This window comes from Vibrio sp. J2-3(2022) (assembly GCF_021725735.1).
Classification (GTDB): domain Bacteria; phylum Pseudomonadota; class Gammaproteobacteria; order Enterobacterales; family Vibrionaceae; genus Vibrio; species Vibrio diabolicus.
The window spans coordinates 1,211,102-1,268,772 of sequence record NZ_JAKKCK010000001.1 but is presented as its reverse complement, the minus strand read 5'-3'; the positions used below and the strand labels follow the sequence as shown (position 1 = coordinate 1,268,772).

The window sequence follows — 57,671 nt, the reverse complement described above, 5'->3', positions numbered from 1 at the left end:
AGAAAAGGGCTTATCCATCATTGATGCTGCCAAAGAAGCTGCTCGAATTCGTTTCCGTGCAGTACAGATGACCGCATTCGCCTTCATCTGGGGGGTATTCCCGTTGGTGATTGCATCGGGTGCTGGTGCGGCATCTCGTCACTCACTGGGCTTTGCGGTATTCGGCGGCATGATTCTTTCTACGTTTGTAGGCACGTTGCTGACGCCAGTGTTTTTCGTGATGATGCAATCTCTGCGCGAGAAGTTTAAGCGAAAGAAACCCACTGAACTTGAGGTGAGCGAGCAATAACGCTGATTTCAACCGACTGACTCCACAACACCCCCACGCTGTGTGCGATTGGCCAATGCCTTTCATTGATATACAACCACCGTCGCAGCGTGGGTTCCCCAAACAATAATAGGTTTTAGCATGAAAAATCTTTCAAAAATCGTCGTAGCGAGCTCTCTACTGACGTGTGCTGCTGCGCAAGCGGGTGGGTTATACCTTTACGAAACAACAGCATCGGATATTGGTTTGGCATCCGCTGGTATGGCGGCTCGTGCGCAAGATGCCTCAGTAATGGCTGCAAACCCGGCTGGTCTGGCGAATGTTTCTGGTAAATCTTTCTCTGGTAACCTGATTGGCCTTTACGGTGACGCGCAACTAGACACGATGACTGGCGATGCTGGCAACGTGATTGGTTTTGTTCCTATGGCGTCGGCATTTTACAGCCAACAAGTGAACGACAAATGGACGCTGGGTATTGGTTTATATGGCAACTACGGTCTTGGCCTCGAGTACGAAGGTCTTTTGGATAATCATTTAGATATTCCTACAGCAACGACGCAAGCCTTGACCATTCAACCTTCCGCTTCTTACCGCATCAATGATCACTGGTCTGTGGGTGCGGCGCTTGGTATTCAGTACGGTATGTATGAAGTAGAAGGGACGTTGGCTAGCTCTGGCGTGCATAAAAAATACTTAGACGAAGACCAAAATACTCAGGTTAATGGCCGAGTAGGTGTGCTTTATGAGGCAACACCAGGCACGCGTCTTGGTCTGTCTTACTCTTCTGAAACCGAATTTGAATTCGACAACAGCAACTCCATTGCTCCACAACAACTTATCTTCAGTGCTTACCACGAATTGAATGATGACCTAGCGGTGATGTGGAACGTGAACTGGCAAGACTGGAGCGAATACACAACCACGCTGAACGTAGAGACACAAGACACTTACCAAATCGCATTGGGTACTCAGTACAAACTGAATGAAAAAATGATGTGGAATGCAGGTTTTGCATTCGATACCAGCATGTATGAGAGCCAATCAAACGGTGATATTACCGTTCCTACTGGCAAGGCGTACCGCATTGGTACAGGCATTGATTACACATTGGATTCAGAAAACTCAATTGGTTTCGCGTTTGAAGCGATCTTGATGGAATCGTCAGAAACGCCAAGCTCACAAGCTGGCTTTGATGAGCCTGCTCTGTACTTCATGAGCATGAGCTACAACTGGAAAAACTAATCATTCCTAATCGCTAAAACGCCTTCCTTACAGGCCATTCTACCCTAACTACCTGCACTGGATGCTGTCACGCTATCTAAGGTAGTTAGGGCGCTTCTGTCACACCCAGTGAGTGATGATTTAAAAAGTATCTGCGCGGCTAAGTGCGGGTATTCAACATCTCAAAGGACTAAAAATGAAAAATAAACTAGCGTTAGTGTGTACGACTTTGTTGGTCAGTACGCTGGCTCATGGTGCCGAGCACCGAGTAAAAGACAATAAAAACAAGTTGGCGGATGACCCAACAAAAGTCATTACGAAATTTGGCGCGTCGTACGCAAACAACTACGATTTTGATGATCAAAACATCTCATTCTCGGGCTCACTTGCGCTTGACCAAGCGCGCAAAATCAACCTGCGTATCAATGATGATGCGAGCGAGTGGCGTATTGGTGGCTCGTGGTTGTTTCCGGTCGGTATCGTGAACTTCAACTTCGGTAAAAATGAATACGTAAACGGCGCGGATCAAACCAACTACAGCGTTGGTACCTTTATGCCGCTAAGTTATTTCGGGATTGAGCCAGCAGGCTTCCAAATTTTCCCAATGGCAGGCTATACGTACAACACTGGTGATGTTCCTGTTTGTGACGGTGCAGCAGGCAGCAACTGTAGCGAGCCTAACTTTACGGGCACTCCAAGTGCAGAGAATGGCTTCAATATGATGAGCTCTTCAGGCAGCAGCGGTTACGTTGGTGCATTTGCGCTGAAATCGTTTACCAAAGAGCTGACGTTAATCAGCTTCGCAGCAGGCACTTACGGCTCAGAAAACAGTGAAGGAGAGAACTACAAAGGCTTCTTTGGTGGTATCGGCCTTGGTTATCTCGTGAATAAACGTCACTCGTTTAACGTAATGACGTTTGTCATGGACAACAACACCTATTTAGATGAGGCAGATAGGCGCGTCGCATTATCTTACCAATATCAATTTGAGTAAATTGAAAACGCAGCAACGATGGCTGCGTTTTTACTTTGATGGAATAAATTAGTGAATCGCGTTCTTTTCTTCGATCTTTTTCTGATATTGGTGTTTTAATATATACATGCGCTTAACATCGCTATAGGCTCCGTTAATAAAGTATTCTTCTACTAAATGGCCTTCTTCAATAAAACCACATTTCTTATATAAATGAATAGCGACTTCATTATCCACTGCGACCAATAAGTATATTTTACGTAGATTAAGAATCGAGAAGGAGTAATCCAATGCACGATTAATCATCTCTGTCGCATAACCTCGTCCTTGATGTTCTGGGGCGATGATTATCTGAAACTCAGCGCTTCGGTGAATGTAGTTGATCTCAATAAGTTCGACCAATCCAATCACTATGCCGTCTTCATCTTCAACCACAAAGCGTCTTTCTGCGTCATCATGTATATGTTTTCGGTACAGTTCTTCGAGCTCATCATAAGACTCATAAGGCTCTTCGAACCAGTAGGCCATGATATTTCGGTTGTTATTTAGTTCGTGAATAAAGCGCAAATCAGAGCGTTCTAGTGCACGCATTTTTAGGCCTTTCTTCATCATTTATCTCCAATGAGGCGGAGTAAACCTCCGCAATTGATGCTAGAAAATCTTAACGTATTTAATAAGAATAGCGCATCTGTTTTTGGGAAATATTGTGTTTTTTTCAATATGGAAACTTAAAGTTCACGCCAAATAAAAATTAATCTTTACGATAAAAAATTCGATTAGGTGGTTTGCCTAATATCATATTAAATACCGCGCAACGACTTAGTGTCTTAATCTAAATAAACAAGGTATTCAATATGTTTTCAATCGGTGACGTAGTAGTAGCGACTAAAGGTATCGATCTTGGCGAAATGGTTGTTACAGGTTTAAGCAGTGGCGGTTTTTACACACACGTAAAAGCAGGCGAGAAAACGCTAACTTACCCAGCTAAAGATCTTAAGAAAGCATAATTAAATTTGCTCACTCTTATTTCTAAACTGGCTTAAAGTTCGTGTTACTTATTTTAGGCGGGTTAGAATTTATAAAAGGTAGCGCAACAAGTCGCTACCTTTTTTATCACTCTCTTTTCTAGTTTTCTTCTGTTTTATGAACCTCAACACGGTTTCTACCGGTTTCTTTGGCTTTGTAAAGGGCTAAGTCGGCGCGTTTTACGAGTGGTTCAAACGAGTCATCCAAGCTACAGACTTGAGTTACACCAATACTAGCGGTAAAGCTCATATCACGACCTGAGTGTTGAATCGTCGTAGTTTCTAGCGCATTACGAATCGTTTCTAATGTGTTTAGGGCTTCTTGCGATGAGCGGCTTCTTAGTACGATGGCAAACTCTTCACCGCCAACTCTGGCAAGTAAGTCACAGTCAAGTAGATGACTTTGAATGGTGTTGACTGCATGGATCAGCGATTTATCGCCAGCATCATGACCAAACCGATCATTAAGGCTTTTAAAGTTGTCTAAATCTAGAATAGCAACATGGAAGTCAATGCCTTGGGTGCGGTATTCATTCAGGCGGCTTTCGATTTGTCGCATGAATTCTCTGCGGTTTGGAATGCCAGTCAGATCATCCGTTGTGGCGAGATGCTCCATTTTCATAATTTGTATATGAAGGGCAATATTTAAAGCAATCCAGTTAGCAATGCACTGAAGCTGTGCCGCTTGTTCATTTGTATAAGTGTGCGTTTGGTGATGTGCAACATTGAGCGTTCCCAAACAGACTTTACCGTGCATTAAAGGCGCATCCATACACGTTCCCATGCCATTGGATGCCAGCATCACACAATCGACCTCATCAGATTGAGTGACATCGTCACAGATCATCAGTTGTTGTTTTTTGAACACTCGGCCAACAAAAGCTCGGTGAATAGGTACCAAGAATTCAGCCGGAATCGCTTTATTACCAGAGAAAGAGTAGACCTTTAGATGATCATCATTTTCATAAAGCGTGATACTCGCGCGGTCGGAATTGAATATACGATTTATCCATTCTGCGACCGTATCAAGCACCTGCTGCAATGTTTCCGATTGAGCTAAAAAGTGAACAAACCCTATCGGCATACAGATCGGACTTTCCATGTTCTGCATCGATAAGTCATCAGGGTTAAAAGTTCTTTCAAGTCTCAATAGACATCTCCTTGCGATGTTGCAAATACCAACAATAAGTTACACGAAGCTATTTTCAAGAAAAATGCGTTTCTACGTAAGATTATGGTTTATTTATCGCCATCTATGTGTGTTCAATTGCTTAATGTGGGCGTTAACTCACGCCTAAATGAATAAATGTTATACCTATTTATAAGTAAGTCATTACTCAATAAGGGGTGTTTTTGAGGTAGAACCAAAGAATAGGAAAGCCCTTCAGGGAAGAGAAGGGCAAAGAGGGTGAACTTAGGAAAGTAAATATGTACGCAGTGAATTAATTATCTTTGTATTTCTGTAAAATCAACTGACTGATTTGCGCGATGAGCTGGTCTCTGGCTTGCAGTGATAGCTCGGTTTCTGTGACATAGATACTAATGTAAACAGGACGATGGTTTTCCTTCCATATGATTGCGTTAATACCGCGCGAACCGTGACCACCCGCACCAGAGCGGTCGGCGATAGACCAACCTGTTGGTAATACTGAACGCATTAACGAGTCTGAAACCTTGTTGTCCTGCATCCAGATTTTTAATTGCACGCGAGACTCGTAAGACAACGTTTCTCCTTCAATCAAGGTTCGCAGAGTGTTTACCATGGCGTTAGGTGTGGTTGTGTCGCGGTTGTCTCCCGGTGTCGCTTCGTTTAAACGTGGTTCTAATCTATCTAGGCGCGTCGCTTTATCACCAATAGTTCGCAGAAACATTGTCACGGCCTTAGGACCGCCGATTTCATTCAATACTAAGTTGGCAGCAGTATTATCACTCATCAACATCGCGGCTTCACAAGCGTGTTCTACGCGTGTGTTTTGGCCTGCGAGTTTGTCCATCACTGGAGACCACACAACGATGCTGCGCTCATCGACTTTCGCGGTCGCATTTTTACTTAGCTTACCGCTGTCCATATCACTTAGCATTGTGGCGCAAGCCAAGGTTTTGAATGTGCTCATGAGTGGGAAGCGTTCATCGCCACGGTAATCCCAGCGCTCATCGGTTTGCGTATCCCAAACCGAGACTCCAATTCTGCTTGAGGTTTGTTGTTCGATGAGAGAAATGTCTTCATTCAGTTGGGAAGAGTAACTTAGGGTTGAGCAAACCATTAGCCCAGCCAACAAAAATAACTTTTTCATGCGTCGTGTTCTTCATTTTGGTTTTGGTTCGCACTGTGGCGATGTTACGCAAACTATAACGAGCGAATACTCTAACCACTGTTAAATCCATGTCGATTTTTTGTAGGATTCTGCGCAATACCTCCAAGTTTGTTATTGACCTTAGGCATATTGTGGGTTTACTCAACTTTACGAATATTGACGTTGCATTACGCTAGAAAAACTAAACTAGAGTTGTCGTCAATTTGAGAGTGATGTTCATGAAAACTGTACGAAATTTTGTATGGATGATAATTGCCGCCGTGTCTGTGTTGTGGTGGATGAGTGAACCGCAACTGCTTTCCTCGACCCAATTCTTCCAATGGCGCTCCGCGCTTATTCAATATTCTGGTGTTTTGTCGTTAGCTTTGATGTCTATTGCGATGGTGCTGGCGCTGCGCTTACCTGTGATAGAGCAATGGGTTCATGGCATGGACAAGGCATATCGAGTACACAAGTGGTTAGGTATAGCAGGCGTCAGTTTGGGTGTGATCCATTGGCTTATGTATAAAGTGCCGAAGTGGCTCGTTGCTGCTGGTTGGTTGGAAAAACCAGTAAAACACACTGGAGCAGGGCCATCAGGCAATAACTTCGTTGGTTTTGAGTTATGGGTTAAAGAACTGCGTGATATAGGCTTGGATTTAGGTGAGTGGGGCTTTTATTTGCTATTGGTATTGCTGGCAGTGTCACTCTGGACTGTTGTTAAATACAAACCGTTTAAGTTATCCCATCGTTTAATGGCTGTGGTGTATTTGATGGTTGCTGTTCACTCCGTTTTGCTGATCAAGCACGCGTACTGGGGCGATCCCATTCATTTTATCGCTTTTGGTTTTGCATTGATGGGCTCTGCGGCTGCCGTTTATAGCTTGTTTGGCTTTGTCGGACGAGCGAATCGCTATCCCGCCAAAGTGGTGTCGACTCGCTACTTCCCTCAAGCGCGCGTGATGGAGCTGGTTTTGGCGCCAAGCAATAACGGTCAAGGAAAACCTTGGCAAGGACACAAAGCCGGGCAGTTTGCTTATGTTCGTTTTGGTAATGAAGATCCGCATCCGTTTACGATTGTTTCAGGTGAGCACGATCCAGAGATTCGCTTTTTGATCAAAGAGCTAGGCGATTTCACGACCAATTTGTACCAGCGCGTGAAAGCGAGCGATGAGGTTGTTGTTGAAGGACCGTATGGGCGTTTAGAGTTTGATGTCAACAAGCCGCAAGTTTGGGTTGCTGGTGGTGTCGGGATAGCGTCGTTCTTTGCTATCTTATCTTCATTGAAAGCGTTAAAAAGACATCCGCCAGTGCATTTGTTTTATTGTACACGTGGCTTAGATAGTCATTTAGTGGATGAACTATGGAATGCTGCGCGTCAGGCACAAGTGAAACTGAACGTGATAGATACTGCGATTTCACCTCGACTTAATGTTGAACAAATTGCGAAGGAATGCGGCGATTTATCGCGTTATGAGTTTTATTTCTGTGGACCGGAGGTATTCTCTCGAACCCTGAAAAAAGAGTTAGAGGCATATCGTTTTGATACAGAACATCACTATCATGAAGAGCTGTTTGTGATGCGATAATCTAGCATTTGGGGCGAAATAAAAAGGAGCTGATATTAGCTCCTTTTGTATTTACATTTAACGTCTATGAACCGTGTTAATACGTTAATCCGGTCTCACTACAGTTCCACTTTTTTGACCATGCCGGCTTCTGCATGTCCGGGGATATTACACGCGAACTCTACATTTTTATCGCCATGGAAGTGCCACAAGAGTTGTTTCGCTTTGCCTGGTTCAACAGTGACAGCATTGCCGGAGTCATGCATGTGATCGCCAGACATGGTTTTCATCATTTCACGATGTTTAAGCTGTTCTTCTGCTGAGCCAATGGTAAATTCGTGATTGATTTTGCCTGTATTCATTACCACAAATTGAACCACATCATCCGGTTCTATTGTCACATCTTTTTTGAATGTAATTTTCATATCATCCGTTAAGAGTACATGAACGACTTTGTCTGGTTTTGCGCCATTTGCAGGCATACCAACCGCTGACATGCCCGGCATGCCGCTCATACCAGAATGATCCATTTTTCCATGATCCATCGGCATTTTATCCATGTTCATGGAACCGTGATCCATTTGACCATGCTCCATATTTTCGTGGTTCATGTTTGAGTTATCCATTTGAGCAAATACGCCACTCGATACCATGGTTAGAGCAAGAGTGATAAGAGTCTTTTTCATGTTTATTTCCTTTACTATCAATGAGCTATCGCGCCATTATTCTTCTGAATAATGGCGCTCGTTGTTATTTATCTTGGTGTTGAGTTGATTTCACTTCACGCTGTTTCCACAGCTTGAAGATGGCAGGTAACACAAGCAGCGTTAACAGCAGGGCAGAGGCCATGCCACCAATCATCGGTGCAGCGATGCGTTGCATCACTTCAGAGCCTGTCCCCTCGCCGTACATGATTGGAATAAGACCAATGATTACCGTTAATACGGTCATCATGACAGGCCGCACACGCAAGCCAGCGCCTTCGCGAATTGCGTCTGTAAGATCCCGTGCTTGAAGCGGTCGTTGTTTCTCTTCTGCATCCAGTTTTCGGTGGTGCCACGCTTGGTTGAGATACACCAGCATGATGACGCCTATCTCCACCGCAACGCCGGCGAGGGCGATAAACCCAACCCCCACGGCAATAGAGAAGTTGTAGTTCAGATAATGCATCAGCCATAAGCCACCAACCATTGCTAAAGGCAGCGTCAGCATGATGATCAGCACCTCACCTACACGGCGAAAGCTGAAGTAAAGTAGCATCATGATGATCGCAATAGTGATTGGTACTACGACACTTAAGCGGTCTTTGGCGCGTTCCATGTATTCGTACTGACCTGACCAAGCCAGCGAATAACCCGCAGGTAATTGAAGTTGATCTGCTACTACTTGTTGTGCTTCCACGACGTATGAGCCTAGGTCACGACCTTCGATATCCACGAAAACCCAACCGTTTGGACGCGCGTTTTCGGTTTTGATCATCGGTGGACCATCTTCATAACGAATATCTGCCACGTCTGCGAGTGCGATGCGTGCGCCGTTGGGGGTTACCAGTGGTAGGTTTTGCAGTTTAACAACCGAGTCACGGTAGTCTTGCGGGTAGCGAACGTTAATCGGGTAGCGTTCCAAGCCTTCAATGGTTTCTCCAACATTCATACCCCCAACAGCGGTTGAGATGACTTGCTGAACGTCTTTGATGCTTAAGCCATATCTCGCAGCAGCGCGGCGTTTAATGTCGATTGTTACGTAACGGCCACCGGCTACACGCTCGGCATATACAGATGAGGTGCCGTGAACGCTATTAAGAATAGGTTCCAGCTGAGCACCAATTTTTTCGATCTCTTTCAGGTCTGGGCCTGCAATCTTGATCCCAATTGGCGTTTTAATACCGGTCGCTAGCATGTCGATACGCGTTTTGATTGGCATTACCCAAGCGTTGGTGAGTCCCGGAAACTGAATCAGTTCATCGAACTCTTTGCGTAACGACTCTGTCGTCACGCCTTCACGCCATTGATCGTGAGGTTTTAGCTGAATAACTGTTTCAATCATGGTAAGTGGTGCAGGATCGGTGGCCGTTTCCGCACGGCCAATCTTGCCCCAAACCGTTTTGACTTCCGGTACGGTTTTGATCAGCTTGTTGGTTTGCTGAACTAGTTCACGTGCTTTACCAATCGAGATTCCCGGATACGTAGTCGGCATGTACATCAAGTCGCCTTCATCCAATGGTGGGATGAACTCGCTACCCAGTTGACTGGTTGGATAGTAAGCTGACGCCATTAGACCTAAAGCGATAACGATCATACTCTTAGGATACTTGAGGCTGGTATTCAGCAACGGGCGATACAGCGCAATTAAGCCTCTATTTACTGGATTCTTATGCTCTGGTAATACGTTGCCACGGATGAAATAACCCATGAGCACAGGTACGAGGGTAATTGCCAAACCTGCCGCTGCGGCCATTGCATAAGTTTTAGTAAAGGCGAGAGGGGAGAACATCTTGCCCTCTTGACCTTCCAGTGCAAATACTGGCACAAAGCTTAACGTGATGATAAGCAGTGAGAAGAACAGGGGCGCGCCCACTTCTTCAGCGGCTTTGCCAATCACTTGCCAGCGGTTCTTATCCGTGAGAGGCGTTCGTTCAATATGCTTGTGGACGTTTTCTATCATTACGATGGCACCATCCACCATTGCACCGATGGCGATGGCAATCCCCCCGAGCGACATGATGTTGGCGTTAATGCCTTGAGAATGCATGACGATAAACGCGGATAAAATACCGACGGGCAAGCTCAGCGCGATAACCAAAGACGAACGGATGTGAAATAGGAAGAGGGCACAAACAATCGCCACGACGATGAATTCTTCCGCCAATTTCTTCCACAAGTTTTCTACGGCAGCGTTAATCAGCGTGGAGCGATCGTAAGTAGGCACGATTTCTACACCATCCGGTAAGCTGCGCTGTAAATCTTCCAGTTTGTCTTTAACTTTGCTGATGACTTCACTCGCGTTTTCGCCGAATCGCATGACAATAACGCCACCAACCGCTTCACCTTCGCCGTTAAGCTCAGAGATGCCGCGACGCATTTGCGGACCTAAGTTGATGTCAGCAATGTCGCCCAATAAGAGCGGTGTACCTTTCTCTGTCACTTTGAGCGGGAGTGATTCAATATCCTCAATACTCGTTAGGTAACCTGTAGTGCGAACCATGTGTTCCGCTTCTGCTACTTCAACAACAGAGGCGCCCGTTTCCTGATTGCCGTTTTGGATCGCCATGTTCACTTGTTGCAGTGTCAGGTTGTAAGCACGTAGCTTAGCTGGGTCAATCTGAACTTGATATTGCTTCACCATACCGCCAACGGTTGCGACTTCAGAGACGCCATCGACGGTTTGCAGCTCATATTTCAAGAACCAGTCTTGCATACTGCGTAGATCAGCAAGATCATGGTTGCCAGTTTTATCTTGCAGTACATAGCTGTAGACCCAGCCCACACCCGTTGCATCTGGTCCTAATGTCGGTTTTGCACTTGGTGGTAATTTAGGTGCTACTTGGCTTAGGTACTCTAAAACGCGCGAGCGTGCCCAGTACATGTCGGTATCATCGTTAAAAATGATATAAACATATGAGTCACCAAAGAATGAATAACCACGAACGGTTTCCGCTCCTGGTACGGCGAGCATGGCGGTGGTTAGCGGGTAAGTAACTTGATCTTCAACTACTTGAGGTGCTTGGCCTGGGTAGCTTGTTTTGATGATCACCTGAACATCAGAAAGATCCGGAATGGCGTCTACAGGTGTATTCTTTACACTGTAAAGTCCGGTTAAAACAAGCGCTAAGGTTGCGATCAAAACCATGAAACGGTTTTTGATCGACCAACGGATTATTGCTCCAATCATAGTTAGCCCTCAACCGCTTCAAGTTGCTTCAAGACGTAGTCAGCTCCTTGTTTTTCAACTAAAAACCGTACTTTCTGACCTTCTTTGAATCCGGATAGATCCACTTCATCACCCACAGAGAAGTTCATCTCTCCTGCCTCCCAGTTCCATTCTGCAACTGGGAGGTGGTTGAGAGTTATCATCCCAAAATCCGCCATCAACATGCTGATATCTCCGGTAATCCATACGTCAGTCACGACAACGCTGTCATCGGCTTTGTAGTCAACGACTTCATATTGACCGGACTCTGTTTTCTGAATTTCAAACTCGATAGCTTGGCCTTTTTGCAGAGTGCCCACATCAACGTCATCTGCGAGGGTAAAGTTCATGACCATACCCGGCCAATTCCACTCTGCTACGGGCTGATGATTAATGGTCAACATACGGTGATCTTTCATCACATCGGTAATTTCACCCTTAGCCCAAACTGTTTCTACTTTGGCTTCAGTAGGTGATGAAATACGGGATAGATCAGCCGTTTGGCTCGATTCCGAATCCAACATAAAGTGCGCAGAGGTTACGATGCGATCATCTTGAGACAGACCTTGCAGCACCTCGATTTTATCGTCGGCTTCACGCCCAACTTTGATGCGCGTTGAGCGGTATTTACCATCGCCTTCAGACAACACGACTCGGGTCATACCGCCGGATCGAATAACGGAAGACTTAGGAATCGTCATAACCGCGTTATCAGTGACTGGTTGAAGGGCAATGTTGGCAAACATATTAGGTTTAAGATCGCCATTCGGGTTAGGGAACTTGAGGCGTACACGCAAGGTACGAGTTTTAGGATCCAGAATAGGGTATACGTAGTCGACAACCCCTTTCCATTCATTGCCTGGAATAGCATCAAGCGTCATAGTGGCGCTACTTCCTGCTTTCATCCAGTGAGCTTGGCGCTCAAATACTTCGGCATCCACCCATACATTTTCAAGTGGGCCCGCGCTGATCACCGCTTGAGCAGGGGATAGGTAACCACCTTCACGAACGTTCAAACTCGCGATGACGCCATCTTCCGGAGCTTTAATTTCAATAGTTTGCGATGCTTTCCCGCGTTGAGTGATGGCTCTGATTTGAGAACGATCAACACCCAGTGTCACTAAACGTTCTGTCGCGCCTTTCACCAGGCCATTACGCTCAGTTCGGTAGGCGTTCAGTAGCTCTTCTTGTGCTTTGACTAGCTCAGGCGAATACAGCGTGAACAGCACATCGCCTTTGTTGACCTTTTCACCCACGGCATTGATGTAAAGCTTTTCAACCCAGCCAGCCACGCGAACGTTGGTTTGCCACAAATGACTTTCGTCAAACGCGATATAGCCGACAGTTTCAATCCGAGGTGAAAGTTGCTCTAAAGAGACTTGAGCAGTTTTTACACCTAAGTTGTTTTCAACTGATGGGTCAATTTTTACCGTGCCGGGTTTGTCTTGTTCACCCGCGAGATCTTCAGCGTACACTGGGATCAAGTCCATGCCCATTGGCGACTTACCCGGTTTGTCGCGCTTATAATTTGGATCCATCGGCGCAACCCAATAGAGTGGCTCGTTTGGGCTGCTCGCAGCGCTACCGCCTGTGCCGCTCATGTCGTGGTTTGCACCAGATAGGTACTGATTAACGCCAAACCCTAGTGCCCCGCCAACAAGCAGAGCGATGGTTGCTATCTTTATTGAATTTGAACTCATTCCTAATTCCTTATTTTCCCCATGAGGCATGACAGTGATGTTGATTGGTTATTGGTGTGCATTCGCCATCGTCCCCAAACTTGGGTTCTCTCATTTTTTTGTTTTAGTTCGCGCTTGCTTCAGTCGTGATGTTGGGTGCGGATACTTGATATTCGAAACCACCCAATAAAGCCGCTAAGTTGCTGTTTACGATGTTTAAATCGGTAATAAGACGTTGCTGTTCGAGCTTTAGCGCCAGCTCGTCTGTGCTTGCCATGATCACGTCGTTAAACTGTGCGGTGTTGTTTTGATAACCCCTTTCTACCGCGTGAATACGAGCTTGAACTTGGGGAAGTAAGGTGGATTGATAACGCTCTAAACGCTGACTCAAGTTGGCGCGATCAACCAGCAATGTGTTGACCTTCGCGTTCATCTGAGTCAGTAACGTATCTTTTTGTGAGCGAGCAGCACCCACTTGATACTGAGCGGCGGCTAAGTTGCGGTCTTGGCGATTGCCAGTGAACAGGGGAATGTCCATTGTTAGATACGCGCTCACCAAATCCGATGCAGGTTCGCCTTTCATATTGTTGGCTTGACGATAGGCGTACATCACTTCCACACCGAATTGAGGCGTGTAAGCTTGCTCTGCAATGTCCACTTGAGTTTCATTGGCAGAAATACTTACGTCTGCCATTTTCACCATCGGGTGCTCACTCAACTGTTGGTAGTGCTTGGTCGTTTCGTTATTTGCAGACAACTTTTGGTTTAATGACGCCCAAGTCAGTGTGTTGCTGGCTTGAAGTGTTGAGCGTCCGTTTTGGGTATAGGTATTGAGCCAGTCCGAGCCCAACCATTCTGAGAGTTGCGAGACCAAACGGCGCTGCATTTGTGCGTTGGCTTGCAGCTTTTCATCCAACTTACTCACTTGAAGCTGTGCATTCAGTAAATCTTGCGCTTCGCTTTTGCCGATTGAGTAATTGGTTTGAATGAAGTTTTCCATTTCCGTCATGAGCCGACGGTTTTCTAGCAAAATTTGCTCTGCTTTCTGCTGATAGCCCAGCTCCAACCAAAGCTGAGTCATGCTGTTTGCCACTTCAAGCTCCCGTGCGTGAACTTGCAACGACAAACCATCGGCTTGTTGATTGGCTTTCTTTTGTTGAAGATTGAGCGTCGAGCCACGTTCGAACTGTTGCATCAAACCGACGGAGATATTGGTCATCGGATCCTCGTCAAATTTGAAGCTATCGACAGGCAAACCACCAAAACCGACTTTCAATTTCGGGTCCATCAAGGTTGCGCTGGCTACGCCTGTTTCACGCATTGCTTCCGATTGAGCATAGAACTGCTTACGGTTTCCATCGTTACTCAACGCAACGCTAATGAGGTTTGCTAGCTCATTGGTTGACTGAGCTTGGATTGATTGAGCTTGCGCTTCTTGTTGTGCTTTCGTATTGGCTGGCGATTGTGCCACCACATTGAAAGCAGGTAGGGCAACCAGAGCCAGTGAGCATACTGGTGCCACTAAGCGATTTGGGTTGAATTCCATAATTTACATCCAAATTGATACCAAGCTCTTTTGCGTTTCGGGATCGATTGAACCGAGCGGGAGAGCGTTGGTATTTGCCAAACGGATGACGCACTTTTTTATCGCTAAATAGCAGGTAACAAATGGAGCTACGAGCGAATAGCTGAGGTGAGCACGCTATCAGTTGGGCGCAAAGAAACTGCCTGCAAAGCGATGCAGGGTCGAATGCTTTGTATGGATTAAACTATCGGAGGCCGATACAAATCATGGGTGACTTGTACCACTGGTGCGGTAATTTCTGAGGCAATGGATGTGCGACAAGCCAATGGGGAGAGCTGGCTGTCAGTGACTGGTAATGGGACAAAAACGAATGAGCAAGATGCTGTACAGCAATTGTGGATCATACCGGAGCCATCAACACAGCTCATGGTCATCTCTGCAGAGTTGGAGCTCAACGATGAGGCCATCTCCATGCTCATACTCGGGGAGCCGCAGTGATCGTTCTCGCTTGCCATTTCCGTCATGTGAGCAGACATCATGGCATCACTCGACATCATTTTTAGGCTCATTAAAGGCGCACTATTTACCACGCTAGATACCAGCAGTATCAGCGTTGTACATAACGTTAGCCAAATTGTATGCAATGATTTCAGACGCATACGGTTTCCAGTCAAAATGAGCTTATATATCGAGTAACCCCTAAATAATAAAGGTTACCCTAGGGGTAAAGTCAAGGATTATACCGACCCCACTTCGAGATAATGAGTTCTACATCTTAAAGTCAATTGGACATATTAATCGCTAAGAAATATCTCGCTAGTGAGTTTTTTGTCACACGAACTTTCCATGGTAGGGTTTATCCTTATAGAATGTAAGGTTTAGTGTGCCTGCTTCGGGGGTTGTATGATAGAAATTGTCATCGATGGAAAATATAGAATTGTAGAAGAGGGGCTAACCCTTCTGGAAGCAGCCAAAGTGTGCGGGGTCGAAATCCCTTCACTGTGCGGAATGAACAAAAGTAACGAGAAAATTCCGTGTGATTTGTGTGTGGTCGAAGTGGAAAGTGGCGGAACTAAGCGCGCCTGTGATCTCAAAGTGTACCGCGGTCTCAATGTCGTCACACAATCAGAACAACTTAGTGAGCACCGCAGAAAAGCGCTCAACCGAATCATGACGGACCACTACGCAGACTGTGAAGCTCCATGCAAAACGGCGTGTCCTGCTGGGGTAGACATCCAATCTTATCTCTACCATATCTCGCAAAACGATCATCAAAAAGCGATTGAAGTTATTAAACGCACACTACCAATGCCGTTATCGATTGGGCGTGTGTGTCCGGCATTCTGCGAAAGTGAGTGTCGCCGTTCTTTGGTGGATGAGCCGATTGCCATTCGCCAACTCAAACGCCATGCCGCAGACGCAGATTTAGCGGCGCATGAAGCGTATGTCCCAGAGAAAAAACCAGCGAAGCATCGCAAGATCGCCGTTGTTGGTAGTGGCCCCGGTGGCTTAACGGCAGGTTATTACTTGTCGAATGAAGGTTATGACGTCACCGTATTTGAGTCCATGCCAAAAGCAGGCGGTTGGCTACGCTATGGCATTCCTGAATATCGCCTACCTAAAGACATTCTAGACAAAGAAATCGAACTGATGTGCCGCAACGGCATGCAAGTTGAAACCAACAAAAAGCTTGGTGTTGATTTCACGCTGTCTCAATTGAGTGAAGACTACGATGCCGTCTGTTTGGCTGTGGGGGCGTCTCAAGCGGTAGAAATGAATTATCCTGGTAGCGACTTGGACGGCTGTTATCTCGGTGTTGATTACCTGAAAGATTACGTTACAGAACAAAACTACGCGACGGGCAGAAAAGTTGCCGTGATTGGTGGTGGTAACACTGCGATCGACTGCGCGCGTACGGCGCGTCGTGCGGGTGCCGATACCACTTTGATCTATCGTCGAACTCGTGACGAAATGCCAGCCGAAGACTACGAAATCGTCGAAGCTGAACATGAGGGCGTAAAGTTCCATTTCTTAACGAATCCGGCGGAAAACATCGCGGATGAAAACGGCCGCGTGAAGGCAATTCGATTAGAACGAATGGCGTTAGGTGAGCCAGATGCGTCTGGTCGTCGTAGTCCGAAACCAACGGGTGAGTTCTTTACTGAAGCATTTGATACCGTGATTGCAGCGGTATCGCAAAAGCCGGATCTCAGCTTCTTAGAAAACGATGAGCTCTCCATTCCTCTAACGCGTTGGAACACATCTGAATCCGATGCTCAAACCATGCACACGGGTACGGGCAATATCTTCAGTATCGGTGATTTTCGTCGTGGTCCTGCAACAGCGGTTGAAGCGGTGGGCGATGGGCGAGTTGCGGCAAAAGCGATTGATCTGTTCCTCGATGGCGATATGGCGGACATGCCGAAACCAGCGTTCAACTCTCGTAAAGAGAAAAAACTGGCGCAGGTTGACCCACTTCATTTCGAAAATATCCAAAAAGTTGCTCGTTCAATCATGCCGGAATTGACGCCAGCACAGCGTGAGCAGAGTTTTGCTGAAGTGGAACTGGGCTTTGATAACGAAGAGGCCATGAAAGAAGCGGCGCGCTGCTTAGAGTGTGGTTGCCAAGCGAATACCGACTGTGCCTTGCGAGATTACTCAACGGAATATCATGCCGAGCAACATTTCGATGTTTCCGTGGACGTTTCCTCTGCTAACGTGATTGGTCATCAAGATTGGCTCGATTTACGTGCGAAAGATCTTCGTCACAAATACGAAGTAGACCGCAGTTCTGAGTTCATTGAATTTGATGCTAACCGCTGCATCAGTTGTGGTCAGTGTATTCAAGCATGCCGTGAGCAAGCGGTACATGGTGTGTTGAGTTTTGTGTCGGATAAAAATGGCCGACCAGCTTTACGACCAGATGATCGTCCACGATTCCGCTCCGATGAAAAAGGCGCAAGTTGCAGCGGTTTGACGCTCATGGGCGATTCAAAATGCGTGCAATGTGGGGCGTGTGTTCAGGCATGTCCAACGGGCGCGATGGTGGACAGCCGTGACCGCTCTCAAGGCAGAACCGAACAGCTAAAAGCCGTCGATACCATTTGTACCTATTGTGGTGTGGGTTGTAAGTTGACCATGTTTGTCGATGAGCAACAAAACAAAATCCGCTATGTAAAAGGGGCGGATTCGCCGGTTAACCAAGGTATGCTGTGCGTGAAAGGCCGTTTTGGTTTTGATTTCATTAGCAGCGAAGAGCGTTTAACGACACCACTGATTCGTAAAGATGGTTGGTTGCAGCCAGCAAGTTGGGACGAAGCGATTCAGCTAGTGGCTTCGAAGCTTTCGACCATCAAGCAAGATTTTGGTAGCAACGCACTGGCCGGATTCTCTTCAGCGAAAACCACTAACGAAGATAACTACGCGTTTCAAAAATTCATCCGTCGTGAACTTGGTACGAACAACGTTGATCACTGCGCACGTTTGTGTCACGCATCAAGTGTGACAGGGCTTGAAGCATCGTTGGGGAGTGGTGCGATGACCAACGACATTCCAAGCATTAAGCATTCCGATGTGATCTTTATTATCGGTTCTGACACCACATCTGCGCACCCGATCATCGCTTCGCACATCAAACAGGCGATTCGTCATCACGGGGCGCGCTTGATTGTGGCAGACCCGAAACGAGTGGACATGGCCGAACATGCAGAGTTGTACTTAGCGCATCGACCAGGTACGGATGTTATGTTGCTCAACGGCGTGATGCAGCAAATCATCAAAAATGGTTGGTACGATCAAGAATACATCGAAGAGCGCGTCGAGGGCTTTGATACCTTGCTTCAAGAGGTGATGTCGCCAGCGTACAACCTCGACAAAGTTGAGTTAGTTACGGGCGTAAAAGCGGACGATATTTTCGCGATGGCGCGAATGATCGGTACGGCAAAACGCACGGCGGTGTATTACTCAATGGGTATTACCCAGCATACGACAGGGCACGACAACGTTCGTTCGATTGCAAACCTGCAATTGTTGTGTGGCAACATAGGTATTGAGGGTGGTGGTATTAACCCACTGCGCGGTCAATCAAACGTACAAGGTGCGTGTGATATGGGCGCTTTGCCGAACTGTTATCCGGGATATCAAAAAGTGTATAACCCGATTGTTCGTCAGAAATTCGCGATTGAGTGGGATGCGCCGAACTTACCTTCTGAGCAAGGGCTTACCCTAACGGAAATCATCGATGCGGCGTGCAAACGAGAAGTTCGCGGGATGTATATCATGGGCGAAAACCCAGTACTGAGCGATCCAAACCAAGCACACGTGATTGAAGGGTTGGAAACACTCGACTTCTTGGTCGTGCAAGACATCTTCCTCACCGAGACGGCGCAGTACGCAGATGTGGTATTGCCTTCTTGTTCATTTGCGGAAAAATCCGGTCACTTCACCAATACTGAGCGACGCGTGCAGCGCGTCAATGCGGCAGTGAAAGCGCCGGGTGAGGCGAAAGAAGATTGGTGGATCATTCAAGCGATCGCAAACGCGATGGGCAGCGATTGGCATTACCAGTGCGTTTCTGAAATCACTAGCGAGATCGCGCGTGTAACGCCGCAATATGCAGGGTTGCGTTGGGACGCGATCACGCCGAACGGTGTTCAATGGCCAAGTAACAAGAACAATCCAAACGGTACTCGTATTATGCACCAAACCCAATTTACCCGAGGGAAAGGGCAAATGGTGGGCGTGCCGTTCCGTTATGCAGCCGAGTTGCCTGATGAAGAGTATCCTTTGGTGCTTACAACAGGGCGTGTGCTAGAACAGTTCCACACCGGTACGATGACGCGCAAAACGAAAGGGTTGGATAACCTTGCTGGGCCAAGAGCGATGATCAGTGTTGAAGATGCCGAAGCAATTGGTATCCATAATGGTCAGCGCCTAAAAGTGTCGACTCGTCGTGGCAGCATCGAAATTGATGCGTTTGTGACCAAGCGAATGCAAAAAGGCGTCGTGTTTATCCCGTTTCATTTCGTTGAATCGCCGGTCAACCGCTTGACGACTACGGCAACGGACCCGCATGCGAAAATTCCTGAATTCAAAGTCGCAGCGGTGAAGATTGAAATCAGTGAAACGGCCGGTCAACCAGAGCCTGTCGAGGAAGCGGTGCACCACGTCTAACATCAACGCTTCACGCACTGGCGAGTTGAGAAATTGCATTTAAGCTTATGATATGTAATAGCGAAACGAGCTGTGCGTGTGCCGAGCGTTTTTAAGTGGATCATATTGCTTCTACCCGCTCTTATTTGGCTGGCGGTCAGGCAAATTGAACATATTTGGTGGGCGGAGAATCTTACCTCGATTCCCGCCCTCATTGTGTTCACTTACGTTGCTTTAGCCTCGGCGTTTTTCATCACTCGTCGATGGTTGCAAAGTGCATTTTCTGCCTTTGTCGCTATTTTGTTTGTCTCGTTACTTGTTCCGTCGCAGCGCAGCCATGTGGCATCTTGCTCACAGTCGTTGAGCGTCATTCAATTCAATCTTTTTTACGAAAACTCGGACATCAATCAGTTCATCAACTATCTGTTGAGGCATCCTGCTGATTTGGTGGTGATGCAAGAGCTGACGCCGCGTGTTGGCAGCCTTTTGCACATGTTGGATGATGTCTATCCGCATTATTATGGTGGCCAACGTGACGTGGGGTATCCATCAAATTTGATGATTCTTAGTCGACACCCCATCACGGAAGTTTCGGTTTATCGTGCGCCAAATGGACAAGAAGTCATCAGAGCGGCTTGGTTGCCTAAAGGTCAAGCACCGATCACTTTGTTTGCAGCTCATCCTCCGTCACCAAGAACCAGCGAGCTTTGGCATCAAAGAAATGCGCTGGTGCGAACCATAGAAACGCTGACCGCGCTTTATCCTGAGCCAGAGGTGTTGGTTGTGGGGGATTTCAATCTTTCCTCGGTTAGCCCTCGTTTTTCTACGCTGTTCCCGAGTTTTCAAACCGCGCCAGTGACGAGCTGGCCAACCAACATCAAAGGCATAAACGTGCCAGAGCCGATGATGATAGGTATTGATCATTTGTGGCTAAAATCTGATCAAGGACAGCGAATCATTTGCTCTCGACAATCCTCTGCTTTACCACAAGGCTCAGATCACCGTATGGTGACAACCCAGATCGGTGTGCATATTCCATAGTTAAAGCCCTTAGAATTTGTTGTGTTGCATAAGTTAAACCTGTGCTGAGCTTGTCATAGAATTGACTGTCTCTGACTGTTCTCTGTTATTTGAGCAAGTTCCATGACCTAAACTTTGCTCGCTTCCTATACTGAACTAACGAAGCAGGATTTTTATAACAACAAGAGGCAGCTTGCATGACAAGAACAACCTCATTTGCACTCGTTTTATTACTGATGTGCGCATACTTTGGTTACAACCGTTATTACGTGTATCCGCAGCAGTTGGAAACACAGGCCAAATCCATGTTGATACAAATGGCAAATCGCGAAGAGTGGATGGATGTGTTTGAGATGATGAATCGCGTAGAGGCGCACAAAGGGCATTTAGAGCTCGTGGCCGATGTTACGTCTTCTGATGGCAAGCGTGCTTACAGTGAAGGCTTTATTACCTATACCGATCGTGAAGGTGTCGTCTGTAAACAGGTGGTGTTTAACTTTAAAATCAACTCTTTGAAAAACTACAGTATTTCAGACTTACGAGACTGCTCGTACGGCGAATATTATTAAGGTGAGTTGCTTAGTTAAGCCCGGTAAAACTAAATTTGAATATCCAAACAAAAATAGCCTCATTGTCGAGGCTATTTTTGTTTCTGCGGAAGAGAAAAAATTGGCAAGTTTAATCGAGCGATTTCTTAAACCTTAGTGACGCGACGACCAATCCAAATATGGTAAACCCAAGCAACCAAAGGGTATCTCGCCATAAGTCCATCAGATCTGCGCCTCGCAACACTATGCCTCGAATCATGCGCATAAAGTGAGTGGCGGGCAGGGCTTCTGAAATCCACTGTGCTGCGACAGGCATGCCCTCGTAAGGGAACATAAACCCAGATAGCAGAATCGAAGGCAGAAGAATGAACACCGTCATTTGCATCGCTTGAAGCTGTGTTGTGGCGATGGTGGATATGACCAATCCTAAGGTTAAGCTGGCGGCGATAAACAACAAGGTTCCAAACAGAATTTGGCTGATGGCACCGTTAATTGGTACGCCGAAAATCCAATGTCCCAACCCTAGAATGATGAAAACCTGAATTAAGCCGACAAAGATATACGGCACGATTTTCGCCACCATTAGCTCTATCGAGTGGATGGGCGTGGTTATCAATAGCTCCAAATTTCCCCGTTCACGTTCTCGCACAATCGCGGCACTTGTGAACAAAATCATCGTCATGGTGAGAATCACACCGAGTAAGCCGGGTACGATGTTGACCGCAGAACGCCGACTTGGGTTGTAGTAGAGTGCGACTTCGAATGTTTTGCTGGGCGCTGGGCGAATCTCGAAATCAAAATCGGTCAATGGCATGGTTTGCAACGACAATATTGCCGAGCTGATCATGGTATCTGACCCATCCACAATCCATTGCCCAAGCTCTCGACCTTGCATCATGCGTTGTGTGAGATCGCTTGGCAAAATCAGCACGGCGCGCACAATACCATCTTGAATCGCTTGTTCAGCCTCTTGCGCGGTGGCATAGGTTTCTTTGATATCCACCACTTGGGTGACTTTGACGGACTGGGTAATGATCCGCCCGGCGGTACTGCCACTTTGGTCAACAACACCTACCGGAATGTTGCGAATGTCCGTATTGATTGCGAAGCCGAACAGCAAAAGCTGGATAAGCGGGATCATCACCACCATGCCAAACGTGATTCGGTCACGGGAAAGTTGGCGAATCTCTTTGATCATGACGGCTTTCATGCGAGCGATAGGTTTCATCATTGGCGGCCTTTCCCTGTCACGCTGACAAAAACATCTTCTAAGCTAGGGCGAGCGTGGTTCATTTCAGCGTTTTGAAGTTCGGGAAACGTCTGCTTTAACCACTCAATCGGCTGCTTGACATGCTGGTGGATAAGGATGCGTAAACGAATCCCCAATTGAGCCGCAGAGCGAACTTCGTCACGTTGAATCAGCTTTTCTTTGAGTTCACGAAGTTTGTCGGCTTTCACCTCGATGATATTAACGCCCATCTGTTCCATTAACTGTTCGGGTTCGCCATCGGCACGAATTTCGCCCGATTCCATGATCGCCAGACGATGGCAGCGTTCCGCTTCGTCCATGTAATGCGTGGTGACCAAAATCGTCGTACCTTGATCGCACAAGTCGAACAACTGCTCCCAAAAATCGCGTCGATTTTCGGGATCAACGGCGGATGTTGGCTCATCCAAAAACAGCAGTTCGGGTTTGTGCATGGTCGCGGCAGCGAGTGAAAGACGCTGCTTTTGTCCGCCACTCATGCCGCTTACGCGCTGTTTGCGCAATTGATCCAACCCGTAAGTGGTGAGCTGCTCTTCTATCCGCTCTTTCAGCGACTTGCTGCTTAAACCAAAAATTTGCCCAATAAATTCGAGGTTCTCTTGAACGGATAGGTCATCGTACAACGAGAACTTTTGTGTCATGTAACCAATTTTTAGCCGCAGTTGTTCGGATTGTTTTGGGATGTCTAATCCAAGCACATCCACACTGCCTTCGCTTGGACTGAGAAGGCCGGTGAGCACACGAATGGTGGTCGACTTACCGCAACCATTTGGCCCCAAAAATCCGTAAATGCTGCCTTTGGGCACGTTGAGTGTGATGTTATTGATAGCAGTAAAGTCGCCGAACTTTTTGACTACATTTTGAGCTTGAATTGCATACTCGGTCATTGGCTTACTCCACCAAATCTACTTGGGCAGGCACACCGGACGGCAACGTTTTTGCAGACTCAGGTAAATCAACTTCTGCTAGATACATCAATCGTGAACGTTCTTCTTCGGTTAGTGCGAAGTAGGGCGTGAATGACGGCTCACTAGCCACCCAACGAACGGTGCCTTGTAATGGACTCTCCAGGCCATCGACATTTACCGTCACGGTTTTCCCAGGAATAAACCCGATTCGATAATCGGCAGGAACATACACTCGCGCATACGGCACGCGGTTGGCTTGAATCACGGCAACCACACCGTTCACTGGTACGCGTTCGCCAAGGTTGTAAGGCAAATTATCGAGCGTACCGTCACGCGTGGCCGTGATGGTGAGTTCTGCCAGTTTTTGCTCTTGCAACGCCACTTCGGCTTTTGCCGCCATTAAAGCGGCTTTAGCTTGTTCGATGTCTTCGAGGCGAGAACCTGCGGTGAGCTTACTGAACTCTTCTTTTGCTGAGTCTAATTCGGCTCTCGCCGAGTCCCTTGCCGCAAGAGCTGAATCTTTTTCGGATTGGCTGATGAGTTTTTTACGCACCAGTTCGGCTTTGCGTTGATAGTTTTTCTGCGCTTCGGTGAGCTGCGCTTCCGCTCGGGCTACGCGAGCCGATGCGGCAGCAATGTCTTCTGGGCGTTCACCATTGGTCAATTTAAGCAAATACGCTCCCGCTTTGGTTTGCTCGGCAACGGCGTGTGCAAGAACTGCTTGTTGATTCTTAGTATCGAGCTGAACCAACACTTCCCCTTCACTGACCAAGCTGCCTTCTTTGACGGGAAGGGCTCTAATTATCTCATTAGATGTGGCGGTAAACGTTACACGGTCACGCTCTAGGGTGCCAAGCGCTTGGTGCGTGTTATCTTTTGAACAGGCGCTTAAAAGGGCAATAATCAATGTGCCAAAAATGATTCGCTTCATAGTGCGGTGCTTCCTTTGAAGAAGTAATGCATGAATAGATAACTTGCGAACGGGAGCGTGTTGATTGAGCCCGCCAATCCGTCGCTAACCGCCATCCATAACGATTTCTTTTTAGAGCTTAGCATTTTATCTACAAGCGATTCTTTTTAAATAGAGAGGCTTAGCGTTGGAACAAGCTTGTCGCGAGGTGGAATGAAAAAACCTTGAACGAGGTCAGGTTTTTCCTGATAAGTAAAATTAAATGCCCAGCGATAAACACTAGGCTAGTTGAGGCTGCAAGTTGTCAATTGATTCTGAATTAGAAATCACTTCACATTTTAAGTTGCTGATTCGTAAAATGGATTGCGGTCTGCCATGACAATAGGCAAGGTGTTGAATAATACGAATTACTCATATAAGGCCATCCATGACAACAACTGGTCACGTGCATTTTTATATTGGCACTTACACCAACCCACCGAGTACGAGCACGGGCATTGCGCGTGTATCGCTGAACACTGAAACGGGTGAACTGACTCGGCTTGACGATGTTGCTGTTCAACGTAATCCGTCCTATCTCACGATCACCGAACACGGGCTGTATACGTTTAGCGAAATGGATAGAAATGAAGGTGCAGAGCTCGCGTTTTTTCGCGGTAGTGAATCCGTCTCTTTGCCGATTAATGGCGATTATCCGTGTCATTTGGATATCAAAGAACCGTTGTTGGCGGTTGCTAATTATGGCTCTGGAAATGTTAGCGTATTTCAATTGGATCGCGATGGTAAACCGCTTGGTTTGTTGACGGATTTATACGTTGATGGATGCGGGCCGAATTTAGAGCGCCAAACTTCTCCTCACGCTCATCAAGTCACGTTTTTAAAGCACAGTGATCAATTGGTTGTCGTAGACTTAGGCAGCGATAGCGTCCTTATTTATGATTACGAGGCTCAACAGTCGGATTTTTCACTGTCGCAAGTGATTCATTTACCCGCAGGTTCGGGACCGCGCCATGTGGTGTTTAACCAACAAGAGTCGACAGCGTATGTGGCTTGCGAACTGTCAGAAACCTTGATTGTTCTGGTTAAGCACCAAGATAAGTGGCTTATCTCGAATCAAACAGAATTATTAGAAGGGGAAGAGAATCAGCAAGCGGCGGCGGCGATTCGTCTTTCGCAAGATGAAACGTTTTTGTATGTCTCTTGCCGAGCTCAGAACAAAATCAGTATGTTTGATGTGTCTGGCGATACGCCAAAAAGGCGAGCAGCCATTCACTGTGAAGGGGTTTTTCCACGAGATTTTGTGTTGTCTCGTGATCAAAAGTGGTTGCTGGTTGCCAATCAACATTCCAACAATGTGGTGAGCTTTCGTCGCAATCCTCAAACAGGTGAAATTACCCCAACGGGTTATGACTGTGAGATAGGCTCTCCAGTGTGTATTGTCGAACAACCTTTGTAACGATTAACGCTGAAACAACAGGAAATAGAAAAGCCTAGCGGGCGGCTAGGCTTTCAGGATAAAAACAGTTAACGCCAATTTTCAACGTACAGTTAGACGTAAATTTTGCCTTTCATATACAACACACCATCACCAGATACTTTGACGCAATCCTCTTTGACTTCGCAGTACAGAACGCCACCACGCGCTGATGCTTGATACGCCACTAAAGATGCTTTGCCGAGCTCTTGCGCCCAATATGGTGCTAAGCCTGCGTGGATTGATCCTGTGACAGGGTCTTCATCTCCGCCGTTCGCTGGCCAAAAGTAGCGAGATACAAAGTCGTATTGACTGCCTTTTGATGTGACGACGACATCGTAAGGGGCGAGTTGTTTCAGTTGGTCGGATCGATATTGAACATCAAAAACGGTTTGCTCATCTTCCACGATGACGAAGTAAGCTTGTGGGCTAAGCAGTACGTGTGTTACTTCGCAGTTTAATCCCTCAATTAATTGCGTAGGAATGGCGTTGACGGGTTGCGGCGCTCTTGTCGGAAATGTCATTTCAATCTTGCCAAGTGCGTTCTTAATTACGGTTAAGGTGCCCACTTTTAATGTGTGAAACTCAATACTTCCTGTAACGCCGAGTTGATCGAACAACACCATGGAAGCGGCGAGCGTTGCGTGTCCACAAAAGTCGATTTCTGTAAGTGGTGAAAACCAGCGTATTTCATATTGATTCGTTCCAATCGTTTTAACAAACGCGGTTTCAGAGAGGTTGTTTTCCGCTGCAATGTTTTGCATTAGCTCTGGTTCTAACCACTCTTGCAAGGGTACGACTGCTGCTGAGTTGCCTTTAAATTGCGTGTCTGTAAATGCGTCAACGACGTAGATATCCAGTTCCATTTTGTCTTCCTTGTTCTCTGAGCGGTTGGTTAGCATAAACCAGATGCAACTCAGAGAATAAGAAATTTATGTTTGAATCTTAAAGTATCAAAATAGACGATGGTTTTATATTTTGTGATACTTATTGATGTATCTTGGCTTGGGTTGATGAATAGACTTGAATTGAACTCATTGAAAGGAATAAACACATGAAAGCGATTCACAAGTCTGTTTTGGCCCTTAGCGTTTTGGTTATCGGCTCTGCCCATGCTTTTGAACTAACGAGCAAAGATATTCAAGAAGGTCATCCAATGGCGAAGACATTTGAATATTCAGGTTGGGGATGTGATGGTGCGAACCAGTCTCCACAACTGATGTGGAAAGACGTTCCAAAGGGTACAAAAAGTTTTGCGATTACCGCGTACGATCCTGATGCACCAACAGGCAGTGGTTTTTGGCATTGGATAGCGTTTGATATTCCAGCCTCAGTTAACGAGCTGCCTCGTGGCGTTGATATCAGTAAGCTCGGCGGTAAGGAGTCTCGTATCGATTACGGTACTACTGGTTTTGGCGGCGCATGTCCGCCAGAAAAAGATGGTATGCACCGCTACCAGTTTACCGTTTGGGCGCTGCCGAGTGATAAGTTGAACTTGGATGAGAACACGCCAGCGGCGGTTGTAGGATTTACGTTGAATAGTGTTGCATTGGACAAAGCGAAGTTAACCGCGACTTACACGCGATAATTGAATACGAAAGGGGAGAAGATGGGGCATCAATATCAAGTGACGCTGTTTCGTGCGGAGCAGCAGCAAAAGCTACGTAACGTCAGGATTCACTCCCCGAGTATTATCCAGATCATTAAAGGGAGTAAGCGTCTGTTTTGGAAAGACGAAGCGTTTGATATTCTTCACCCTAACATCATGCTTTGTGAAGCAAACGCTTCGCTGAATTTTGAAAACCTTCCTCAACAAGGGCGTTTTCTTTCACGAATGTTCAGTTTTCACTGCGTACCTAGCGATGAAATGTTAGAGCTGAGTATGAGTAATGCATTGGGAAATTACGTCCCAGCGGTGGAGACAGACAAAGCACTGCAAGCGACATTAAATGCCTTGTTTTCTTTTGAACGGGAAAGTTTAAGTGAAGCGACGCAACGTTATTGGATGATGGGGTTGTATCAGCAGTTAGCAGAGCGAGGACTATTGCATCGGCTTTTCTCGAGTTCCAATACCTCGTTCAGTCAGAAACTCAGCCGCTATCTGTCACGCTCTCCGGGCGATGACCATCCTTTGGAATTTGTTGCTGAGCGCTTTGCTATGAGCCGAGCAACGTTGATACGCAAACTCAAACAAGAGGGCACTCAGTATCGCGAAGTGCTGGCAGAAGTGCGCTTAAATCACGCACTCTACCTGATGCAAAATGGTTCATACAACGTTGCGTTACTCGCGCAGTTGTGTGGCTATCAATCGGAAGGGCGTTTTAGCCAACGATTTAAAGGGAAGTTTGGTTTAACGCCCAGCGAGTACATAAAAACTGTCGTCAGTTAGTACTTAATATTGCTGTTTGGCTCGATCTTTTATGTTTCCAATTTTAGCTCTGGTATTTGGTTTTCATCCTCAGTGCGACGTTAACCAAAGCAATCAGAACAGGAACCTCGATTAGCGGACCAATCACGCCAGCGAATGCTTGATCGGAGTTCAGGCCAAATACAGCAATGGAAACCGCGATCGCCAGCTCGAAGTTGTTGCCCGTCGCCGTAAAAGCGATGGAGGCATTTTTATCGTAGGGGATGCCCATTCTCTTCCCGATAAAGAAGCTGGTAAAAAACATCAATACGAAGTAGATCGCTAGTGGGACTGCCACGCGGAACACATCCATTGGTAGCTGTAAAATCATCTCTCCTTTGAGGCTGAACATCAGCACGATGGTGGCGAGCAAAGCGATCAAAGTAATGGGTGAAATTCGAGGAATAAACACATCGTTGTACCACTTCTCACCCTTTGCAGCGACTAACCATTTACGACTGAGAAAACCAGCGAGGAACGGAATACCTAAGTAAATCAATACGCTTTCCGCAATGTCTCCCATGGAAATATCAACCACAAAACCTTCATAGCCAAAGAACGGTGGAAGTACGGTGATGAATAGCCAAGCCATAACGCTGTAAGTCAGAATTTGAAATGCGCTATTTAATGCCACCAAGGCCGCGCCATATTCTTTGTTGCCGCCGCCAATATCATTCCACACTAAAACCATAGCGATGCAGCGTGCAAGGCCAATCAAAATAATACCGACCATGTAACCTGGATGCTCACCAAGAAAGGTTAAAGCAAGAACGAACATGAGGATTGGGCCGATGATCCAGTTCATAACCAGAGACAGCGTGATGGCTTTTTTATCTCTCGTTACCGTTCCTAATAGACCGTAGTTCACCTTGGCGAGTGGTGGGTACATCATCAAAATCAAACCAATGGCGAGTGGTACGTTCGTACTACCAACGGACATTGCTTCGTTCCATTCTGCTACTTGCGGGTAGGCTGCGCCTATCCCCACGCCGATGGCCATTGCGACAAAGATCCAAACCGTTAAGTAGCGGTCAAGAAAGCTCATTTTTTCGCTGGCACTATTTAAAACTTCAGTCGTCATAGTGATCTCTATTCGTTTATCGTCGAAAGGCGATATATAAGGTTATAGTTTATCTTTGCGCGCATGGAAAGCGCGCAATGTGTCTTAGCTAAATAAACCGGAAAATTGAGCGTTAAACGCGTTCAGTTTTTCACGTTGAATGCGGTAACAAACCTTTGGCGGGTTAGGTTCTGCAATGATAAACCCGGCCTGTTTTAGAATACGTAAGTGTTCTGATACGGTCGATTGCGCTAAACCTAACTCAGAGACTAAATCGCTATTTAAGCAGCCGCCCATAGTGTCTAAAGTGTGAAGAATATGCAGAATGCGTAAGCGAGCAGGATGAGACAGCGCTTTCGCTTGAGCGGCGAGTGCTTGCTCTTTATCGAGTTGTTTTTGCGTGGCTTCAAAAGCAATTTGGCACGTTTCGCTGCATTTGTTGCTCATGAGCAAACCTTTATAGTTAATCGTCGAATTGCGATTAAGTGTACGTGTGCTTTTTCTAAGGCGCAACTGTTGGCAGTAAAAAAGCAGAACTTAAAGATACGACGAATTGGGGGTGTGGTATCAGGAGCTAAGTTCTGCTTGGGGGTTAGGTCATGAGCAATTCTCTATATTTCCTGCTCGCTAAATCAGTATGGTGAAAAAAGGGGAGGCGAAAAAGAGAGTAGATTTCTTCGCTTTATTCCTGATAAAACCGAATTGGTGGGGTTTTCCTACAATATAGGCACGAAATGTTAGTAAAAGGGGAACAAAGTGTTTGGAAGTTTTCTTATTTTATTGCCGCCAAGTTCAGTAAAATACGCCTATTGAATGGCCTCCTAGAGTTAAGGTGCGTGCGGTGTCTGATCTCAACTTATTTCGTTATTACCAACGCTTGCTCTCTTTTGGTGTTGGTAATGAAGCAAAAACCACGCTGCAAGAAATCGCCGATTTGTTGTTTACTTCGCCTCGTCATGCGCGCAGTTTGCTGGCGCAGATGCAAGAGATAGCGTGGTTAAGTTGGCGACCAAAACCGGGACGGAACCAGCGTTCAACATTGTTGTTAAACGTTGAACTCAGCGCGCTAAAAGAAAGCCTTGCACTAGAGCGAATCAAGCTTGGTAAGTACGAGAAAGCGCTGTCGATTCTGGATGAAGATGAAGCTGCATTTGGGCGACTCCTCAAAACAACGTCAGGCGCATCGGTTCAAGAAGGTCAGCTCAACATTCAACTGACCTACAAACGTATGTTCGAGCGTGTGGTTCCGCATCAACTGCAGCGAAGTAGTGAACGTTTTTTGCTTCGCCAAATTTATTGTTGTTTGGTTTCAAGCGATTACAACGGACAGGTGCAGCCAGAGTTGGCTCATCATTGGCGTTATGATGACAGCTTGTACGAATGGATATTTTATCTTCGTCCGGGTCTGACTTTTCATAATGGCAACCCAATTGATGCTGAAACGGTTGTCAGTTTGTTCGCCAAATTAAGCTCTTTGGAATACTACGAAAAAGAGCTGGCGCATGTTGCCAACATTACGGCACTTAATCCATTGAAGGTTGTTTTTAAGCTTAACCGACCTGACTTGGGTTTTGCTGGACTTATTTCTGGCGTGAAATATGGTATTCAGCCCGTGAGTCAGGTGAACGTTGCGAACAACAAGTTGGTGGTGGGGAGTGGTCCATTTTCCGTCGTTGAGCACAGTGAAAACCGTTTGAAACTGCAAGCGTTTGATGGCTATTACGCGTGTCGAGTATTAACGGATTTTGTGACGATATGGATCGTCAACGATGAACAGATGGAAAATCCATCGCTTGCCGCAAACACATTGCAACCAGAACCTGATTCTGCTGATGACATGTGCAGCCACTATATGTCGACGCCAAACAGTGAAGTATCACCCGCGAGTAAACGCAGTCGAACGGAAGACGGTTGTTTGTTCGCACTGTTTAACCATTATGCAAAGCACGCTTTGTCTCAGGCCCAGCGCCGATACATCAGTGAATTGATTCAACCTGAACAGCTAGCTGAAGTGATGCGTAATGAAAACATTATCTTTGGGAGCATACCTGCTTATAACTTATTGCCTAACTGGAAACCGGTGTTGCGTCCATTTGGAGAAGCGGTCAAGTTGCCAAAGCTGATCACCATCGCAGGGTACAATTACACGGCACTACGCCGGTGTGCACGAGCGATTTCTTCGCGTCTAAAACATGCGGGCAGCCGAGTCGAGATCGTTATGTACTCCTACCGTGAACTGAGCGAGAAAGCCAAAAACGGTACGCTTGATGAGACTCTGGTTGTCACCAATATTAACTTGGACGATAACCGTCATGCGTCTGCGTTTAGCAACTTCTTTAGCAATGCCGTGCTTTACCACACCTTAGGGGCGCAAAATTCGGCGTGGTTGGATGCTCAAATGGAAAATGTCCGCGCATTCTCACCGCTTGAAGATTACCTGAGCGCGTTAGAGCCGATTGCGTCCACATTGATTAGCGAATATTGGATTGCACCGATGTTTCACCATACTCAGACGCTACGTTTTCAAGGGGTCTTGGAAGATGTCGCACTCACAAACTGGGGATGGCCAGACATACGATCCGTTTGGTCTGCAGACTGATCAAAACCGCCTGAATGGCGGTTTTTTGTGTCTGCAATTTGGTGAAAGCCAGTGACGTTTTTATTTTTTCTAGCCAACAAGTGTGATGCTTATCTACGTTTGAGCGCGAGTGATCAAGAAACGGTCCGAAATGAACTTTGAAATTAATCACGAATTATATCGAGTCAATAGGTCTAATGTGATCTGATTTAAATAATGTAACTTTAAGAATATTTTCGAGAAGGTGATTGTATTCAAAATTCGTCTATTGACTTGTTGCTCAAATAAAATTTGTAGATTTTTTACGTGTAGGATTTTTGAGCTCTGTCCATTTAAACAAATTGACAGGCTTTAAAGTGTGACTCGAAGCGCAAAAGTAGCTCGGTTGCGCGGTTGAGACTCTGTTATTGATAATTAACCCATCAGATGACGAACTGTTGATAGGGTTAAATATGTTGTACGAGTTAATCGACCACGAACTAGTAGATGTAATTAATGATCGCGCTTACCAATGGCAAGATGCGGTTAAAAAGACCACTCAATACCTAGAAAATAAAGGTTACGTCTCCCAGCATTATGCTGATGCAATCATCCGTTCAACGGAAGAAAACGGTCCTTACTATGTGTTATGCCCTGGATTGGCAATGCCTCATGCCCGACCTGAAACTGGTGTTTTAAAAACAGGCTTAGGCATCCATATTTTCCCGTCACCTGTTGATTTTGGATCGGATCTCGGTCCGGCCAATATTCTTATTACCTTAGCTGCGAAAGACTCTGATACCCACATTGAGGTGATTCAAGCGTTGAGCGAGATGTTTGTGGATGAAGAGAACATTGCAAAACTGGCACAAGCCTCTTCCAAAGAACAAGTGCTAGACATAATAAAAGCATACTAAAAGGAACATAACGTGAAAGCAAACATGCGAGCTAATGTGCAAGCCTTCGGAGGTCATTTGACCGCCATGGTGCTGCCAAATATCGGAGCCTTTATCGCTTGGGGCTTTATTACTGCACTCTTTATTCCCACGGGTTGGATGCCAAACGAAGCCTTTGGCGAACTCGTGGGGCCAATGATCACTTACTTGCTGCCACTTTTGATTGGTTACACCGGTGGTCAGATTGTTGGTGAAAAACGCGGCGCGGTAGCGGGGGCTATCGGTACGATGGGCGTGATTGTCGGGGCTGACATACCGATGTTTGTTGGCGCAATGATCATGGGCCCACTGAGTGCTTGGGTTGTGGTGCAAGTGGATAAACGTATTCAACACCGCATTCCTTCTGGTTTTGAGATGGTGGTCAACAACTTCTCGTTGGGTATCGTCGGTATGTTGTTGTGTTTGTTCGCCTACGAGATTGTTGGCCCTTCAGTCACCGCAGCAAACTTGTTTGTGAAATCAGGCATCGAAGCCTTAGTTGCGACGGGTTTCCTGCCTCTGTTAGCGATCATTAACGAACCAGCAAAAGTGTTGTTCTTGAACAACGCCATTGACCAAGGTATCTATTACCCACTAGGCCTGCAAGCGGCCGCAGAGACGGGCAAGTCCATCTTCTTTATGGTGGCGTCTAACCCAGGCCCTGGTCTTGGTATGCTGCTGGCCTACGCGAAGTTTGGCCAGGGTTTGTCTAAACGCTCTGCGCCAAGCGCCATCATCATTCACTTCTTTGGTGGTATTCATGAGCTGTACTTCCCATACGTACTCATGAAACCAATCATGATTGTGGCAATGATTGCTGGTGCGGCGACAGGCATCGCAACCTTCAACCTATTCGATGCAGGCTTGGTCGCGGGTCCAAGTCCAGGCTCTATCTTCTCTTACCTTGCTCTTACTCCGAAAGGTAGCTTCATCGCGACCATCGCAGGTGTGACAAGTGCAACGATTGTCTCTTTCTTGGTAGCAAGTGCGATTCTGAAAGTGAGCAAATCAGAAGAAAAAGAAAGCGAGTTTGAGAAGTCAGTTTCTGACATGAAAGAGATGAAAGCGGAAGGCGCAGTTAAGCCAGTTGCAGCTGCGACGAAGCAAGAACTAAGCAAACCAATTTCATTCGTCGCATTCGCTTGTGATGCAGGTATGGGCTCTAGTGCAATGGGCGCTTCGACCTTCAAACGCAAGCTAGTACAAGCTGGGATAGAGATTGAAGTGAAGAACTTTGCCATCGAGAAAGTCCCGAGTGAAGCCGATATCGTCGTGACACATGAGAGCTTAGAAAGCCGCGCAGTCAACGCGACAGGTTTACCAGTCGTAACGATCAAGAACTTCCTCAACGACCCAGCGCTTGACGAGCTGATGGATAAGATTAAGCAACAAACGGTCGCGACTGAGCAACCAGCCTAACAATGCAGTTTGGGGCGGCAGGTATCGCCCCAATTAGGAGAGAAATCATGGTACAAACAACGGCAGCGGTTATCTGTGGTGAGAAAAACGTTCAATTAAGAACCTTTGATTTACCAAACATTTCAGCCGACGAACTTCTGGTTAAAAACATTTCAAACAGCATTTGTCTATCCACTTACAAAGCAGCATTGCTAGGTAGCAAACACAAACGCGTTCCTGAAAACATTGACGAAGTGCCAGTGATGACAGGTCATGAATACGCAGGTGTGATTGTTGAAGTCGGTGAGAATCTAAAAGACCGATTCAAAGCTGGCGATTACTTTGTTCTGCAACCTGCCATGGGCTTGCCAACAGGCTACTCGGCGGGCTACAGCTATGAGACATTTGGCGGCAACGCGACGTATTCCATTATTCCTAAAATCGCTATCGACCTAGGCTGCGTGCTGCCTTACCACGGCGATTACTTTGCTGATGCGTCGCTGGCTGAGCCAATGTCTTGCATTATCGGTGCGTACCATGCGAGCTACCACACTACGCAATACGTGTACGAGCACGATATGGGCATTAAAGAAGGTGGTGCGTTAGCGCTTTTGGCGTGTGCTGGCCCAATGGGCATTGGTGCGATTGACTATGCGATCAACGGCCCTGTAAAGCCAAAACTGATCGTGGTGACGGACATCGACGCCGCGCGTTTAGACCGAGCTGAAAGCCTCATTCCCGTTGCAAAAGCCAAAGAGCAGGGCGTAGAACTGCACTACGTGAATACCGCTCAAATCGACGATCCGGTCGCGTATCTCAAAGCACTCAACGATGGCAAAGGCTACGACGATGTAATGGTCTACGCGGCGGTTGCTCAAGTGCTAGAACAAGCCGATGAGCTACTTGGCAATGATGGCTGCCTCAACTTCTTTGCTGGCCCAACGGATAAGAACTTCAAAGTGCCGTTTAACTTCTACAACGTGCATTACGAATCAACCCATATTGTAGGGACGTCCGGTGGTTCAAAGGATGACATGGTGGAATCTATTGAGCTTTCCTCACAAGGCAAGATCAACCCATCTTTCATGATAACCCATGTTGGTGGCTTACAAGCTGCACCCCATACGATTCTGAATCAGTTGGATATTCCGGGCGGTAAGAAGTTGATTTACCCACATATTGACCTGCAATTGACGGCGATTGATGACTTTTTATCGCTGGCAGATCAAGACCCGTTCTTTGCGGAACTCGATGCGATTTTGTGCGCGAACAACTATGTGTGGAACGCGCATGCAGAAAAAGCGTTACTTGAGTTTTATGACGTGAGCTTAACGGTTTAGTTGCAACGAATTTGTGTGGTAGCCTTTGCGCTGCCACATAATGGAGAGGTCATAATACGTTGTCACGTGAAGATGAATTACTGGAGAAACTGGACGAGTGCGAAAATGCCACTGCGTTTCTTCGGGTTTCTAACAAAATAATTAACCTCAAGTTAAAAGCATTACTTCCGAGCGTGTTCGTCCAAGACGATCTAGTGAAGGAGTATGCTGTGGATCCTCTATTGAAAGAAGATGGTCCGTTGGTGACGACCGATGTGGTATCGAAGCTGATGTTTGCGATGGGCAAAATCTCTTTGGAAACTTACGCCGATATCGGATTGTACGATCAGGTCTTGGAGTACGCGATTAGCCAACCGGAGAAAGTCGAATTTGCGGATGACGTGATTTACGACTTCATCAAAAACCAAGCGGTACTCTCTTCTCAGCAAGACAGCTTTTATCTTGAGTCGATCAATCAGCTTAAGTTCTCTTCGTTTGAGTCCTTTTCGCAAATGAGATACGAATCTCTCATCAAAACAGTGTTGAAGCTGTCATGTGAAATGTTGATAGAAAGAATCGAAGGGGAGATCAATCAATAAGGGTTCACCATGAAAGTGAATTTAAACGTCAGTGGTTTTGAAACCGAAGCTACCTTTCCTGATGCCGACGTAAAGCGAATCCATCAACCTCTTATCGAAAAATTTACCCGTCTTTATCATGAGAAGCAGGAACGCATTGTGGTGTTCTTGTGTGCCCCTCCGGGTAGCGGTAAGTCAACCCTTGCTGCGTTCTGGGAACATCTCTCTGAACATGATGAAAGCCAAGAGCCTTTACAAGTGCTGCCGTTTGATGGTTTCCACTATCCAAATGAGATCCTCGACAACAATACGATTGAACGAGATGGCGAGCTCGTGCCTCTGCGCAGTATTAAGGGGTCCTATCAAACATTTAATCTGACGGAGCTTATCGACAAGCTCAAACAGCTCAAAATGAAAGATACAAAATGGCCATACTACGACCGCAATTTGCATGATCCAGTCGACGACGCCATTTTGGTAAATCGGAATGTGGTTGTCGTTGAGGGGAATTGGTTACTGCTTAATGAACCAGTGTGGAATGAACTGCATCGTTTGGCAGATTTTACCGTCTTCGTCGATACACAGCCTGAGTTTCTGCAAGAGCGTTTAGTCAATCGTAAGATCCGTGGTGGTACAGATCCAGAAGCTGCATTGGAGTTTTATTTGAACTCAGATGCCGTAAATGTAGATAAGGTTTTAAATCACTCAATTCCAGCGGATCTCACGCTGTTTCTCAATCAAAACGGTTCGTTCGAAATTCGATAATTCGTCCACAACTTAGGAGGTCACCATGGATATCGTCGTTGATAGCCACACCCATACTATTGCCAGTGGACATGCCTACAGCACCATTTTAGAGAACGCATTGTCTGCCAAGAATAAGGGGCTAAAACTTCTTTGTATCACCGATCATGCTCCCGAGATGCCAGGAGCCCCTCACTACTGGCATTTCAACAATCAAAGAATTTTGCCCCGTTTTTTACACGATGTAGGTATTCTCCGCGGTGTAGAAGCTAACACGCTGAATGTGAAAGGGGAGATAGACTTACCACCTTCCTCTGACCAACATCTTGACTGGGTGATTGCGAGTTTCCATGAACCCGTATTCAAGCCCGCGACCGAAGCTGAGCATACTGCCGCTCTGATAAGTGCTATTAAAAGCGGCAGGGTGGATGTTCTCGGTCACTTAGGTAACCCAAATTACCCATTCGATATGGAACAGGTGCTGCGCTGTGCTAAAGAGAACAATGTTGCGGTTGAAGTTAACAATACATCTTTGACAGGCAAAAGCCGTAAGGGCAGTGATTCTCGTTGTGATCGCATTGTCGAGCTGGGCAAAGAGATTGGCGTTTACTTCAGTACCGGATCTGATGCGCACTTCTGTGAAGAGATCTCTAAGTTAGATTTGGCGATTGCTTTGCTGGAAAAACACGGTGTGGAAGAAGAGAAGATACTCACTACGTCGACGAGCCGATTCTTGAACTTCTTATTGCTGAGAGGTAAGGCGAGGATTCCAGAGTTTAAGGATTTTTACTAAGTAAAATCCCAAACACATTAAATGAAGTATTTTCTTATACAGCCCTAAAACCCGCCAAGCTGCGGGTTTTATTCGTTTTGGGGAGGCGTAGAACAAACAACGCGACTGTGATTTAAAGCGTGAAAAGAAGAATCAATGAAAAAGGGAACGAAGGCCATAATTCGAGAATATTATAGGACGAGCGGGAATTTTATTGCTCTTAATCAGTCATAAGGTTATGAGCCGCTTTTTGTGTTCCGCTGTTCAATAACGAGCGATAACAGGCGAACAAGTAGGGACTGAGCTTCAGGAGACAGCAAGCGTGCAACGGCAATTAGATCATCCGCTGTTACGTGTTGAACGTCTCTTATATCCAATGCGATGTCGAGATCGGTCAAATGCAGAGAGCGCAGTATGGAGCGATATTGGGAAAGTTTCAGGTCGGATTCTCCACGCTCTATCCGTTGATACGTTTTCACGCTCATCCCTGCGATGTTTGCCATTTGTTCACGGGAGAGGCCACTCGCTTTTCTTCTCGCAATCAGTGCTTCAATAATAGGGTCGACCTGCATGTGCTCTCCTGAAAGGACAGTTTTGACCTAAATAAAGCAAGAAGTGGACCAGTTTAACCATCTCATATTTACCTGTTTTGCAATCAGTATAAGAATAGCTATCTAATAAAAATGTACATATTTTAGTCAGTTATAAACTCAATGGAAAAGTATCAATCATACAAATCAATCGAGACAAAATCTTCAATTCGCAAAATGCAACGCATTTTAGATCAATTATTTAGCGAGCTTAATGAGCAGCATCGTGTCACTAAAGAAAATGTTGTCGCTCTGACTCGACAGTCTCAACAGAGGTTGATGAACTACAAAGAGCTTTATCTTCATAAAGAATCGATAGGTGAGGTAGAGTTGCAGATTGCGTATGAAAATATGAGTGTGACTGAGAAGCAGGTCGCGGATATGGGCGTTTCAGCATTAACTTATATCATCGGAGCGTTAGATAAAGCGTATTAATAGAATGGGCAAGCTAGCTTAGATTTAGACAGTTTGGATAACACCAAAAAGAAAGGATGCAAATGCTGGGGAACCACACCCAGCATTCGGACACTCATTTACCTATAGTTTCGAACCGTAAATCAGTGTTTAGAGGTATGTGAACCGAACCGTGTCGGTACGCAGCGAATAATAGCGATATTGTCCGATCTAGGCTACGCCCCTGGAATCTAACACCTTTACTTGAACTGTAAATTAATTTGTACACCCATCCAAAATTGAGCGGTTGAGCACGTTCTTACTCTCATTAGGCGATAAAAGACTGATTAGTGATGAAAATAACAACACATCTTAGGTGAATGAGGAGAGTTGTTAAAATATATCGCTATAAGATTGACCTTTTGCTTTTCAATCGTCCTGCTTATGCCTTACAATCTTTTCGAACAAAATCCATTCACAACGAATGGGGTTGATGAATTAAGATGAACAATTTTGCTTCGAACCCAAAGTTGTGCGCATTTCATCAACGATGACATCGCCCAAAACGTCTCTCAAGTGTTCATGTGCAATTGAATTAACCACCTTTTGCTGCATGTTTTCTTAGCCATATAGGGTTCTTGTAACCAAATTTTGGTTGAGTAGAGCGTTTTGTTGGGTGTGCTTTGGATGTAGCACAACTGGCGAGAAATAAACGGATTGAATTTAGAGGTATTAACCGTGAACCTAAAACTTGTCGGCAGCTCCCTGATCGTTGCAGGTACTGCTCTTGGCGCTGGTATGCTTGCTATACCAATGGTGCTTGCTCAATTTGGCCTCCTCTGGGGCACTCTTCTTATGTTATTCATCTGGGCTGGGACGACTTACGCTGCGCTGCTCCTTCTTGAGGCCAGTTGCAAAGTAGGCGGCGGCGTGAGCATGAATGCAATTGCTCGCGAAACGCTAGGTAAAGGTGGCCAGTTGGTAACCAACAGCTTGCTTTACGCCCTGTTAGTTTGTCTATTGATGGCTTATATCATTGGTGCGGGTGATCTCGTACAAAAAGTAACAGCCTCAATTGGGCTGCCAACATCTACGATCGCAAGCCAAGTCGGTTTTACTCTTTTAGTCGGTATCATTGTTTCGGCAGGTACAGGGGTTGTAGATAAGCTTAATCGCGGTTTGTTCCTAGGCATGATCGTGGCGCTGATTCTGACACTTTTTGCGCTTGCACCAAGCGTCTCGTTTGAGGGACTTGATGAAGTCGTGAGTGACGATAAGATGGCGCTAATTAAGACAAGCTCGGTGCTTTTCACCAGTTTCGGTTTTATGGTCGTGATCCCATCGCTTGTAACTTACAACAAAGAAGCGAGCAAAACTCAACTGCGTAATATGATTATCGTGGGTTCAACTATTCCGCTTGTTTGTTACTTATTATGGTTGTTAGCAGTTGTCGGTAACCTACCACCTCATGAGCTTGTTCAATACTCCAACGTAACGGAGTTGATCTCGGTATTAGGTCAGCAATACGAGGGTTTGGAGTTTATCCTATCCATGTTCACTGGGTTAGCACTGCTAACATCGTTCTTAGGTGTGGCAATGGCGCTATACGATCAAAATGCAGACCTACTGAAAGCAAGCAAGCCGGTGATTTTTGTTACCACGTTTGTGCTACCACTACTAGGTGCTGTATTTGCGCCAGAACACTTCTTGGCTATTCTTAGCTACGCGGGGATTATTCTTGTGTTTCTCGCGGTCTTTGTCCCATTATCAATGACAATGAAAGTGCGTCGAGTACCTGTAGAAGATGACAATATTTATGAAGCTGGTGGCGGCGTAATGGGAATGAGCATGATCTTCCTGTTCGGCTGTTTCTTGCTGTTTGCCCAAGCAGTATAAAATCACGCTAGCTGATTTAAAAACTGAGCCGCTCGCTGTATAACGGGCGGCTTTTTTGTGTTTATAACTCGAACACAGAAGACTTAAAAAGTTATCAATATCAGTGATGCTTAACCTTTCTCTGATAATCACGATAAGCTTTGACCTTGTAGTAAAACTCCTTGGCGAAAGGCTGACATGTGCAGTGATTCACCTACCTATTATGTTGCTATTGATATTAATAAGAGGCTCTGTTGTGTCAAAGCAATTATCTTTTGCCATGGTTGGCGTTATATTGTCTTTAGGTGTGTTTAGTACAGAAGTGATGGCTGACCCGAAACATAGGCATGGTCATCGATATGATCACCATCATGAGCATCACCATCATCATCATAAACGCAAGCACAAGCATAAACATAAGCATAAGTATAAACATCGTGACGTTATTTATGTGGAGTCTCGACGACCAAGACGCAGTTACTACTACCACGACCGAATTCCTCGTAATAGTACCTACATAAAGATTGGAGATTTCACCTATTTAAAAGTGGATGATCGTTATTATCGTCGCTCCAATGACCGCTATATCCATGTTGAATTCAACTAGAGTGGGAAAGGCAGCATAGCAAGCGTGATAACAGTTTTGAGCCGAGTGGCAACAACACTAAAAACCAGGCGTTCTAAGTCTAGATACCACTGCGATAGAGGTCTAAAAACAAAAACAGCGAGCATTGGCTCGCTGTTTTTTTAGGTGAAGACTAGACTGTAAATCGGTTTAATATTTGATCTTGTTTATGTACATCTTCTTGTTGTGCCTGCATAGCATCGTTAGTTCGATTTGCAGATTCGGCGACTTGAGTCGATAGGTCTTTAATATTCACCGTATTGTTGTTGATCTCTTCCGCAACTAAGCTTTGTTCTTCCGCCGCTGAGGCTATTTGTAAGTTCATATCAGAAATACGCTGAATCGCATCACGAATACGTTGTAGCGCGTTGTTTGCCAAGTCTGCTTTTTCTACGGCTTCTACAGCGCTACCCTTGCTTTGATGCATAGCATTTGCCACAGATGATGCGCCAGATTGCAGCTGCTCAATCATAGTACGAATTTCTGTTGTTGATTCTTGAGTTCGTTGCGCCAGTGTACGAACTTCATCAGCAACGACGGCGAAGCCTCGGCCAGATTCTCCCGCACGTGCAGCCTCAATTGCGGCATTCAACGCGAGTAAGTTCGTTTGGTCCGCAATATCGTTGATGACTTTTAGAATCGTTTCGATGTTAGCTGTCGCAGATTCAAGCACTTGCACTTCTTCGACAGCAAGGTCAATGCTATCGGAAAGCATGTTGATCGTTTGTGTCGATTCACCGACCACAGAAGAGCCCTCAACCGTTGCTTGATCAGCTTCTTTGGCTGCACTTGCTGCGCCTTGCGCATTATTGGCAACTTCAGTCGCGGTAACAGACATTTCGTGCATCGCGGTGGCTAATTGTTCTAGCTCTTGTAGCTGAGTTTGAATAGCACCAGCCGAATCTTTTGCACCCTCAGCGGTGATTTGAGTGCCATTCAAAATTTGATCAGAAATACTCTTCGACTCAATAATTTGCTGTTGCAAGTTTTCCATGAACGTATTGAAGTTTGTAGCAAGCTCTGAGAATTCTTGGTCAGTATCAGTTTCAAGGCGCTGTGTAAGATCGCCTTTCCCTGACGCAACATCTTTAATCGCGTTGTTTAAAGTGTCCAGCGGACGCATGAGCGTGCGAATGAGTAGAGTCAGTGCAATAACAGAAGCAATCACGGCAATGATTGAATAAATAATAGCGCTGTTGCGAAGCTCTCCTACGGCAGAGTAGGCGATAGCTTCATCAATAACTGAACCTACGTACCAGTTCTCGCCCGGGATGTGAGTCAAGTTAATCATATAACGATCGCCATCGATCTCAATGTGTTGCGTTGATTGTGTAAGATCGACCTGTGGTAGGTAGCTACCAACTTTTTCACCGTTGTACTTACTTTGAGGGTGGGCAATGGTTGTCCCATCAGCGGTGACCAAAAATAAGTAACCAGCGTCAAACAGATTCACTTGGTTGACGAGGTCAGAAAGGGTAGTGAGCTCGAGGTCATAAAACATACCAGCTAAGAACTGGCCGTTTTCTTTTACTGGTGTACCAACAGAGATGATGACGTTTTTTGAAGACGCATCGACGTATGGGTCTGTTACGACCAAATCGCCTTTGTTTTTAGCTGCGATGAACCAAGGACGTTGACGCGGATCGTAGTCTGGTCCTGCTTCCCAGCCGTCGTCATTTTCAATCACGAAGCCATTGCTTTCATAACCAAAGCCAATCGCAAGAAAGCTGGCTTTTGGTGTTGGTCGCTCAAGAATGTTCTGAACGTAGTTGTGTGAACTTGGATTAAGTTCGATAACTTCAGTAATAGAACGAGCGAGATCCTTTTTAGCATTCATTTCTGATTGCACGGTATTGCCAACACTGGTCAATATCTCGTTCACACTCGAGTCAATGTGCTCCTGCGTTTGGGAGCGGATCGTCATAACTTGTTGCGTCGACAGTAGTGACACGGTAATTAGCAGCAAAAATGACGAGGCTGTGACAACCTTATGTCTAAATTTCATGAGCTTTCCTCTGATTCTCCCGGTTGGCTTCACTATGCTTTCACCTCTTTTTAAACGAGTGAATTCGGCATCAAGAGAAACCTATTGTGTTTGGTTATCTTTTTTATCGACATCTTTGTCAAAAACATGAGTCTATTTGTTGTCTTTTTTAACCAAATTTAAACAAAACGGTAAGTTACGACAAAAACCGTGAGTTTGATCAGATTTGTGCGCTCTGTTAATGAAAGCGTCATAATGAAAAGAATTGCGTAAAGCATAGTGATTAAGGTTGGCGTTATTGGTGAGATGAGAGCGACTTAACTGTCGTAAAAGGGGCGTGATTGGAGCTGTTCGTTGTAAGTTATGAGCGTTTGCTAATTAAGTGATCTGAATAGAGCTGTAGATAGAGTTTTAGACATAAAAAAGGCCCCGACAATGCGGAGCCTTTGTTGATTGATGCTTTGATTTTAGAAAATCAGATGAGCAACACCAGCAATCACAGGTAATGTGATTAGCGTACGCAGAATGAAAATAACGAACAGTTCTACAATGTTTACTGGAATTTTGCTGCCTAGTAGTAGGGCGCCAACTTCTGACATGTAGATAAGCTGAGTTACTGACATTGCTGCAATAACAAAACGTGTCATTTCATTATCAATTGATGCCGCTAAAATTGCCGGGATAAACATATCCGCAAAGCCAACAACAATAGTCTGTGATGCGGCGACAGCTTCTGGAATTTGCAGTAGCTCTAGGTATGGAATGAATGGCTGACCTAGAATTTCAAATACAGGAGTGTACTCTGCAATCACTAATGCCACGGTACCCAGACCCATAACCACAGGCAGTACACCAAACACCATGTCGATTGCGTTATGTACGCCTTCTTTAAATACCGACTGAACAGATGTTACCTGACCCGCACGCTTAAGTGCTAGATCCATACCCCATGAGAATGTGGTGTGGCCTTCTGGTACGGCGTCAGCATCTTTATCTGGGTTGCTGCCATCAATGTAGCGATCTTTCTTCAGGCTTAGCGGCGGTAAGCGAGGAATGATAACCGCAGCGACAATACCTGCTAAACAGATTGCGCCGTAGAAAGGTAGGAACAGATGCTCTAACTGTACCTGAGCGATAACCACTAAGCTAAACGTGATCGATACTGCTGAGAACGTTGTCCCGACAACAGCGGCTTCACGCTGAGTATAGAATTTATTTTCGTACTGTTTGCTGGTTAGCAAGATACCAACACTGCCGTCGCCTAACCAAGACGCCATACAGTCAATTGCACTACGGCCAGGCAGGTTGAATACCGGGCGCATTATTTTGCTCAGTAATGCGCCAAACAGCTCAAGAAGACCAAAGTTCAGAAGAAGCGGAAGGAGTAGGCCCGCAAAAATGAACACCGCAAACAAAGTTGGTAGAAGACCGGTAAGAACAAGGCCACCTGTGTTTTCTTCCCAAATCGCTTTTGGGCCCACTTGGAAGAATGTCATTAATACGGCTGCACCGCCGATTAAGCGAACAATAAGCCAAAGTGGCGATGGATTGAAAAGACCGTTTAAAAATCCATTACGTAAAATCGCTGCAGGCTTGAAAATTTTGCAAAGAACAGAAGCGACTGCCATGAAAGCGATGATACTGGTGACGATAGCGATCAAGGTATCGCCTAATACTGCCGGGATGACTTTTGCCATAACCGCAACAGGGATAGTTAGGCCGCCATCGTATGAGATCGGAGCCATAAAGAGTAGAAGACCGATTAGGGAAGGGATGAAAAACATCCAAAAGTTGCCCTTAGGAGCTTCAGTAGCATTAGTGGTGTTATGCATAGTTGTCTCGTGTTACTACTAGTCAATACTTGCCATTTCCATGACATAAATATTCACTAAACATCCGTATTTAATCACAGTTTTGCGGAGGGTACCCGCAAACTGCATCCATTGCAATACTATTCATTAAATACATCTAGTTATTCAGCCGATTTGTCGGGTAATTGGTCAAATAACGTATAAGTGTATACGAATATGTTGCTTGTGTTAGAAAATTGTAGCACGGAGCGCGGGCAGCGCAGAGAATTATGGGGCGCATTGTGACTGGAATAATAAAACGGTAAACAAATGTGACTTTGATCTAACTAACTTTTTGCCGGAAGCCCTGTTAGCCCTAGCTCTTATAAGGTTTTTTAGCTGTGTTACAACACGACAAAACGTTTATTATGATGTGCAGCGGTGAGAGAGTTGAGCTACAACCGATTGAAGCATTCGGCCTCAATCGGTTCGAGATTTTATGCTTTTTGTTGGCGACTAAGCACGTAAAGGTAACTCCAGTAGATCAGAGCCGTAGCGAAAGCCAATATTGCAGGGAAAACGAGCGTATATAATCCATACACCACGAATAGTGCGGCTCCTGCGACACCGCCAAGCAAGAATCCGAAGAAAATGAATAGGAATAGCTTTGCTTTACGTCGATCAAATTGACGACCTCTTAAGCTTTCTCCAATCATAATCCCCAGATCGGTGATGATCCCAGTCATATGTGTGGTTCTGACTACTGCGCCGCTGAATGTAGTGATCATTGCGTTTTGTAATCCACATGCTGCTGACGCTAGATATTGGCCGTACAAATCCCCTTGCACCAAAAAGCCCAAACTGAGTAGGAGCAAGCTCCCTTCTATACACAGTGCAACACCATATCTTCGCCCTAGTTTTAACGCACTGCTCTCAATAAAAAAGCCGCTAAAGGCAGCACCGATCAAAAAGCTAAATACGATGAAGAGCAGGTGAATGGAGCTATCCACACCTGTTAGCAAGCTGTTCCCTAGCTGAGTTACGGTTCCCGAAAGATGTGTTATCGCTTGATGTTGAAAGCCGAGAAGACCAACGGCATTGACGCAGCCCGCGAGAAGGGCAAGTAGAAACGCGCCATATTCCACCCAACGAGGAAGTCTGGAAATCACAATAAAACCCCACCAAATGTTAGGAGCCGATTATAACGCTCACACCGCGTTACGAAACCCCTTACAGTAAAACTCGGTTGATCATTCTCAAAAAAACCTCATTTATAGAGCTTTTGCGTTGACCGTGATAACGACATAGAGGGGGGGGGCCCTACCTGATGTGTTCCATTGTACATTCGAAACTCACCCATCCATGTTTCCTCTGTTCATAGATTGAAACCGTTGGTTGGTGGAACTCTTTATCAGTAAAAAGACCGACGGGAATGATCATGATTTCAGGAAATGTAGAGACCAATAAGCGCATTGTCGTGCCGCAAGAAGGGCAAAACTCATACTGAACCTCGCTGCCATCATCCCCCATTCGGGTATAGCAGGTGACTTCACCGTTTAAGGTTACGTGCTCTTTATCAAAGCGAGCCTGTACCCCAAACACACTGCCTGTCCGCTTCTGGCATTCAAAACAATGGCAGACAGACGTATGGATGGGTTCTCCCTTACAACGGATCTCAACTAAACCGCAGGCGCATTCGCATGTATGAATGGTTGTTGTCATCGTGATTACCTATTCTTCCCAATACACCAATGAATTTGGAACACTGAGAGCAGTGTCAGTGGCCAGTTATGAAATCTGGGCTTGAAAATCATTTGGATACAGTCAGTTTAGTTTAATTTTGAAACACTTGAAGGGATGAAATCATTTGGGTATACAATGCTATACTCGCTTTTTCATTTATACCTTTAAACAAGGAAGTCTTCATGGCTCACAAAAGAATCCTGCCGATACCACTTATTCTTCTTATTCCGATCGTATTATTGGTCGTGGTTGTGATCGCGGGTGTTTATCGCTTTAGTTTGTCTGATGAAGAGATCATGGCTAAGTTCCCTCAATCGGAAGCAGAAACCAATGTTATTGTGCAAGAGACGCTGGGAATTACTTCACGCAACCCATGGACGATTCAAGTACCAGAGCAGGGAGCGGTCACTTTTCTTGATGAGTGGGATAAAGAAAACGGCTATTTGATAGGCGATTATGATGCAGGTGCGACAAAAGGTCAGGTACTCGTTCCAACTGCGTTTATTAGTCAGCGTGAGATTGAGAGTGTTTCATGGATTGCTGCACCGATGATTGTAACGACACAAGGTAGCGGTTCGTTTAACTATGTTGGCTTGTTCAAGTTTGACCCCGTGCCGAGCCGAGTTGTCCTTTTAGACAGTATTTTTGTCGGTGACCGCGTTAAATTTACCCAAATTACATGGGAAAGTGATGCCATTATCACGCTTTCATATTTAGCGCATGGTGACGATCAAGCAATGGCAGATACGCCAAATCAATTAAATTCATCCACATTAAAGCGTGTAGGGAATAACTTACATATGCAACAGTGATGAATTTTTTTTGAGTTCTGTAAAAATTCAGTGTTTTCTGCGCTAGATCTCGAAATTTCATAGTGATTTCTTATACGGGAATGCATAAGCTATGAGCCTTGTTTGAAAGGAGATAGTAATTCCCGTGTCTACAAATGAAATTACAAGACGGTTGCCGAATCTGACAAGTCGTAGAGCGCTGCTGTTATACTCCTTGCCAGTTTTAGTTGCGATTGGTGTTTCTCACTCTCTCAAAGAGTCATCTTTAACCAAAACCATCGCATTGAACCTGCCTGAATCTCAGGTCGTTGAAAAAATTCTTGATGCGACAACTGCCGAAGTTGTCACTCCCCCGAACTTCGAATATCAAATCCAAGCAGGTGACAACCTAAGCACTATTTTTAGCCAGCTCGGTTTCGGTTACAGCTCGTTAATGAAAGTAATGGAAACGGATTTGAACTACCTTGCACTTGATACACTAAAGCCGGGCAATACGCTCCGCTTTTGGCGTGATGATGCGACAGGCGAGTTAGAGAAAATGGAACTGCAATTTTCTATTGCAGATAAAGTGGTCTACCAACTAAATAGTGATGGTAGCTATGACTTTACCGATATCTCGATTCCTGGCGTGTGGAGCCAAGAACCATTGGTTGGTGTTATTCAAGGCAGTTTCTCTTCTTCTGCAAGTCGATTAGGTCTAACGTCGGCAGAAGTGAGTCAAGTTGTGAGCTTACTCAAAGAGCAGCTCAACTTTGGGCGTGATCTTCGTGCAGGTGATCGATTTGAAGTCGTTCGTCGTTCGCAAAGCATCAATGGTGTACCAACGGGCAAGAACGAAATTGAGGCGATTAAGATCTACAATCGCGGACGTGAAATCACGGCTTACCTTCATACCGATGGTCAATTCTACAATGCTAAAGGCGAAAGCTTGCAACGCGCATTCCAGCGTTATCCTGTAAGTAGCCGTTGGCGTATCAGTTCTGGTTTCAATCCTAATCGTTTACATCCAGTAACGGGGCGTGTCGCACCGCACAACGGTACTGACTTTGCCGTACCAACCGGTACTCCAGTCGTTTCTACTGGTGACGGTACAGTGATCATGACTCGTAAACACCCTTATGCGGGTAACTACGTGGTTGTTGAGCACGGCAGCAAATACAAAACCCGTTACTTACACCTAAGTAAGATTCTGGTGAAGAAAGGGCAAAAGGTTTCTCGAGGCCAGCGTATCGGTCTTTCCGGCAAAACAGGTCGAGTGACAGGGCCACACCTTCACTATGAATTGATTGAATACGGCCGTCCAGTTAACGCTATGCGAGCAAACATCCCAATGGCGAGCTCTGTTCCTAAGAAAGAGATGGCAACCTTTGTCGCGAACAGAGATGAAATGGATAAGCTATTACGCGATAAAGAGAAAGCAGTGCTGTAACAAAGTACTTCGCTCAAAAAATAAAAAGAGACTAAGCATAGCTTGGTCTCTTTTACTTTGTGCATTAACTAGATTTACATTCCATGACCGTCGCTTGTTTAGAGCTCTTAGGCGCTCCGCACTTCACGTTCATTTATCAGGTGTACGATTTCATCAACACTGTGTGGGCGAGAGTAGAAATAGCCTTGAATGTAGTGGCAGCCCATTTCAATTAACTTTTGTAGTGCTCTATCGTCTTCTACGCCTTCGGCAATCAAATCCACATCAAGCAGTTCTGCCAATTGCGCTATCAAAAACACTACTTGTTCAGAGGTTGTATTTGAGAGCATGTTTTGGACGAAGGTTGCATCGATTTTAATGCTATCAATCGGATAATTGTGTATATAGTTCAAGCTTGAGTATCCCGTACCAAAATCATCCAACGCGACTTTAAAACCTAAGTACCGCAATGAGTTAAGTACCATCTGTTCACGGCCACTTTGCGAGAGTAAAACGGTCTCGGTGAGCTCTATAACAAAGTCTTTTGCTTCATGCTGATACTTTTCAACCATGTTAGTTAGGTGGTTAATATAGCGGTTAGAGTCGAGCAACTCATACGCAGAGCAATTGATAGAGAGTTTGACTTTGTATCCTAAGTTGGCTTCTAGCTCTTGTTTTGCGATACATGCGAGTTCAATAATACGTTCACCCAACTCGATAATCAGGCCTGATTGTTCGGCAGCTTCAATGAATTCCGCAGGAGAGATGTTCCCGTAAACATTGCTGTTCCAGCGGGCTAGGATTTCAAAGTAATTCCAGCGATCGCTTGTGATATCTACGATTGGCTGAACAACGACATACAACTCTTCGCTATCATGTATGTCAGCGCTAAGTTGAATGCGCATAGCTTCAATAAGCTGCGTTCTACGGTGATAAAGGGCGCTAAGGTGTGTGTCGTAATGCTGAATTCGTGTATCGCGATGTTTTTTACAGTCTTTGAGAGCGAGGCTAGCATTCAAAATCAGCTCATCGCTGTTCAACATATGTACTGGTGCGCGCGCGATACCAATACTAACAGTGAAAGAAATTCGGTTAGATTTGTCGCTGTAGCCGCTTTCAATTTTGTCGAGTACTTCCTGACATACGGCGACAGGATCTTCGTCGTAAGTAATGAAGGCGAATTCATCTCCTGCGACACGAAAAGCGTTGTTTGGCGATGACAAGCTTTGTTGAATGGCGTTTGCCGTAAACTTAATAATTTGGTCGCCGATGTAGTTTCCGTTGATATCATTGATCGATTTGAAGTTATCGATGTCTAGGTAAGCCAAACTGAATGGACGAGTGGCCTGTTGCGTCAATGTCTCCAAGGTATCAGCTAAGCAGCTACGGTTGAGCAGCCCAGTTAGGTTATCATGCGATACTTCATAGCTAAGCTGATTAAGAAGCTTATCTGAACGTTCACTGACCCACTTTTCACGTAAGCTGTGAATAATGACATTGGCATAAAAGCGGTGGAAGTCGAGGATATCTTGCGCTTCCTTAGCGTGGATGCTTCGGGTAAAGGTGGACAATAAAATTCCCAGAACCTCGCCATTTTGTGTCTTTAATGGCAGACCAATGTAAGCTTGAATACCATCCTCTTGAAACATCTGATCTTCAGGAAAGCGTTTGTAAACTTGGTCCTGATAGAAAATATGTTCGCCAATGTCTTTTGCCACTTTTTCACAGGGGGTGCCTGAAAGGTGGTAGCTTAGATTGTCTGTAATTTTTCCATTGCTAGCGAAGGAGATGGTATGAGCCGAATGTTGAAGATGCGCAACTTCCACAACGCAAGTGCAATGGCTCTGCAATTGTTGATGAATATCTAACGTGACTCGGTTTAGCTGAGCCGTGCCGTTTAGCTTCAATATTTCATCAATTTTGTGGAAACTGATTTGTACCTGACCCATTGAGCATTTCACCTAGCGTTGTGATTACCATATCGTGTGAGACACGAAGAATTATTATTTGATATGCATCAAATAAACTATCGGTTACTAAGGCGAATTTTTCAAATTTTGTGAACGAACAAATCATTATTTTCATGTTTTTATGCTTGAACCTTTTAAAGGTATAGCGATAAAAACGCTAAGCTAGGCGCGCTTCTCCTCTTCTAATCGCGATTTGAGATAATCGAGGAACAGCTTAGTTCGGGTATGCTGATAATCCAGCTTTGGATAGTAGGCATATACAGTGGCTTTATCCGCTGTGATATCGGGCAAGATAGGCACTAAAGCTCCGGATTTGAGATCATCTTTGATCATGACGTTATTCGTCATCAGAATACCCATGCCTCTTTTGGCACCATGAAACAGCGCTTCTGGGTTGGTCGTGGCAAAGTTACCGGACAAGCTGATACGTTTGCCTCGATTGGTTTTGATTTCTCGTGAGGGCTTTTCACCCCAAATCAGGACATTATGCTCTGTCAGATCCTCAACGCATTGTGGGGTGCCATATTTTTTTAGGTAACTAGGCGCGGCGTAAAACTGGGCTTTATGTTCGAAAAGTGCGGTGGCTTTGAAACTTAGCGAATTAAGTTGCTCTAATTCCCGGCTAATAAACAGGTCTAAGCTTAGCTCTGGCAATTGGCCCGGTAGCGTTGTCGTTAATTGAAGCGTAATGTCTGGATATTTCTCAAGAAAATCATCTAGGTAATGCACCAAAAACTTAGAACCAACCGCCAGTGTCGCGCCAATTTTCAATAACCCCGCTGGTGATTGATTGACTGAGCGAGTTTCATCTAATACTGATTGCCATGAATCCAACTGATTTTTTGCTCGTTGATAAAACAGCGCACCAGCTTCGGTTTGGCTAATAGAGCGGGTCGTGCGTTTAAGTAGCTGAACGCCAATTTTATCTTCTAGCCATTGAACTCGTTTACTGATAGCTGAGCTGGTGGTATTGAGTTTCCGCGCTGCAGCATTAAAGCTACCTTCTTCGACCACACGAATATAACTCTTCACGCTTTGAATCCAGTCCATTGTGTCTCCTTGGGAATTAATTCCTTTCCAACTTAGCTGATTATCATCTTTGAGTATCAAATATACACTGTTTGCCATCAATCTGTCACAAAGTAGGAGGAACGTTTGCGTAAAACACCATTGTTATTAGCGATGATGATCATTGCCACAGGCCAAGTTGGCGTTAGTATTTATCTTCCTTCTTTACCATTGATTGGTCATGACTTGAATTTGCCGCAACATTCGATTCAGAATCTCGTCACACTATTTCTCGTTGGTTTCGGTATCTCTCAGCTTTTTTATGGCCCATTGTCTGATGCGATTGGTCGTCGACCAGTATTTATTCTGGGCCAAAGTGTGTACCTAGTTGGTACGGTTATTTGTATCGCCTTTTCGGACAACATTATTGCTCTTGAAGCGGGGCGGTTACTTCAAGGTTTGGGAGCGGGCAGTGCCTCGGTGCTTGGTCGCTCCGTATTGCGTGACAGTTATGACGGTATGCAATTAACCAAAGCGCTATCTTATATTTCAGTCACGGCATCTGTGATGCCAATTATTGCTCCGCTGTTTGGTGGTTGGATTGCTTTTCACCTGAGCTGGCATGCTGTCTTTGTGTTTGTGCTGATTTACTTAATGGCAATTTTTACGCTTGGTTTATTGGTGCTGCCAGAAACGCTGCCTTACCCGAAGCGAAAATTTAAAGTAGGCCAGGTGAGTGCAAATTATTTGCGCCTGTTAACGAATACTCAAGTGATTGGTAGTGCGAGCTACAACTGGCTTAGTTATTTGTCGGCTCTGGTAACGCTTTCCTTGTATCCATTTTTAATGCAACAAGAGTTAGGCTTAACGGCGGCAGATTACGGTTCTTTGATGATCATACCGTCAGTTGGTTTGCTGACGGGTAGCTTGGTGCTTAATTTGATCAACGCTCGTTACAAAGCTCAGCAAATCTTGCTGATGAGTTTCGCGATTGTTGCTATTGCTGGCTTCATGTTGTTGGTTACACCCTTCAGTGTATTTTCATTACTAGTGGCATTTACGTGTTTAAGTTTTGCCCAAGGCATGTCGTTTCCGGTATCAATTAGTTTGTTGCTGTCGCCACATAAGCAACAGGCCGGAGCGGTTTCTGCGCTATCTGGAGCAATTCAAATGTGTTTAGCCGGGTTGTTTGGCGGATACTTGGTAGATTCTTGGGTCACGAATCAAAACCAGCTTGGGGTGTTTTATTTGTTTATTGCGTTACTTTCTTGCTGTGTGCTTGCATTGAGTCAATTTCGTAAAGTACCCAAAGGGACGATTCAAGCAGAAACTTCCACCTGAATATACTTGCAACGAAAGAGGCAGCTTTCTAAAATGCGCTGCTAAATTAAGTCAGGATCATTGTGTATATTGAATGACTCAGTTTGAGAGGAAGAGGGCAATGCCTGATGCTCCTCTCAGCTTGGGGATACCTTTCTGCCCAAATGACTATCCGATCTCTAATCGTTAGGTGAAAGAATGCAACAAAACGAATTTGAAACACTGGTAAAAGAAATTACTCAGCAAGAAAGTATGCCAAAGGCACTCGAAGTCTTGAAGGCGTGTGAGGAAGAAGAAGTTGCACAAGCGGCACAATCCCTAACGGGTCAGTTTGGTCTTGCAGAAGTTGATGGCGAGAAACGTATTTACCATATTACCACTCAAGAAGACGAGTCCGGAGAAGAGCAAGAATACGTGGAGCACGTCATGAATGAAGGCGATCACTTGATCAAATTTGCTGCGTGGTTCTTTGAAACATTCTTTGAAATCAAACAGAAAGATACGTACGTCGCAGCGGGTAAAACATACCAGCAACCTAAGCGATAGGCGCCCGTTTCGAAAAAGTAATCAGAACTAACCTGAAAGTTAATTACAAAATAAATGTGACGCCAGTCTTGTTTTTATCTAATTGTGGTGTAAAATTACAACATAGTTAAGTCAATACATTCAGGAGAAGGTCATGGGTAACGAACTTGGTGGTGCTTATATTGGCCAGATGATTGCAAAAGACGCGATGCACAAAGCGCTTTACGGTAAAGCGAAGAAGAAAAAAGCTTCTGTTTTTACTCGTGTTATGAAAAAACTGGCGAAATAATTTAAAAAGCCCTGATTGAAGAATCAGGGCTTTTTGCTTTTATCTGTCTTGTTTTTAGTGGCAGCCTACATATTGAACAACATTGGTAAACCACTACTCAAAGACGGATGGCATTTGAATCAAACGCTAAGCGGATTGGCTTGGTATCTCCACGACATTATTAGGCACTTTATCTAGCCCCTTTGCTGCTAACCACTTTTCTAAATCGTCAGCGCCTCCAACATACTTTCCATCCAACCAGATCTGCGGCACTGTTACCGGCGTTTTTTCTCCAATGATGGCTTTTACTTCGGGGATCATGCGATACAAAGCGGCGCTGTCTTTAACCACGTCATGATACTCGTATTGAACACCAGCATCGTCAAGTAGTTGTTTCGCTTTGACACAGTAAGGGCAGGTGGCTTTACCATAAACAATGTTGCCTTTTAGCTCATCGCGTTTGACCCATTCAGCGATAACTGATTGCACAAGCACGCCCCGGTTTAGCGCTTCTCCTTGGCTGACCACTTTTCCTTCGACAATAAGAATCGGTGCATGCCAGGCCCCTGCTTTTAATGGTTCCCACCAATGTGATAACCAATCTTTTACTTCCAGTTCAACGGGGACATCAGCGAGTTCGTTTTTAAAAGTATCCGTCAAAATATCTTTAGTTAACGTACATTCACCACAAGGAATATTGACTTTGAATGGACCCCAACTACCAGCCCAGCGGTACAGTGTAATTTTGATTGGTTGACTCATATGGTGTTCCTCATTTCCTTTCCTGAAAATATAGAACCTTGAAATTAGACTTTTCTTTCAACTAGCTTTGTCTTTTTCGCTTCCCAGTGCGTAATAAACGCAATGGAGGCAATAATAATCGCGGCGCCTAGCCATAAACGACCAGGTGGTACCCAGCCAAACACCAACCAGCCAGCAACGACATTCAAAGGCAGTTTTGCGTGATCAAATGGTTGCACAAACGAGGCGTCTGCAACTGCGTACGCTTTAACGATAGCCCATTGAGCGAGTGCTGTAAGCGCGCCTGCGGCTAAAAGTACGCCCCATATCGTCCAGGTATTTGGCATCGTAAATGTCGGTATTGCCAATAAGATATTAAACGGCGTTATCAGCAGTAATAAATAGACAACCATGGTTGAGGGCGGATCGTTGACCGACATTTTCTTTACCATCAGAGAATACGCTGCCCAGAAAAATGCGGCGCCAACAGGAAGCAGGGTCGCCCATGTAAATGAATCTGCCCACGGCTCAAGAATGATCATAGCACCAACAAACCCTGTTAATGTTGCTAACCAGCGTGCAGTACCTACCTTCTCTTTGAGTAACAAGCCAGATCCAACCGTTGCAAATAATGGAGAGGTCATCAGCAGCGCAATGCCTTGCCAAATCGGAACTGGATAAGCGAGTGCCCAAAGCCAAAGCTGAATCCCGATAACAGAGAGAAAAATACGGAAGGCATGCCAACCAAAGTGTTGGGTTCTTAGTGAGCGTCTAATTCCAAGTGTACGCAGATAGGGCAGAATGACAAATAAGGCAATAGCGTATTGGAATAATGCGAATGTGGTGGAAGAGACACCAAAGTTGATGCTAGCAATTTGGGCGAAGCTGTTCACTATGGCGAATGCCAAGCCAGCTGTTAGCATCCAGGACGCACCTTGAACAGGATGATGATTCAATTGAAAAATTCCAGTTTGATAGAGGTGGCGGGATCATACGTCCTATTGTTTTTCGCGCCAATAAAAAAATGCCTCCCAGAGGGAGGCGACATTACCAATTCAAAGGACGTGCCTGTTATAACAGGTACAAAGAACGAGAAGCACAAACGCTGCCATGCATTTGCATAAATAATATTGCAGAACGCGTGCCAATTTTTATCTATTTGATTTTAATTGTCTTTTTATTTTAGTTCGGTTGGCTATTAGGAGAAATGCACTAACTTAGTGACAAATCGCATTAAAAGAGGGCAGAGGCAGGAGTCACTACGCTCGTTTTTCATTGCTGAGCGACGTTTGGATAGTGTGAAAATTTATCGAGTTATCTTGGGTTACACAAAAAAATGGCCAGCAAGCATGCTGGCCAATTGGACTCGCTCTTAGGACAAGAGTGAATTAGAAATCGTAACGTACGCCTAGACGTAGTGTGTCTTCACCTTGAACCACTTTCACTTTACCATCTACTACATCCTTCTTTTCATCGAGTTGGTTGATGTAGTAAGACAGGTAAGTACGGAAGTTACTGTTTAGTTTGTAGTAACCAACAAGCTCGATACCTTCAACGGTGTCGTACTTTGAACTGTTGTCTGGATCATTCTCTTGAGCTGTGTATAGAGCTGCAAGTGTCACTTTGCTTGCTACTTTGTAGCTTGCGACCAGCTCGTAAGCCGTAAAGTCTTCAGCGTCAGTCAGGGAACCTTGAGAATAAGTACCTGCTAGGTATAGGTTATCCATCGAGTAGGCGATACCACCTAGAATTTGATCTTCAGAGTTGTCTTTATTTACGTCGCCACCAGAATATGCAAGACCAAAGTCGAGGCCCATTGGTAGTGAGTACATTCCAGAGATGCCGTATTTATCTTCGTTATCGCTAGAGTTTGCTTGGTAGGTTGCTTGCAGTTGTAGCGCATCAAACGCACCACGGTATGCGAAAACGCTGTCTTGCTTATCAGAAGACGAATCGATAACTTGCTGAACACCAGAGAACTCAGTGATATCCGTCATGTCAGAGATGATGACTGCAGCCATGTCTTGACGACCTACAGAGAAAGCACCGATATCAGAGTCGACACCTGCATACATGTAGCGGTTTTTGAATTCACTCTTGCCCGTTTTTTGCTCGGCTTCGTAAACACCGAATGCAGAAAGGCCATTGCCGATGTCCGTTTTACCTTTTAGATTAAGACGAGCGCGGCTTTTATCTTCCATTGAGCCTTCAACTTCAGCACCACCTGAACCGATGAAGTCACCACGGAACTCAACGCGGCCGCCAACTTTTAATTCAGTACCGTCGTTTTTGTATACTGTTGCTGCGAATGATGGTGCTGATACCAATGCTGTAAGAATTGCAGTAGTTAGTGCTGCCTTTTTCATTTTCTTATTACCCTAGTTGTAATCGATGGGCTTTCTTGCCCGATGTGTTGATGACGCTAAGGTAAACCCTGAAAATGAAAGATAGATTTCTGTTAAGTTATGATTTGATTGCACTTTTATTGCTGGCGAGAATAAGTGCCCCTTCTTATATCTCTTATAAAAAGAAAGGTTTTATCTTTTTTGAGGTTTTTCTGCCTTCTATTGGAGACCGTGCTTTTTTCAAAAAGTTCCTGAACCTATTTTTGTTCCAAAATGTAAGTAAATATTTCATTTTGACGGGAAAGTTATTTTCAAAAGTTGGGGTTCATCAAGTATTTGTGAGCACTATCTCGTTAAAGCATTTCTTTTTGTAAGGTTTTTACGCCTGGATTTTTTTCGGATAAGTAAACGTTTGCTTTTTAGTTTTTTGCTGAGAATTTTTCACTCGGTTATCAGGAACTAATCAAATAAAGTGTCGGCAGTTGTTACACAAAGGTAAATCCATTCTGGCGGAAAAGATGCCCCAGAGGGCCTTTGTATTCCTTTCTGTGTTCATCATTTCGTTTTACGAAAGTGAATCAGAGCTGGGTCTAAAACTGACTAACCAACTAATAAGTAATGGATTTAGAAATGAATAAAAAATTATTAGCAGCGGCAATCGCAGCAGCAACTTTCGGCACTCAAGCAGTGGCAGTGGAACTTTATAATAACGATGGCACAACATTTTCGATGGGCGGCCACGTTTCTGTTAACTTAAATGGTTCAGAGCAAGGTGACACGGATGT

The 57,671-nt window shown here is 45.4% G+C and carries 51 protein-coding genes (2 of these 51 running past the window's edge); 27 read left to right on the top strand and 24 right to left on the bottom strand.

Going from position 1 to position 57,671, the window contains the following annotated elements; translation table 11 throughout:
• From vmeQ to L3V27_RS05480, 3 genes are all read left to right on the top strand, one after another.
• Positions 1–289 carry the 3' portion of an efflux RND transporter permease subunit VmeQ gene (gene vmeQ, locus L3V27_RS05490; RefSeq protein ID WP_237311231.1) on the top strand. It extends 2,852 nt beyond the left edge of the window, so only the last 289 of its 3,141 coding nucleotides appear in the window; the start codon falls outside the window, past its left edge; the stop codon is at positions 287–289.
• 120 nt (positions 290–409) lie between these two features.
• Entirely contained in the window at positions 410–1,510 is a 1,101-nt protein-coding gene (locus L3V27_RS05485) for an outer membrane protein transport protein (protein ID WP_237311230.1), read from the top strand.
• Between the two features lie 175 nt (positions 1,511–1,685).
• Positions 1,686–2,483: a hypothetical protein gene (locus L3V27_RS05480; RefSeq protein WP_046873738.1), complete on the top strand. Its 798-nt coding sequence runs from the start codon at positions 1,686–1,688 to the stop codon at positions 2,481–2,483.
• A gap of 48 nt (positions 2,484–2,531) precedes the next feature.
• Here L3V27_RS05480 and speG read toward each other — a convergent pair whose 3' ends face one another.
• Positions 2,532–3,071, bottom strand: a complete 540-nt coding sequence (gene speG, locus L3V27_RS05475; RefSeq protein ID WP_041853120.1) for a spermidine N1-acetyltransferase — start codon at positions 3,069–3,071, stop codon at positions 2,532–2,534.
• Between the two features lie 245 nt (positions 3,072–3,316).
• On the opposite strand from speG, the gene L3V27_RS05470 reads away from it, so the two are divergent.
• On the top strand, positions 3,317–3,469 hold the full coding sequence (locus L3V27_RS05470; RefSeq protein WP_005375418.1) for a hypothetical protein: 153 nt from the start codon (positions 3,317–3,319) through the stop codon (positions 3,467–3,469).
• 118 nt (positions 3,470–3,587) lie between these two features.
• Here the strand turns inward: L3V27_RS05470 and L3V27_RS05465 are convergent, their stop codons facing one another.
• The gene (locus L3V27_RS05465; protein ID WP_048625291.1) at positions 3,588–4,637 is read right to left on the bottom strand and encodes a sensor domain-containing diguanylate cyclase; all 1,050 of its coding nucleotides are present in this window, start codon (positions 4,635–4,637) and stop codon (positions 3,588–3,590) included.
• A gap of 292 nt (positions 4,638–4,929) precedes the next feature.
• The gene (gene blaCARB / locus L3V27_RS05460) at positions 4,930–5,781 is read right to left on the bottom strand and encodes a CARB family carbenicillin-hydrolyzing class A beta-lactamase (RefSeq protein ID WP_047008407.1); all 852 of its coding nucleotides are present in this window, start codon (positions 5,779–5,781) and stop codon (positions 4,930–4,932) included.
• 239 nt (positions 5,782–6,020) lie between these two features.
• Here blaCARB and L3V27_RS05455 point away from each other — a divergent pair, with 239 nt between their 5' ends.
• Positions 6,021–7,370: a ferric reductase-like transmembrane domain-containing protein gene (locus tag L3V27_RS05455; RefSeq protein WP_237311229.1), complete on the top strand. Its 1,350-nt coding sequence runs from the start codon at positions 6,021–6,023 to the stop codon at positions 7,368–7,370.
• Positions 7,371–7,468: 98 nt separating this feature from the next.
• Here L3V27_RS05455 and L3V27_RS05450 read toward each other — a convergent pair whose 3' ends face one another.
• The 5 genes from L3V27_RS05450 to L3V27_RS05430 all read right to left on the bottom strand — a co-directional run bounded on the left by L3V27_RS05450 (position 7,469) and on the right by L3V27_RS05430 (position 15,121).
• Entirely contained in the window at positions 7,469–8,035 is a 567-nt protein-coding gene (locus tag L3V27_RS05450) for a cupredoxin family protein (protein ID WP_150917835.1), read from the bottom strand.
• A 64-nt stretch (positions 8,036–8,099) separates the two neighbouring features.
• On the bottom strand, positions 8,100–11,240 hold the full coding sequence (locus tag L3V27_RS05445) for an efflux RND transporter permease subunit (RefSeq protein WP_237311228.1): 3,141 nt from the start codon (positions 11,238–11,240) through the stop codon (positions 8,100–8,102).
• A gap of 2 nt (positions 11,241–11,242) precedes the next feature.
• Positions 11,243–12,958 (bottom strand): efflux RND transporter periplasmic adaptor subunit, encoded by a 1,716-nt coding sequence (locus L3V27_RS05440; protein WP_237311227.1) that lies wholly within the window; start codon positions 12,956–12,958, stop codon positions 11,243–11,245.
• A 103-nt stretch (positions 12,959–13,061) separates the two neighbouring features.
• Positions 13,062–14,483 (bottom strand): TolC family protein, encoded by a 1,422-nt coding sequence (locus L3V27_RS05435; protein WP_006742106.1) that lies wholly within the window; start codon positions 14,481–14,483, stop codon positions 13,062–13,064.
• Between the two features lie 218 nt (positions 14,484–14,701).
• Positions 14,702–15,121 carry a hypothetical protein gene (locus tag L3V27_RS05430; RefSeq protein WP_237311225.1) on the bottom strand — a complete coding sequence of 140 codons (420 nt, stop codon included), beginning with the start codon at positions 15,119–15,121 and terminating at the stop codon, positions 14,702–14,704.
• A gap of 244 nt (positions 15,122–15,365) precedes the next feature.
• Between L3V27_RS05430 and fdhF the strand changes: the two genes are divergently transcribed.
• The 3 genes from fdhF (at position 15,366) to L3V27_RS05415 (ending at position 21,202) form a co-directional block, all read left to right on the top strand.
• Positions 15,366–19,634, top strand: a complete 4,269-nt coding sequence (gene fdhF, locus L3V27_RS05425) for a formate dehydrogenase subunit alpha (RefSeq protein ID WP_237311224.1) — start codon at positions 15,366–15,368, stop codon at positions 19,632–19,634.
• Between the two features lie 78 nt (positions 19,635–19,712).
• Positions 19,713–20,654 carry an endonuclease/exonuclease/phosphatase family protein gene (locus L3V27_RS05420; protein ID WP_237311223.1) on the top strand — a complete coding sequence of 314 codons (942 nt, stop codon included), beginning with the start codon at positions 19,713–19,715 and terminating at the stop codon, positions 20,652–20,654.
• A gap of 176 nt (positions 20,655–20,830) precedes the next feature.
• A complete protein-coding gene (locus L3V27_RS05415; RefSeq protein ID WP_005391248.1) occupies positions 20,831–21,202 on the top strand; it encodes a hypothetical protein in 372 nt (123 codons plus the stop codon).
• Positions 21,203–21,311: 109 nt separating this feature from the next.
• Here the strand turns inward: L3V27_RS05415 and L3V27_RS05410 are convergent, their stop codons facing one another.
• Genes L3V27_RS05410 through L3V27_RS05400 form a run of 3 tightly spaced genes read right to left on the bottom strand, consistent with a single transcriptional unit; the run spans position 21,312 to position 24,287 of the window.
• A complete protein-coding gene (locus L3V27_RS05410) occupies positions 21,312–22,409 on the bottom strand; it encodes an ABC transporter permease (protein WP_237311560.1) in 1,098 nt (365 codons plus the stop codon).
• Entirely contained in the window at positions 22,409–23,335 is a 927-nt protein-coding gene (locus L3V27_RS05405) for an ABC transporter ATP-binding protein (protein ID WP_237311222.1), read from the bottom strand. The genes L3V27_RS05410 and L3V27_RS05405 overlap by 1 nt, the downstream gene beginning before the upstream one ends.
• 4 nt (positions 23,336–23,339) lie before the next feature.
• Entirely contained in the window at positions 23,340–24,287 is a 948-nt protein-coding gene (locus tag L3V27_RS05400) for an HlyD family efflux transporter periplasmic adaptor subunit (RefSeq protein WP_046268522.1), read from the bottom strand.
• Between the two features lie 406 nt (positions 24,288–24,693).
• Here L3V27_RS05400 and L3V27_RS05395 point away from each other — a divergent pair, with 406 nt between their 5' ends.
• Positions 24,694–25,722, top strand: a complete 1,029-nt coding sequence (locus tag L3V27_RS05395; RefSeq protein WP_237311221.1) for a lactonase family protein — start codon at positions 24,694–24,696, stop codon at positions 25,720–25,722.
• A 92-nt stretch (positions 25,723–25,814) separates the two neighbouring features.
• On the opposite strand, the gene L3V27_RS05390 is transcribed toward L3V27_RS05395, so the two are convergent.
• The gene (locus L3V27_RS05390; protein ID WP_020842334.1) at positions 25,815–26,606 is read right to left on the bottom strand and encodes a PhzF family phenazine biosynthesis protein; all 792 of its coding nucleotides are present in this window, start codon (positions 26,604–26,606) and stop codon (positions 25,815–25,817) included.
• A 188-nt stretch (positions 26,607–26,794) separates the two neighbouring features.
• On the opposite strand from L3V27_RS05390, the gene L3V27_RS05385 reads away from it, so the two are divergent.
• Together L3V27_RS05385 and L3V27_RS05380 are read left to right on the top strand one after the other, a co-directional pair.
• A complete protein-coding gene (locus tag L3V27_RS05385) occupies positions 26,795–27,328 on the top strand; it encodes a YbhB/YbcL family Raf kinase inhibitor-like protein (RefSeq protein ID WP_005482606.1) in 534 nt (177 codons plus the stop codon).
• Between the two features lie 21 nt (positions 27,329–27,349).
• Positions 27,350–28,129: an AraC family transcriptional regulator gene (locus L3V27_RS05380; RefSeq protein WP_046873725.1), complete on the top strand. Its 780-nt coding sequence runs from the start codon at positions 27,350–27,352 to the stop codon at positions 28,127–28,129.
• Between the two features lie 43 nt (positions 28,130–28,172).
• Here L3V27_RS05380 and arsB read toward each other — a convergent pair whose 3' ends face one another.
• The gene (arsB, locus tag L3V27_RS05375; RefSeq protein ID WP_237311220.1) at positions 28,173–29,228 is read right to left on the bottom strand and encodes an ACR3 family arsenite efflux transporter; all 1,056 of its coding nucleotides are present in this window, start codon (positions 29,226–29,228) and stop codon (positions 28,173–28,175) included.
• Between the two features lie 84 nt (positions 29,229–29,312).
• On the bottom strand, positions 29,313–29,654 hold the full coding sequence (locus L3V27_RS05370; RefSeq protein ID WP_237311219.1) for a winged helix-turn-helix domain-containing protein: 342 nt from the start codon (positions 29,652–29,654) through the stop codon (positions 29,313–29,315).
• Between the two features lie 394 nt (positions 29,655–30,048).
• Here L3V27_RS05370 and L3V27_RS05365 point away from each other — a divergent pair, with 394 nt between their 5' ends.
• From L3V27_RS05365 to L3V27_RS05335, 7 genes are all read left to right on the top strand, one after another.
• Complete coding sequence (locus L3V27_RS05365) at positions 30,049–31,806, top strand: SgrR family transcriptional regulator (protein ID WP_237311218.1); 1,758 nt, start codon at positions 30,049–30,051, stop codon at positions 31,804–31,806.
• A gap of 431 nt (positions 31,807–32,237) precedes the next feature.
• Positions 32,238–32,681, top strand: a complete 444-nt coding sequence (locus L3V27_RS05360; protein WP_005391226.1) for a PTS sugar transporter subunit IIA — start codon at positions 32,238–32,240, stop codon at positions 32,679–32,681.
• A 12-nt stretch (positions 32,682–32,693) separates the two neighbouring features.
• Positions 32,694–34,118 carry a PTS mannitol transporter subunit IICB gene (locus tag L3V27_RS05355; protein WP_346346958.1) on the top strand — a complete coding sequence of 475 codons (1,425 nt, stop codon included), beginning with the start codon at positions 32,694–32,696 and terminating at the stop codon, positions 34,116–34,118.
• A gap of 47 nt (positions 34,119–34,165) precedes the next feature.
• Entirely contained in the window at positions 34,166–35,437 is a 1,272-nt protein-coding gene (locus L3V27_RS05350) for a zinc-binding dehydrogenase (protein ID WP_237311217.1), read from the top strand.
• A 59-nt stretch (positions 35,438–35,496) separates the two neighbouring features.
• Positions 35,497–36,015 (top strand): MltR family transcriptional regulator, encoded by a 519-nt coding sequence (locus L3V27_RS05345; protein WP_237311216.1) that lies wholly within the window; start codon positions 35,497–35,499, stop codon positions 36,013–36,015.
• Positions 36,016–36,024: 9 nt separating this feature from the next.
• On the top strand, positions 36,025–36,759 hold the full coding sequence (locus L3V27_RS05340) for a nucleoside/nucleotide kinase family protein (protein WP_145472104.1): 735 nt from the start codon (positions 36,025–36,027) through the stop codon (positions 36,757–36,759).
• A gap of 25 nt (positions 36,760–36,784) precedes the next feature.
• Positions 36,785–37,531: a phosphatase gene (locus tag L3V27_RS05335; RefSeq protein WP_104972795.1), complete on the top strand. Its 747-nt coding sequence runs from the start codon at positions 36,785–36,787 to the stop codon at positions 37,529–37,531.
• A gap of 215 nt (positions 37,532–37,746) precedes the next feature.
• Here the strand turns inward: L3V27_RS05335 and L3V27_RS05330 are convergent, their stop codons facing one another.
• Entirely contained in the window at positions 37,747–38,082 is a 336-nt protein-coding gene (locus tag L3V27_RS05330; protein WP_104972794.1) for a helix-turn-helix transcriptional regulator, read from the bottom strand.
• Between the two features lie 141 nt (positions 38,083–38,223).
• On the opposite strand from L3V27_RS05330, the gene L3V27_RS05325 reads away from it, so the two are divergent.
• From L3V27_RS05325 to L3V27_RS05315, 3 genes are all read left to right on the top strand, one after another.
• Entirely contained in the window at positions 38,224–38,535 is a 312-nt protein-coding gene (locus L3V27_RS05325) for a hypothetical protein (RefSeq protein WP_006742087.1), read from the top strand.
• A 696-nt stretch (positions 38,536–39,231) separates the two neighbouring features.
• Positions 39,232–40,389, top strand: a complete 1,158-nt coding sequence (locus L3V27_RS05320) for an aromatic amino acid transport family protein (protein WP_005391218.1) — start codon at positions 39,232–39,234, stop codon at positions 40,387–40,389.
• 235 nt (positions 40,390–40,624) lie between these two features.
• Positions 40,625–40,975, top strand: a complete 351-nt coding sequence (locus L3V27_RS05315; protein ID WP_237311215.1) for a hypothetical protein — start codon at positions 40,625–40,627, stop codon at positions 40,973–40,975.
• A 151-nt stretch (positions 40,976–41,126) separates the two neighbouring features.
• Here the strand turns inward: L3V27_RS05315 and L3V27_RS05310 are convergent, their stop codons facing one another.
• The 4 genes from L3V27_RS05310 to L3V27_RS05295 form a co-directional block, all read right to left on the bottom strand.
• Entirely contained in the window at positions 41,127–42,998 is a 1,872-nt protein-coding gene (locus L3V27_RS05310; protein WP_046873719.1) for a methyl-accepting chemotaxis protein, read from the bottom strand.
• A 446-nt stretch (positions 42,999–43,444) separates the two neighbouring features.
• Entirely contained in the window at positions 43,445–44,809 is a 1,365-nt protein-coding gene (locus L3V27_RS05305; RefSeq protein WP_031780191.1) for a YjiH family protein, read from the bottom strand.
• A 455-nt stretch (positions 44,810–45,264) separates the two neighbouring features.
• The gene (locus tag L3V27_RS05300; RefSeq protein ID WP_005391213.1) at positions 45,265–45,936 is read right to left on the bottom strand and encodes a YoaK family protein; all 672 of its coding nucleotides are present in this window, start codon (positions 45,934–45,936) and stop codon (positions 45,265–45,267) included.
• Positions 45,937–46,087: 151 nt separating this feature from the next.
• A complete protein-coding gene (locus L3V27_RS05295) occupies positions 46,088–46,489 on the bottom strand; it encodes a GFA family protein (RefSeq protein ID WP_237311214.1) in 402 nt (133 codons plus the stop codon).
• Positions 46,490–46,692: 203 nt separating this feature from the next.
• Between L3V27_RS05295 and L3V27_RS05290 the strand changes: the two genes are divergently transcribed.
• On the top strand, positions 46,693–47,322 hold the full coding sequence (locus L3V27_RS05290; RefSeq protein WP_167427647.1) for a hypothetical protein: 630 nt from the start codon (positions 46,693–46,695) through the stop codon (positions 47,320–47,322).
• A gap of 124 nt (positions 47,323–47,446) precedes the next feature.
• Complete coding sequence (locus L3V27_RS05285) at positions 47,447–48,730, top strand: peptidoglycan DD-metalloendopeptidase family protein (RefSeq protein ID WP_031780190.1); 1,284 nt, start codon at positions 47,447–47,449, stop codon at positions 48,728–48,730.
• A gap of 107 nt (positions 48,731–48,837) precedes the next feature.
• Here L3V27_RS05285 and L3V27_RS05280 read toward each other — a convergent pair whose 3' ends face one another.
• Positions 48,838–50,658: a GGDEF domain-containing phosphodiesterase gene (locus L3V27_RS05280; RefSeq protein WP_237311213.1), complete on the bottom strand. Its 1,821-nt coding sequence runs from the start codon at positions 50,656–50,658 to the stop codon at positions 48,838–48,840.
• Between the two features lie 183 nt (positions 50,659–50,841).
• On the bottom strand, positions 50,842–51,729 hold the full coding sequence (locus tag L3V27_RS05275; protein ID WP_005391202.1) for a LysR family transcriptional regulator: 888 nt from the start codon (positions 51,727–51,729) through the stop codon (positions 50,842–50,844).
• A 105-nt stretch (positions 51,730–51,834) separates the two neighbouring features.
• Here L3V27_RS05275 and L3V27_RS05270 point away from each other — a divergent pair, with 105 nt between their 5' ends.
• From L3V27_RS05270 to L3V27_RS23315, 3 genes are all read left to right on the top strand, one after another.
• The gene (locus tag L3V27_RS05270) at positions 51,835–53,028 is read left to right on the top strand and encodes a multidrug effflux MFS transporter (protein ID WP_182032968.1); all 1,194 of its coding nucleotides are present in this window, start codon (positions 51,835–51,837) and stop codon (positions 53,026–53,028) included.
• Between the two features lie 177 nt (positions 53,029–53,205).
• Entirely contained in the window at positions 53,206–53,553 is a 348-nt protein-coding gene (locus tag L3V27_RS05265) for a hypothetical protein (protein WP_005391198.1), read from the top strand.
• 133 nt (positions 53,554–53,686) lie between these two features.
• Positions 53,687–53,821, top strand: a complete 135-nt coding sequence (locus L3V27_RS23315) for a hypothetical protein (RefSeq protein WP_267135658.1) — start codon at positions 53,687–53,689, stop codon at positions 53,819–53,821.
• Between the two features lie 126 nt (positions 53,822–53,947).
• Here L3V27_RS23315 and L3V27_RS05260 read toward each other — a convergent pair whose 3' ends face one another.
• The 3 genes from L3V27_RS05260 to L3V27_RS05250 form a co-directional block, all read right to left on the bottom strand.
• Complete coding sequence (locus L3V27_RS05260) at positions 53,948–54,562, bottom strand: glutaredoxin (protein ID WP_053809571.1); 615 nt, start codon at positions 54,560–54,562, stop codon at positions 53,948–53,950.
• A gap of 44 nt (positions 54,563–54,606) precedes the next feature.
• Positions 54,607–55,464 (bottom strand): DMT family transporter, encoded by an 858-nt coding sequence (locus tag L3V27_RS05255; RefSeq protein WP_005391192.1) that lies wholly within the window; start codon positions 55,462–55,464, stop codon positions 54,607–54,609.
• A gap of 465 nt (positions 55,465–55,929) precedes the next feature.
• Positions 55,930–56,907, bottom strand: coding sequence for a porin (locus L3V27_RS05250; RefSeq protein ID WP_046873714.1), 978 nt, complete (start codon positions 56,905–56,907; stop codon positions 55,930–55,932).
• 609 nt (positions 56,908–57,516) lie between these two features.
• Between L3V27_RS05250 and L3V27_RS05245 the strand changes: the two genes are divergently transcribed.
• Positions 57,517–57,671: the start of a porin gene (locus tag L3V27_RS05245; RefSeq protein WP_046873713.1), read on the top strand. The gene runs 904 nt beyond the window's last position; the window shows 155 of its 1,059 coding nt (coding positions 1–155); its start codon is at positions 57,517–57,519; its stop codon lies beyond the right edge, outside the window.

Excerpts from the sequence above, each read along its gene's own strand:
- speG (WP_041853120.1), bottom strand. The coding sequence starts at position 3,071 with ATGAAGAAAGGCCTAAAAATGCGTGCACTAGAACGCTCTGATTTGCGC.
- L3V27_RS05280 (WP_237311213.1), bottom strand. The coding sequence starts at position 50,658 with ATGGGTCAGGTACAAATCAGTTTCCACAAAATTGATGAAATATTGAAG.
- L3V27_RS05405 (WP_237311222.1), bottom strand. The coding sequence starts at position 23,335 with ATGACCGAGTATGCAATTCAAGCTCAAAATGTAGTCAAAAAGTTCGGC.
- L3V27_RS05330 (WP_104972794.1), bottom strand. The coding sequence starts at position 38,082 with ATGCAGGTCGACCCTATTATTGAAGCACTGATTGCGAGAAGAAAAGCG.
- L3V27_RS05350 (WP_237311217.1), top strand. The coding sequence starts at position 34,166 with ATGGTACAAACAACGGCAGCGGTTATCTGTGGTGAGAAAAACGTTCAA.
- L3V27_RS05445 (WP_237311228.1), bottom strand. The coding sequence starts at position 11,240 with ATGATTGGAGCAATAATCCGTTGGTCGATCAAAAACCGTTTCATGGTT.
- L3V27_RS05265 (WP_005391198.1), top strand. The coding sequence starts at position 53,206 with ATGCAACAAAACGAATTTGAAACACTGGTAAAAGAAATTACTCAGCAA.
- L3V27_RS05250 (WP_046873714.1), bottom strand. The coding sequence starts at position 56,907 with ATGAAAAAGGCAGCACTAACTACTGCAATTCTTACAGCATTGGTATCA.
- L3V27_RS05290 (WP_167427647.1), top strand. The coding sequence starts at position 46,693 with ATGGCTCACAAAAGAATCCTGCCGATACCACTTATTCTTCTTATTCCG.
- L3V27_RS05310 (WP_046873719.1), bottom strand. The coding sequence starts at position 42,998 with ATGAAATTTAGACATAAGGTTGTCACAGCCTCGTCATTTTTGCTGCTA.
- L3V27_RS05485 (WP_237311230.1), top strand. The coding sequence starts at position 410 with ATGAAAAATCTTTCAAAAATCGTCGTAGCGAGCTCTCTACTGACGTGT.
- L3V27_RS05255 (WP_005391192.1), bottom strand. The coding sequence starts at position 55,464 with ATGCTAACAGCTGGCTTGGCATTCGCCATAGTGAACAGCTTCGCCCAA.
- L3V27_RS05385 (WP_005482606.1), top strand. The coding sequence starts at position 26,795 with ATGAAAGCGATTCACAAGTCTGTTTTGGCCCTTAGCGTTTTGGTTATC.
- L3V27_RS05295 (WP_237311214.1), bottom strand. The coding sequence starts at position 46,489 with ATGACAACAACCATTCATACATGCGAATGCGCCTGCGGTTTAGTTGAG.
- arsB (WP_237311220.1), bottom strand. The coding sequence starts at position 29,228 with ATGACGACTGAAGTTTTAAATAGTGCCAGCGAAAAAATGAGCTTTCTT.
- L3V27_RS05395 (WP_237311221.1), top strand. The coding sequence starts at position 24,694 with ATGACAACAACTGGTCACGTGCATTTTTATATTGGCACTTACACCAAC.
- L3V27_RS05415 (WP_005391248.1), top strand. The coding sequence starts at position 20,831 with ATGACAAGAACAACCTCATTTGCACTCGTTTTATTACTGATGTGCGCA.
- L3V27_RS05340 (WP_145472104.1), top strand. The coding sequence starts at position 36,025 with ATGAAAGTGAATTTAAACGTCAGTGGTTTTGAAACCGAAGCTACCTTT.
- L3V27_RS05470 (WP_005375418.1), top strand. The coding sequence starts at position 3,317 with ATGTTTTCAATCGGTGACGTAGTAGTAGCGACTAAAGGTATCGATCTT.
- L3V27_RS05305 (WP_031780191.1), bottom strand. The coding sequence starts at position 44,809 with ATGCATAACACCACTAATGCTACTGAAGCTCCTAAGGGCAACTTTTGG.
- L3V27_RS05455 (WP_237311229.1), top strand. The coding sequence starts at position 6,021 with ATGAAAACTGTACGAAATTTTGTATGGATGATAATTGCCGCCGTGTCT.
- blaCARB (WP_047008407.1), bottom strand. The coding sequence starts at position 5,781 with ATGAAAAAGTTATTTTTGTTGGCTGGGCTAATGGTTTGCTCAACCCTA.
- L3V27_RS05410 (WP_237311560.1), bottom strand. The coding sequence starts at position 22,409 with ATGAAACCTATCGCTCGCATGAAAGCCGTCATGATCAAAGAGATTCGC.
- L3V27_RS05435 (WP_006742106.1), bottom strand. The coding sequence starts at position 14,483 with ATGGAATTCAACCCAAATCGCTTAGTGGCACCAGTATGCTCACTGGCT.
- fdhF (WP_237311224.1), top strand. The coding sequence starts at position 15,366 with ATGATAGAAATTGTCATCGATGGAAAATATAGAATTGTAGAAGAGGGG.
- L3V27_RS05400 (WP_046268522.1), bottom strand. The coding sequence starts at position 24,287 with ATGAAGCGAATCATTTTTGGCACATTGATTATTGCCCTTTTAAGCGCC.
- L3V27_RS05450 (WP_150917835.1), bottom strand. The coding sequence starts at position 8,035 with ATGAAAAAGACTCTTATCACTCTTGCTCTAACCATGGTATCGAGTGGC.
- L3V27_RS05325 (WP_006742087.1), top strand. The coding sequence starts at position 38,224 with ATGGAAAAGTATCAATCATACAAATCAATCGAGACAAAATCTTCAATT.
- L3V27_RS23315 (WP_267135658.1), top strand. The coding sequence starts at position 53,687 with ATGGGTAACGAACTTGGTGGTGCTTATATTGGCCAGATGATTGCAAAA.
- L3V27_RS05360 (WP_005391226.1), top strand. The coding sequence starts at position 32,238 with ATGTTGTACGAGTTAATCGACCACGAACTAGTAGATGTAATTAATGAT.
- L3V27_RS05390 (WP_020842334.1), bottom strand. The coding sequence starts at position 26,606 with ATGGAACTGGATATCTACGTCGTTGACGCATTTACAGACACGCAATTT.
- L3V27_RS05440 (WP_237311227.1), bottom strand. The coding sequence starts at position 12,958 with ATGAGTTCAAATTCAATAAAGATAGCAACCATCGCTCTGCTTGTTGGC.
- L3V27_RS05480 (WP_046873738.1), top strand. The coding sequence starts at position 1,686 with ATGAAAAATAAACTAGCGTTAGTGTGTACGACTTTGTTGGTCAGTACG.
- L3V27_RS05275 (WP_005391202.1), bottom strand. The coding sequence starts at position 51,729 with ATGGACTGGATTCAAAGCGTGAAGAGTTATATTCGTGTGGTCGAAGAA.
- L3V27_RS05380 (WP_046873725.1), top strand. The coding sequence starts at position 27,350 with ATGGGGCATCAATATCAAGTGACGCTGTTTCGTGCGGAGCAGCAGCAA.
- L3V27_RS05260 (WP_053809571.1), bottom strand. The coding sequence starts at position 54,562 with ATGAGTCAACCAATCAAAATTACACTGTACCGCTGGGCTGGTAGTTGG.
- L3V27_RS05430 (WP_237311225.1), bottom strand. The coding sequence starts at position 15,121 with ATGCGTCTGAAATCATTGCATACAATTTGGCTAACGTTATGTACAACG.
- L3V27_RS05335 (WP_104972795.1), top strand. The coding sequence starts at position 36,785 with ATGGATATCGTCGTTGATAGCCACACCCATACTATTGCCAGTGGACAT.
- L3V27_RS05370 (WP_237311219.1), bottom strand. The coding sequence starts at position 29,654 with ATGAGCAACAAATGCAGCGAAACGTGCCAAATTGCTTTTGAAGCCACG.